The 57,671-nt window shown below is 42.0% G+C and carries 62 protein-coding genes and 2 riboswitches (2 of these 64 running past the window's edge); of the genes, 13 read left to right on the plus strand and 49 right to left on the minus strand.

Annotated features, from left to right (window positions below; all coding sequences use genetic code 11):
* From sufB to AWT60_RS06140, 19 genes are all read right to left on the minus strand, one after another.
* A protein-coding gene (gene sufB / locus AWT60_RS06055) for a Fe-S cluster assembly protein SufB (protein WP_007500362.1) crosses the window boundary here: on the minus strand, positions 1–1,090 show its 5' portion. It extends 308 nt beyond the left edge of the window; the window shows 1,090 of its 1,398 coding nt (coding positions 1–1,090); it begins with the start codon at positions 1,088–1,090; the stop codon falls past the left edge of the window.
* A gap of 17 nt (positions 1,091–1,107) precedes the next feature.
* Positions 1,108–1,554 (minus strand): Fe-S cluster assembly sulfur transfer protein SufU, encoded by a 447-nt coding sequence (gene sufU, locus AWT60_RS06060; protein WP_163115006.1) that lies wholly within the window; start codon positions 1,552–1,554, stop codon positions 1,108–1,110.
* A complete protein-coding gene (locus tag AWT60_RS06065) occupies positions 1,544–2,764 on the minus strand; it encodes a cysteine desulfurase (protein WP_163115007.1) in 1,221 nt (406 codons plus the stop codon). The genes sufU and AWT60_RS06065 overlap by 11 nt, the downstream gene beginning before the upstream one ends.
* The gene (gene sufD / locus AWT60_RS06070; RefSeq protein ID WP_125586120.1) at positions 2,764–4,077 is read right to left on the minus strand and encodes a Fe-S cluster assembly protein SufD; all 1,314 of its coding nucleotides are present in this window, start codon (positions 4,075–4,077) and stop codon (positions 2,764–2,766) included. The genes AWT60_RS06065 and sufD overlap by 1 nt, the downstream gene beginning before the upstream one ends.
* An 18-nt stretch (positions 4,078–4,095) precedes the next feature.
* On the minus strand, positions 4,096–4,881 hold the full coding sequence (gene sufC / locus AWT60_RS06075) for a Fe-S cluster assembly ATPase SufC (RefSeq protein WP_007500355.1): 786 nt from the start codon (positions 4,879–4,881) through the stop codon (positions 4,096–4,098).
* Positions 4,882–5,094: 213 nt separating this feature from the next.
* Positions 5,095–5,229 carry a YuzK family famiily protein gene (locus tag AWT60_RS18505; protein ID WP_254965641.1) on the minus strand — a complete coding sequence of 45 codons (135 nt, stop codon included), beginning with the start codon at positions 5,227–5,229 and terminating at the stop codon, positions 5,095–5,097.
* A gap of 215 nt (positions 5,230–5,444) precedes the next feature.
* The gene (locus AWT60_RS06080; RefSeq protein ID WP_003212803.1) at positions 5,445–5,813 is read right to left on the minus strand and encodes a carboxymuconolactone decarboxylase family protein; all 369 of its coding nucleotides are present in this window, start codon (positions 5,811–5,813) and stop codon (positions 5,445–5,447) included.
* 308 nt (positions 5,814–6,121) lie between these two features.
* On the minus strand, positions 6,122–6,943 hold the full coding sequence (gene metQ, locus AWT60_RS06085; protein ID WP_024426003.1) for a methionine ABC transporter substrate-binding lipoprotein MetQ: 822 nt from the start codon (positions 6,941–6,943) through the stop codon (positions 6,122–6,124).
* A gap of 14 nt (positions 6,944–6,957) precedes the next feature.
* Positions 6,958–7,626, minus strand: coding sequence for a methionine ABC transporter permease (locus AWT60_RS06090; RefSeq protein WP_024423401.1), 669 nt, complete (start codon positions 7,624–7,626; stop codon positions 6,958–6,960).
* The gene (locus AWT60_RS06095; protein ID WP_041108481.1) at positions 7,619–8,644 is read right to left on the minus strand and encodes a methionine ABC transporter ATP-binding protein; all 1,026 of its coding nucleotides are present in this window, start codon (positions 8,642–8,644) and stop codon (positions 7,619–7,621) included. Before AWT60_RS06095 ends, AWT60_RS06090 begins: the two co-directional genes overlap by 8 nt.
* A gap of 154 nt (positions 8,645–8,798) precedes the next feature.
* Positions 8,799–8,907, minus strand: a riboswitch (SAM riboswitch).
* Between the two features lie 102 nt (positions 8,908–9,009).
* Positions 9,010–9,351, minus strand: coding sequence for an SCP2 sterol-binding domain-containing protein (locus AWT60_RS06100; protein ID WP_024423403.1), 342 nt, complete (start codon positions 9,349–9,351; stop codon positions 9,010–9,012).
* Positions 9,352–9,471: 120 nt separating this feature from the next.
* Positions 9,472–9,774 carry a thioredoxin family protein gene (locus tag AWT60_RS06105; RefSeq protein WP_218677032.1) on the minus strand — a complete coding sequence of 101 codons (303 nt, stop codon included), beginning with the start codon at positions 9,772–9,774 and terminating at the stop codon, positions 9,472–9,474.
* A gap of 12 nt (positions 9,775–9,786) precedes the next feature.
* Positions 9,787–10,131, minus strand: a complete 345-nt coding sequence (locus AWT60_RS06110) for a toprim domain-containing protein (RefSeq protein WP_024423404.1) — start codon at positions 10,129–10,131, stop codon at positions 9,787–9,789.
* 131 nt (positions 10,132–10,262) lie between these two features.
* Positions 10,263–10,499, minus strand: a complete 237-nt coding sequence (locus tag AWT60_RS06115; protein ID WP_024423405.1) for a YusG family protein — start codon at positions 10,497–10,499, stop codon at positions 10,263–10,265.
* 44 nt (positions 10,500–10,543) lie between these two features.
* A complete protein-coding gene (gene gcvH, locus AWT60_RS06120) occupies positions 10,544–10,927 on the minus strand; it encodes a glycine cleavage system protein GcvH (RefSeq protein ID WP_008347039.1) in 384 nt (127 codons plus the stop codon).
* Between the two features lie 66 nt (positions 10,928–10,993).
* The gene (locus AWT60_RS06125) at positions 10,994–11,350 is read right to left on the minus strand and encodes an arsenate reductase family protein (protein ID WP_024423406.1); all 357 of its coding nucleotides are present in this window, start codon (positions 11,348–11,350) and stop codon (positions 10,994–10,996) included.
* A gap of 111 nt (positions 11,351–11,461) precedes the next feature.
* Positions 11,462–13,243, minus strand: coding sequence for an acyl-CoA dehydrogenase family protein (locus AWT60_RS06130; RefSeq protein ID WP_025094137.1), 1,782 nt, complete (start codon positions 13,241–13,243; stop codon positions 11,462–11,464).
* Positions 13,244–13,257: 14 nt separating this feature from the next.
* On the minus strand, positions 13,258–14,433 hold the full coding sequence (locus tag AWT60_RS06135; protein ID WP_024426007.1) for an acetyl-CoA C-acetyltransferase: 1,176 nt from the start codon (positions 14,431–14,433) through the stop codon (positions 13,258–13,260).
* A 12-nt stretch (positions 14,434–14,445) separates the two neighbouring features.
* Positions 14,446–16,833, minus strand: coding sequence for a 3-hydroxyacyl-CoA dehydrogenase/enoyl-CoA hydratase family protein (locus tag AWT60_RS06140; RefSeq protein WP_218677033.1), 2,388 nt, complete (start codon positions 16,831–16,833; stop codon positions 14,446–14,448).
* A 199-nt stretch (positions 16,834–17,032) separates the two neighbouring features.
* Between AWT60_RS06140 and AWT60_RS06145 the strand changes: the two genes are divergently transcribed.
* Genes AWT60_RS06145 through AWT60_RS06155 form a run of 3 tightly spaced genes read left to right on the plus strand, consistent with a single transcriptional unit; the run spans position 17,033 to position 17,806 of the window.
* Complete coding sequence (locus AWT60_RS06145) at positions 17,033–17,170, plus strand: YuzL family protein (protein ID WP_003212904.1); 138 nt, start codon at positions 17,033–17,035, stop codon at positions 17,168–17,170.
* A 43-nt stretch (positions 17,171–17,213) separates the two neighbouring features.
* Positions 17,214–17,447 carry a hypothetical protein gene (locus AWT60_RS06150; RefSeq protein WP_224426662.1) on the plus strand — a complete coding sequence of 78 codons (234 nt, stop codon included), beginning with the start codon at positions 17,214–17,216 and terminating at the stop codon, positions 17,445–17,447.
* Between the two features lie 11 nt (positions 17,448–17,458).
* Positions 17,459–17,806 carry a spore coat protein gene (locus AWT60_RS06155; RefSeq protein ID WP_024423410.1) on the plus strand — a complete coding sequence of 116 codons (348 nt, stop codon included), beginning with the start codon at positions 17,459–17,461 and terminating at the stop codon, positions 17,804–17,806.
* A 214-nt stretch (positions 17,807–18,020) separates the two neighbouring features.
* Here the strand turns inward: AWT60_RS06155 and AWT60_RS06160 are convergent, their stop codons facing one another.
* The 3 genes from AWT60_RS06160 to AWT60_RS06170 form a co-directional block, all read right to left on the minus strand.
* Positions 18,021–18,272 (minus strand): YusU family protein, encoded by a 252-nt coding sequence (locus AWT60_RS06160; protein ID WP_075621808.1) that lies wholly within the window; start codon positions 18,270–18,272, stop codon positions 18,021–18,023.
* A gap of 71 nt (positions 18,273–18,343) precedes the next feature.
* Positions 18,344–19,174, minus strand: coding sequence for an ABC transporter ATP-binding protein (locus AWT60_RS06165; RefSeq protein ID WP_008347057.1), 831 nt, complete (start codon positions 19,172–19,174; stop codon positions 18,344–18,346).
* Positions 19,175–19,320: 146 nt separating this feature from the next.
* Positions 19,321–19,767, minus strand: coding sequence for a YusW family protein (locus AWT60_RS06170; RefSeq protein ID WP_025094132.1), 447 nt, complete (start codon positions 19,765–19,767; stop codon positions 19,321–19,323).
* Between the two features lie 113 nt (positions 19,768–19,880).
* Between AWT60_RS06170 and AWT60_RS06175 the strand changes: the two genes are divergently transcribed.
* Positions 19,881–20,720 (plus strand): oxidoreductase, encoded by an 840-nt coding sequence (locus tag AWT60_RS06175; protein ID WP_080708090.1) that lies wholly within the window; start codon positions 19,881–19,883, stop codon positions 20,718–20,720.
* A gap of 47 nt (positions 20,721–20,767) precedes the next feature.
* Here AWT60_RS06175 and AWT60_RS06180 read toward each other — a convergent pair whose 3' ends face one another.
* A complete protein-coding gene (locus AWT60_RS06180) occupies positions 20,768–22,168 on the minus strand; it encodes a S1C family serine protease (RefSeq protein WP_076839979.1) in 1,401 nt (466 codons plus the stop codon).
* Positions 22,169–22,495: 327 nt separating this feature from the next.
* Here AWT60_RS06180 and AWT60_RS06185 point away from each other — a divergent pair, with 327 nt between their 5' ends.
* Together AWT60_RS06185 and AWT60_RS06190 are read left to right on the plus strand one after the other, a co-directional pair.
* Complete coding sequence (locus AWT60_RS06185; RefSeq protein ID WP_076839980.1) at positions 22,496–23,173, plus strand: response regulator transcription factor; 678 nt, start codon at positions 22,496–22,498, stop codon at positions 23,171–23,173.
* Positions 23,170–24,501 (plus strand): HAMP domain-containing sensor histidine kinase, encoded by a 1,332-nt coding sequence (locus AWT60_RS06190; protein WP_073979040.1) that lies wholly within the window; start codon positions 23,170–23,172, stop codon positions 24,499–24,501. The genes AWT60_RS06185 and AWT60_RS06190 overlap by 4 nt, the downstream gene beginning before the upstream one ends.
* Before the next feature lie 20 nt (positions 24,502–24,521).
* Here the strand turns inward: AWT60_RS06190 and spxO are convergent, their stop codons facing one another.
* Positions 24,522–24,686: an anti-adapter protein SpxO gene (gene spxO / locus AWT60_RS06195; protein WP_003212782.1), complete on the minus strand. Its 165-nt coding sequence runs from the start codon at positions 24,684–24,686 to the stop codon at positions 24,522–24,524.
* Positions 24,687–24,878: 192 nt separating this feature from the next.
* On the opposite strand from spxO, the gene AWT60_RS06200 reads away from it, so the two are divergent.
* Positions 24,879–25,757 carry a TetR/AcrR family transcriptional regulator gene (locus AWT60_RS06200; protein WP_075611895.1) on the plus strand — a complete coding sequence of 293 codons (879 nt, stop codon included), beginning with the start codon at positions 24,879–24,881 and terminating at the stop codon, positions 25,755–25,757.
* A gap of 48 nt (positions 25,758–25,805) precedes the next feature.
* Here the strand turns inward: AWT60_RS06200 and fumC are convergent, their stop codons facing one another.
* Together fumC and AWT60_RS06210 are read right to left on the minus strand one after the other, a co-directional pair.
* On the minus strand, positions 25,806–27,200 hold the full coding sequence (fumC, locus tag AWT60_RS06205) for a class II fumarate hydratase (protein ID WP_024423418.1): 1,395 nt from the start codon (positions 27,198–27,200) through the stop codon (positions 25,806–25,808).
* Between the two features lie 89 nt (positions 27,201–27,289).
* The gene (locus AWT60_RS06210; protein WP_003213147.1) at positions 27,290–27,457 is read right to left on the minus strand and encodes a YvzF family protein; all 168 of its coding nucleotides are present in this window, start codon (positions 27,455–27,457) and stop codon (positions 27,290–27,292) included.
* Positions 27,458–27,569: 112 nt separating this feature from the next.
* On the opposite strand from AWT60_RS06210, the gene AWT60_RS06215 reads away from it, so the two are divergent.
* Genes AWT60_RS06215 through AWT60_RS06230 form a run of 4 tightly spaced genes read left to right on the plus strand, consistent with a single transcriptional unit; the run spans position 27,570 to position 31,599 of the window.
* Positions 27,570–28,994 (plus strand): spore germination protein, encoded by a 1,425-nt coding sequence (locus AWT60_RS06215; RefSeq protein WP_041088322.1) that lies wholly within the window; start codon positions 27,570–27,572, stop codon positions 28,992–28,994.
* Positions 28,981–30,075, plus strand: coding sequence for a GerAB/ArcD/ProY family transporter (locus AWT60_RS06220; RefSeq protein ID WP_041088320.1), 1,095 nt, complete (start codon positions 28,981–28,983; stop codon positions 30,073–30,075). Before AWT60_RS06215 ends, AWT60_RS06220 begins: the two co-directional genes overlap by 14 nt.
* Positions 30,072–31,193, plus strand: a complete 1,122-nt coding sequence (locus AWT60_RS06225; RefSeq protein WP_073979037.1) for a Ger(x)C family spore germination protein — start codon at positions 30,072–30,074, stop codon at positions 31,191–31,193. The genes AWT60_RS06220 and AWT60_RS06225 overlap by 4 nt, the downstream gene beginning before the upstream one ends.
* Positions 31,194–31,230: 37 nt before the next feature.
* Positions 31,231–31,599, plus strand: coding sequence for a hypothetical protein (locus tag AWT60_RS06230; protein WP_039181321.1), 369 nt, complete (start codon positions 31,231–31,233; stop codon positions 31,597–31,599).
* Between the two features lie 41 nt (positions 31,600–31,640).
* Here the strand turns inward: AWT60_RS06230 and liaR are convergent, their stop codons facing one another.
* From liaR to AWT60_RS06265, 7 genes are all read right to left on the minus strand, one after another.
* On the minus strand, positions 31,641–32,276 hold the full coding sequence (gene liaR, locus AWT60_RS06235; protein ID WP_024426015.1) for a two-component system response regulator LiaR: 636 nt from the start codon (positions 32,274–32,276) through the stop codon (positions 31,641–31,643).
* Positions 32,273–33,337 (minus strand): two-component system sensor histidine kinase LiaS, encoded by a 1,065-nt coding sequence (liaS, locus tag AWT60_RS06240; RefSeq protein ID WP_041088315.1) that lies wholly within the window; start codon positions 33,335–33,337, stop codon positions 32,273–32,275. The genes liaR and liaS overlap by 4 nt, the downstream gene beginning before the upstream one ends.
* Entirely contained in the window at positions 33,334–34,125 is a 792-nt protein-coding gene (gene liaF, locus AWT60_RS06245; protein ID WP_169510657.1) for a cell wall-active antibiotics response protein LiaF, read from the minus strand. Before liaF ends, liaS begins: the two co-directional genes overlap by 4 nt.
* A 3-nt stretch (positions 34,126–34,128) precedes the next feature.
* A complete protein-coding gene (liaG, locus tag AWT60_RS06250; RefSeq protein ID WP_041107741.1) occupies positions 34,129–34,998 on the minus strand; it encodes a LiaG family protein in 870 nt (289 codons plus the stop codon).
* 104 nt (positions 34,999–35,102) lie between these two features.
* Positions 35,103–35,771: a stress responsive protein LiaH gene (gene liaH / locus AWT60_RS06255; RefSeq protein ID WP_024423427.1), complete on the minus strand. Its 669-nt coding sequence runs from the start codon at positions 35,769–35,771 to the stop codon at positions 35,103–35,105.
* A 15-nt stretch (positions 35,772–35,786) separates the two neighbouring features.
* Positions 35,787–36,179 carry a hypothetical protein gene (locus tag AWT60_RS06260; protein ID WP_075621795.1) on the minus strand — a complete coding sequence of 131 codons (393 nt, stop codon included), beginning with the start codon at positions 36,177–36,179 and terminating at the stop codon, positions 35,787–35,789.
* A 164-nt stretch (positions 36,180–36,343) separates the two neighbouring features.
* Positions 36,344–36,913 (minus strand): cob(I)yrinic acid a,c-diamide adenosyltransferase, encoded by a 570-nt coding sequence (locus AWT60_RS06265; RefSeq protein WP_075621793.1) that lies wholly within the window; start codon positions 36,911–36,913, stop codon positions 36,344–36,346.
* A 259-nt stretch (positions 36,914–37,172) separates the two neighbouring features.
* On the opposite strand from AWT60_RS06265, the gene AWT60_RS06270 reads away from it, so the two are divergent.
* Positions 37,173–37,493 carry a putative quinol monooxygenase gene (locus tag AWT60_RS06270; RefSeq protein WP_087976162.1) on the plus strand — a complete coding sequence of 107 codons (321 nt, stop codon included), beginning with the start codon at positions 37,173–37,175 and terminating at the stop codon, positions 37,491–37,493.
* Between the two features lie 159 nt (positions 37,494–37,652).
* Here the strand turns inward: AWT60_RS06270 and AWT60_RS06275 are convergent, their stop codons facing one another.
* From AWT60_RS06275 to AWT60_RS06335, 13 genes are all read right to left on the minus strand, one after another.
* Positions 37,653–38,939, minus strand: coding sequence for a heme ABC transporter ATP-binding protein (locus tag AWT60_RS06275; RefSeq protein WP_218677034.1), 1,287 nt, complete (start codon positions 38,937–38,939; stop codon positions 37,653–37,655).
* Positions 38,936–39,994, minus strand: a complete 1,059-nt coding sequence (locus AWT60_RS06280; protein WP_087976160.1) for a FecCD family ABC transporter permease — start codon at positions 39,992–39,994, stop codon at positions 38,936–38,938. The genes AWT60_RS06275 and AWT60_RS06280 overlap by 4 nt, the downstream gene beginning before the upstream one ends.
* Positions 39,960–40,910 carry an ABC transporter substrate-binding protein gene (locus AWT60_RS06285; RefSeq protein ID WP_087976159.1) on the minus strand — a complete coding sequence of 317 codons (951 nt, stop codon included), beginning with the start codon at positions 40,908–40,910 and terminating at the stop codon, positions 39,960–39,962. Before AWT60_RS06285 ends, AWT60_RS06280 begins: the two co-directional genes overlap by 35 nt.
* 148 nt (positions 40,911–41,058) lie before the next feature.
* Entirely contained in the window at positions 41,059–42,474 is a 1,416-nt protein-coding gene (locus AWT60_RS06290; protein WP_087976158.1) for a glycoside hydrolase family 28 protein, read from the minus strand.
* A gap of 20 nt (positions 42,475–42,494) precedes the next feature.
* Positions 42,495–43,988 carry a UxaA family hydrolase gene (locus AWT60_RS06295; protein ID WP_087976157.1) on the minus strand — a complete coding sequence of 498 codons (1,494 nt, stop codon included), beginning with the start codon at positions 43,986–43,988 and terminating at the stop codon, positions 42,495–42,497.
* Positions 43,985–45,442, minus strand: a complete 1,458-nt coding sequence (locus tag AWT60_RS06300; protein WP_087976156.1) for a tagaturonate reductase — start codon at positions 45,440–45,442, stop codon at positions 43,985–43,987. The genes AWT60_RS06295 and AWT60_RS06300 overlap by 4 nt, the downstream gene beginning before the upstream one ends.
* Before the next feature lie 59 nt (positions 45,443–45,501).
* Positions 45,502–46,512 (minus strand): LacI family DNA-binding transcriptional regulator, encoded by a 1,011-nt coding sequence (locus AWT60_RS06305; protein ID WP_218677035.1) that lies wholly within the window; start codon positions 46,510–46,512, stop codon positions 45,502–45,504.
* 57 nt (positions 46,513–46,569) lie between these two features.
* Positions 46,570–48,009, minus strand: a complete 1,440-nt coding sequence (uxaC, locus tag AWT60_RS06310) for a glucuronate isomerase (protein ID WP_218677036.1) — start codon at positions 48,007–48,009, stop codon at positions 46,570–46,572.
* Between the two features lie 135 nt (positions 48,010–48,144).
* Positions 48,145–49,899, minus strand: coding sequence for a HAMP domain-containing sensor histidine kinase (locus tag AWT60_RS06315; protein ID WP_075621784.1), 1,755 nt, complete (start codon positions 49,897–49,899; stop codon positions 48,145–48,147).
* Between the two features lie 3 nt (positions 49,900–49,902).
* A complete protein-coding gene (locus AWT60_RS06320; RefSeq protein WP_087976154.1) occupies positions 49,903–50,625 on the minus strand; it encodes a response regulator transcription factor in 723 nt (240 codons plus the stop codon).
* A 175-nt stretch (positions 50,626–50,800) separates the two neighbouring features.
* Positions 50,801–51,616, minus strand: coding sequence for an ABC transporter ATP-binding protein (locus tag AWT60_RS06325; RefSeq protein WP_087976153.1), 816 nt, complete (start codon positions 51,614–51,616; stop codon positions 50,801–50,803).
* A gap of 20 nt (positions 51,617–51,636) precedes the next feature.
* Positions 51,637–52,659 carry a FecCD family ABC transporter permease gene (locus AWT60_RS06330; protein WP_218677037.1) on the minus strand — a complete coding sequence of 341 codons (1,023 nt, stop codon included), beginning with the start codon at positions 52,657–52,659 and terminating at the stop codon, positions 51,637–51,639.
* The gene (locus tag AWT60_RS06335; protein WP_041107765.1) at positions 52,660–53,712 is read right to left on the minus strand and encodes a FecCD family ABC transporter permease; all 1,053 of its coding nucleotides are present in this window, start codon (positions 53,710–53,712) and stop codon (positions 52,660–52,662) included.
* A 259-nt stretch (positions 53,713–53,971) separates the two neighbouring features.
* On the opposite strand from AWT60_RS06335, the gene AWT60_RS06340 reads away from it, so the two are divergent.
* Positions 53,972–54,910 (plus strand): iron-hydroxamate ABC transporter substrate-binding protein, encoded by a 939-nt coding sequence (locus tag AWT60_RS06340; RefSeq protein WP_218677038.1) that lies wholly within the window; start codon positions 53,972–53,974, stop codon positions 54,908–54,910.
* Between the two features lie 243 nt (positions 54,911–55,153).
* On the opposite strand, the gene AWT60_RS06345 is transcribed toward AWT60_RS06340, so the two are convergent.
* From AWT60_RS06345 to AWT60_RS06355, 3 genes are all read right to left on the minus strand, one after another.
* Positions 55,154–56,560, minus strand: a complete 1,407-nt coding sequence (locus AWT60_RS06345; RefSeq protein ID WP_041107769.1) for an amino acid permease — start codon at positions 56,558–56,560, stop codon at positions 55,154–55,156.
* A 191-nt stretch (positions 56,561–56,751) separates the two neighbouring features.
* Positions 56,752–56,930, minus strand: a riboswitch (Lysine riboswitch).
* 121 nt (positions 56,931–57,051) lie between these two features.
* On the minus strand, positions 57,052–57,195 hold the full coding sequence (gene sspJ / locus AWT60_RS06350) for a small acid-soluble spore protein SspJ (protein ID WP_024423454.1): 144 nt from the start codon (positions 57,193–57,195) through the stop codon (positions 57,052–57,054).
* A gap of 81 nt (positions 57,196–57,276) precedes the next feature.
* Positions 57,277–57,671 carry the 3' portion of a MarR family winged helix-turn-helix transcriptional regulator gene (locus tag AWT60_RS06355; RefSeq protein ID WP_024423455.1) on the minus strand. Its footprint extends 34 nt past the window's final position, so only the last 395 of its 429 coding nucleotides appear in the window; its start codon lies beyond the right edge, outside the window; its stop codon occupies positions 57,277–57,279.

Here is a 57,671-nt window from a genome sequence, read left to right on the forward strand (position 1 = left end):
GTCCGAAGTGAACGATTCCGCGGTATGTTACTTTACCGCCTTGTTTCGAAATCGATTTCGATACGATCGTTGAAGATGTGTTTGGTGCAAGGTGAATCATTTTCGCACCTGCATCTTGGTGCTGACCTTTACCTGCTAGGGCAATACTTAATGTCATACCACGAGCGCCTTCACCTTTTAGGATGACCGCTGGGTATTTCATTGTCAGTTTAGAACCGATGTTTCCATCAATCCATTCCATAGTTGCATTCTCTTCACATACTGTACGTTTTGTCACAAGGTTGAAGACGTTGTTTGCCCAGTTTTGAATCGTTGTATAACGGCAGTAGCCGCCTTTTTTGACGATGATTTCAACAACCGCACTGTGCAGTGAGTTTGTTGTGTAAACTGGAGCTGTACAGCCTTCTACGTAATGCACATGTGCGCCTTCGTCAACGATGATCAGTGTACGTTCGAACTGACCCATGTTTTCAGAGTTGATACGGAAGTATGCTTGAAGTGGAGTATCTACTTTTACGCCTTTTGGTACGTAGATAAATGAACCACCAGACCATACAGCCGAGTTAAGCGCAGCAAATTTGTTGTCAGTCGGAGGAATGACTTTTGCCCAGTGCTCACGGAAGATGTCTTCGTTCTCTTTTAATGCGCTGTCTGTATCTTTAAACACAATTCCTAGATCTTCAAGGTCTTGCTTCATGTTGTGATACACAACTTCAGATTCATACTGAGCAGATACACCAGCTAAATATTTTTGCTCTGCTTCTGGGATACCAAGCTTATCAAAGGTTTGTTTGATTTCTTCTGGTACTTCATCCCAAGAACGCTCAGAGCGCTCTGATGGCTTTACGTAGTACGTAATTTCATCAAAGTTTAATGCATTTAAATCTCCGCCCCATTGTGGCATCGGCATGTTGTAAAAGTGCTCAAGAGATTTCAAACGGAAGTCGAGCATCCACTGAGGCTCTTCTTTCATACGAGAAATTTCTTCAACGATCTCTTTTGTCAGTCCGCGCTCTGAACGGAAAATGGAAACGTCTTTATCAGAAAAGCCGTATTTATATTCACCAACATCTGGCATTTTTTTAGCCATCCATTTTCACTCCAATCTTATGATTTGCCGTTATCTTCGGCAGATGCGCCTTTTTCAAGCGCCTTCCAGGATAATGTTGCACATTTGATGCGGGCTGGGAATTTTGCAACTCCCTGCAGCGCTTCAATGTCACCAAGATCAATGGAATCGTCGTATTCTTTTCCTTGCATCATATCGGAGAAAATCCGAGACATTTTCAAAGCTGTTTCAATATCTTTCCCTTTAATTGCCTGCGTCATCATGGAGGCAGATGCCATCGAAATCGAGCATCCTTCTCCTTCAAATTTCGCATCCGTGACTTTTTCGTCTTCGATTTTCATCGTAAGACGAATACGGTCACCACACGTTGGGTTGTTCATATCGACGACAATGCTGTCATTTAGTACACCTTTGTTTCTCGGGTTTTTATAATGATCCATAATCACTTGTCTGTACAGTGTGTCTAAGTTTACATTAAAAGGCATTCGTAAAATACTCCTTTGTCTTACGGAGCGCTGCAATGAGTAGATCAATCTCTTCTTCTGTATTATACAGATAGAAGCTTGCTCTTGCAGTCGCTGATACACCAAGCCATTTCATGAGCGGCTGTGCACAGTGGTGTCCAGCACGAATGGCGACACCTTCCGTATCCAGAACAGTTGACGCATCATGCGGATGGACGTCGTCTAAATTAAACGTCACAAGCCCAGCTCGGTGCTGCGGTCCATAAACAGTCGCACCGTCAAGCTCTTTAAAGCGCTCAAGCGCGTAAGTCGCAAGCTGATGCTCGTAACGGCTGACTTCCTCCATACCAATGTCATTTAAGAAGTCAATTGCTTTTCCTAGTCCAACTGCTCCAGCAATAATCGGTGTTCCCGCTTCAAATTTCCACGGCAGCTCTTTCCATGTGGAATCATACAGATCCACAAAGTCGATCATTTCACCGCCAAACTCAGCAGGCTCCATATTATTCAAAAGGTCCTTCTTCCCGTAAAGCACACCGATGCCAGTCGGTCCACACATTTTATGCCCAGAGAATGCGAAAAAGTCACAATCTAGATCCTGAACATCAATTTGCATGTGCGGGGTGCTTTGCGCACCGTCGACGACAATGATTGCCCCATGATCGTGGGCAATTTTGGCGATTTCTTTAATCGGGTTAATGGTTCCTAATACGTTTGAGACATGTGTGACAGCGACGATTTTCGTTTGATGTGTGATCGTTTGCTTCACATCTTCAAGCGATAGCGTGCCGTCTTCCTGTAACGGAATGTATTTCAATGTGGCGCCAGTTGCTTTTGCTGCTTGCTGCCAAGGGATGATATTCGCATGATGCTCCATATGTGTAATGACAATCTCATCGCCTTCTTTGAGGTTGGCTCTAGCATAGCTGATCGCCACTGTGTTTAGTGCAGTCGTTGTACCTCTAGTAAAAATAATCTCCTGGACAGATAAAGCACGGATGAATGCACGAACTTTCTCTCTCGCACCCTCGTATGCGTCCGTTGCTCTTGTGCCAAGGGTATGAACACCCCTGTGGACGTTCGAGTTGTAAGACCGGTAATACTCATTCATTGCATCAATGACCACTCTTGGTTTTTGAGAAGTCGCTGCACTGTCCAAATACACCAAATCATGTCCGTTCACTTGCTGATGAAGGATTGGAAATTGCTCACGAACGTCTTTGATATTCATTATTTTACTTTCCTTTCAATCACAGAAATCAGCTGCTTTTTAACTCCTTCAATCGGCAGTTCTTTCACAACTGGATTTAAGAAGCCATAAATCACAAGTCTTTCTGCATCTTCTTTGGAAATCCCGCGGCTCATGAGGTAGTACAATTGAATTGGATCGACACGTCCAACAGAAGCGGCGTGCCCTGCTGTCACATCATCTTCATCAATTAAAAGAATTGGGTTTGCGTCACCGCGTGCTTTCTCACTCAGCATGAGGACACGTGATTCCTGCTCTGCATTTGACTTTGTTGCGCCATGCTCGATTTTGCCAATTCCGTTAAAGATAGAGGATGCTTGATCCTTCATCACACCATGCTTCAAGATATACCCTTCAGAGTTTTTACCGAAGTGGATGATGCTTGTTGTGAAGTTTTCTGTTTGGTTTCCTCGGCCGACAACAACTGATTTCGTATCACCGAATGTACCGTCACCCATCAGTTTTGTGATGTTTTCAGATACGACGTCTCCATCATTCATCAGGCCAAGTGCCCATTCGATTTTACTGTCACGGCCATTTGCCATACCGCGTCTGTTTACATATACTGTGACTCCTTCTGCAAGGTTATCTACAGCACCGTATGTGACGCGGGCGTTTGCGCCTGTGAACACTTCAGAAACGATATTGAAGATCGCTTCTTCCGGTTTTGCCGTACTGATGTAGTTTTCTACATAAGTCACAGCACTATGATCGTCTGCTACGACGATGACATGGTTGAACAAAGTCGTTTCATCATTTTCATGAAGATAAACAGCTTGAATTGGTGCTTCAAGCTCAACGTTTTTCGGAACATAGAGGAAAGCTCCTCCATTCACTAAAGCAGCATGTAAAGCTGTTAGTTTATGCTCATCCACTTTCACTGCATCTGTCATGAAGTATTGTTTCACTAAATCTCCATGCTCACGGATCGCTGTATGAAGATCAGTGAAGATCACACCTTTGTCTTTCGCTTCAGCTGAAAGAGACAAATAGGCCGGCGTTTGATCACGCTGAATGTAAACTGTCTTATTTGTGTCCTCTAAATCAATAAGAGATTTCACTTCTTCTGGAAGCTCTTCTAATGACCCAAATGGCGCACTTTCGACTGTATGCTGTTTGAAATTCGTTAAATTCCATTTTGAAATATTCGTTTTGTCAGGCTTTGGCATTGGGAGGTCTTCTGCTTTTTCAAGAGCCTGTAAGCGAAGGGAGCTCATCCATGCCGGTTCCTGATGCTTCTCGGAGAAGCTTTTGACATAATCTTGATCTACTGATAATTTCGTTTCTAATGTCATCAATAATCCTCCTAACGCTTACGCTTCTTGACCAACAGTTTCGTCTTCAATTCCTAACTCTTTTTTAATCCAATCATAGCCTTCTGCTTCTAGACGCTGCGCAAGTTCTGGTCCGCCAGATTTCACGATACGACCTTGCATCATGACATGAACATGATCTGGTGTGATGTAGTTCAGCAGACGCTGATAGTGAGTGATCATTAAGCAGCCGAAGCTTTCGCCGCGCATTTTATTAATTCCTTTAGAAACAACTTTCAGGGCATCGATATCAAGACCAGAATCGATTTCGTCAAGGATGGCGATCTTTGGTTCAATCATCATTAATTGAAGAATTTCGTTGCGTTTTTTCTCCCCGCCTGAGAAACCTTCGTTTAGGTAGCGCTGTGCCATATCTGGGTCCATTTCAAGGAACTCCATGTTTTCGTCCATTTTGCGGATGAATTTCATAAGAGAAATTTCATCGCCTTCTTCTCTGCGTGCGTTAATTGCAGAACGAAGGAAGTCAGCATTTGTAACACCGCTGATTTCAGATGGGTATTGCATCGCAAGGAAAAGTCCAGCTTGAGCGCGCTCATCTACTTCCATTTCAAGGACATCTTCGCCATCAAGCAAGATGCTGCCTTTTGTTACTTCATATTTAGGGTGACCCATAATGGCAGCAGATAAAGTAGATTTACCTGTTCCGTTTGGTCCCATTACTGCGTGGAATTCTCCACCTTTTATCTCGAGGTTTACACCCTTTAAGATTTCTTTCCCTTCAATCTCAACGTGCAAGTCCTTAATTGTTAATGTCGAAGCAGTCATATATCGATACCTCCAAAATAATCATTATTCTCAATTTATTCTCATTCTAATTTTATAACAAATTAAAACTGAATACAACACATTCACGATAAGCGTGAGAGGATGCTCTCAAAATTCTAACAAAAAAAGCAGGTAGATAAAAGGATTTATGTCGAAAAGACTGTTTTCATAAAGAAAGGGCGGGAAACTGTGCTCCCCGCCCCTCAGCTATTATTAGCCTCGTATATTCATTTTTGCGAGCTGTCTTTTCTCATCTCGATAGGACTGCTCTCGTTTATATTCCACTTTCATCCGTAAGTCATGGTCTCTTTCGTACTCTGCATAGCTCATGCCATGAGCTTGATGCATGGCCTTTTCCATCTCGGCGGTATAATCCAATCCTAGTGTACTATGGTCCGAACAAATAATAAACCATTCCCTTCCTTGAGTGTAGCTTTATTGTAGCAAACGTATGAGTCTTCACTCAAAAGGGATATGACACCCTATGCTGGCATATTTTCTCACACAATCGGATGAGAAGCGCTCAACTCCCTGAGATGGAAAAATACCGTGTTTTGCTTCCCTTAATGCGTCTGTCCTCCAAATTCATCAATACATTGCTGAACGACAGTGATTCCTTGGCTTAGTGCTGCTCCTCCACCAAAAGCTGCCGCCACGCTGACAACCTCTAGCAAATTCTCTTCTGTCGCCCCTTGATCGAGCGCTCCTTTTGTATGATAAATCATGCAGTATTCGTCCTGTGCATGAATACTGATGCCAAGGGCAATCATTTGTTTTTCTTTTTGCGTTAATGAATCGCTCTGGAAGCACTGCTCCGTAAATTCATTGAATTTCTTACCAAACACCGGCATTTTCTTCTGGAATTCACCCATTGCGGTTTTATAATCAGTCAGTGATTGCTGCATGGATCCGCTCATATGCTGTTCATTCATCTTGATTCCATCCCTTCAGGTCATTTGTACGTTTTTATTATGAGCGAGATTTGAAAAAATACACAAAAAACCTCGCTTTGATGAAAGCGAGGCTGCAGATTATTGACAAAGGGCTAAAATGATCTTTATTTTAGCCCTTTGTCTTCTTTTTTCAGCGTGATAGAAAACCTTTGCAGTCTAGGAAGGACGAGTACCGGAGCGGAGCGAATTGAACATTCGTGAGCACCGGCACGCAGACCTGACACCGAATGCAAGGGTTTGTCTACACGTTGAAACCTCGCTTTAATAGAAGCGAGGTTAAAATGTTGTTATTCAGATACAGGCAATACTGCACCGTCATATTTTTTGTCGATGAATTCTTTGATTTTATCAGAGTGAAGAACTTCCATTAATGTCTTGATCTTATCTGATTTTTCGTCACCTTTGCGAACCGCAACGATGTTTGCATATGGGTTGTTCTTTGTTTGCTCAAGTTCAATTGAATCTTTTTTCGGATTCAATTTATTTTGGATCGCATAGTTTACGTTGATAAATACAGCATCGCCTTCACTGTTTTCATAAGCTTTCGCCGTTAATTCTGGTGCGATTTTTTTGAATTTTAGGTTCTTTGGGTTTTCTTTAATGTTCTTTACTGTTGCGTTGATTGTATCAACCTTTGGATCAAGCTTGATGACACCAGCATTTTGCAGCAGGGCAAGCATACGGCCTTGTTCAGCTACGTTGTTTGTCATGATGATTGTGCCGCCGTTTGGAATATCTTTTACTGATTTGTATTTCTTAGAGTAGATACCGAAAGGCTCAAGGTGAACCGCACCAGCACTCACTAGGTTATAATCTTTATTTGATTTATTTTCTTCGTTTAAGTAAGGGATATGTTGGAAAAAGTTCGCATCCACTTCTTTTTCAGCTAACGCTTTGTTGTACATTTTATAATCGCTAAGCACTTTCACTTTTAAATCGTAGCCTTTTTCTTTTAGAAGTGGTTTTGCTTCTTCAAGAATTTCGGCATGCGGCGTTTTTGAAGCGGCAACCGTAATGGTTTTGCTTTCACTTGCGTTATTAGATGAACCGCACGCAGCTAGAATACCTGCAAATGCTAGAAATAGTGCACTTAAAATCAATTTCTTCATGAATAAATCCTCCCTTAACGTTTATCAATTTTATTTGTAATCAAATCACCGATTATTTGAATAATAAAGACGATGATGAGAATAAACACAGTAGCTACAAGTGTGACATCTGTATTACCAGATTGGTACCCTTCCACATAGGCGAGGTCACCAAGTCCGCCTGCTCCAATTGCACCTGCAATCGCAGTAGAGCCAATCAGAGCAATTGCTGTTACGGTAATACCTGAAATAAGGGCTGGCAATGATTCTGGCAGCAATACTTTGAAAATGATTGTCGACGTTTTTGCTCCCATTGATCGTGCTGCTTCAATGACTCCTTTGTCTACCTCACGCAGTGCAATTTCGACAAGACGTGCATAGAATGGAGCTGACCCTATGACAAGGGCAGGAAGTGCTGCATTTGGGCCAAGAATCGTATGCATTAAGAATTTCGTAAACCCTAGTAATAAAATAATTAAAATGATAAAAGGAATCGATCTGAAAATATTGACGACAGCGCCGATGACAGCATTTATCGGTTTATTTTCCCAAAGACCGCCTTTTCCTGTAAGGAAGAGCAGGAGCCCTAAGATAATCCCGATTGCAAAGGCAAATGCCAATGAAATCAGCGTCATATACACTGTTTCACCTGTTGCACTCCAGATGACGTCTAAATCAACGTTCGGAAACCATTTCTCAAACATGTGTCATCACCTCGATTTCAACCTGTTTGCTTTGGATATAGGCGATGGCTTTTTCTACCTCGGTCTCTTCTCCATTAATGTGGATAAAGAGTGTTCCAAACGCGCCTTCCTGCGTTTGAGAAATCTTCCCTTGAAGGATGTTCACATCGACATTGAAGGATCGAATGATTTCAGTGATCAGCGGCTGCTCGGCAGAGTCTCCAATAAAGGACAACCGTACGACCTGACCTTCTTTTACTCGTTCTAAGACGTGCTCGATTGTTTCTTTCGCTTCCTCTGGTTCTGCAAGCTGTTTCACAAATCGCTTCGTCATTTCTTCTTTCGGCTGTCTGAAGACGCGTAATACTTCGCCTTCTTCGACAATACGTCCATTTTCCATGACCGCGACGCGATGACAAATTTTGCGAATAACGTGCATTTCATGTGTAATGAGCACAATCGTGAGCCCTAACCGTTTATTGATATCCGCCAAAAGCTCAAGGATCGAATCGGTCGTTTGCGGATCTAGCGCAGATGTCGCTTCGTCACATAGAAGAACCTTTGGATCATTCGCTAATGCTCTCGCAATGCCGACACGCTGTTTTTGCCCGCCGCTCAGCTGAGACGGGTATGCATTTTCTTTTCCTTCTAAACCGACCAATTTAATCAGTTCATTCGCACGTTCTCTCCGTTTCGATGTCGGTACACCTGCGATCTCAAGCGGGAACATAATATTTTGTCTCACCGTTCTTGACCAGAGTAAGTTAAAGTGCTGGAAGATCATGCTGATTTCTTGTCTTGCTTTCCGAAGTTTCGCATTCGATACTTCATTGATCCGGTTGCCTGCCACTTCAACAATTCCTTCTGTTGGCAGCTCCAGACCGTTTAATAGGCGAATAAGCGAGCTTTTCCCTGCACCGCTATACCCGATAATTCCGAATATTTCACCTTTATCAATAGCCAAGTTGACGTCTTTCACGGCATCAACATTTCCGCTTTTTGAATGGTACGTTTTTGATACATTCTGTAAATGGATCACAGTCTGATCACCTGCTTTCTTGCTGAATCTATAGGTTTCCATCACATACGTTATTTATTCTGCTTTCTGTCATGACTCTAGCCTGACGCCAGGTCAGTAAAAAAGACCTAACTGCAACGCAAGCAGAAAGGCCTTTTATGTCAATTACGCCTTTCTCTCATCTTTCAAAGCGCTGCGGCTTTGAGTGAATTGGCACCAATTTCAGCTATGCTGACGGTTGCCGGGTTTCATAGGGCACGTCCCTCCACCTCTCTTAATAAGAGAAAATATGTTGTTTTATGTGATGTTCATGTTTTTACTAACGTAGAATATCATGCTACCCGAGATATGTCAACGCTGTAAATCGCTAATTTCCAAGTAAACAACTACGTTATCATTTTTCGAAAAAAACCGTTCGTCAGCCAAAGCACTGCCTCTAGTCTAAGGAGCGCACGGAATGACCCTTTCACTTTGACTTGTCCTCTGCTGATTAACTGCTGTAAGGACATATCTCCATCTAATAATTGAAGAATTTCTTTCCTCTCACCATAAAAGATGAGATCCGATAACTCAATTGCAGGTAGTTTCTTCACTTCACCACGTTCATCCACAATCAATGTACAAGAGTCAGTTTCCGCCTCAAATGTAATCTTCAAGGATGATGATGAGAGCAGCGGCTTTAATAATAAACGCTGCCCTGTGTTACCATGGGCTTTCACATTTTCCACATGTATAACCTCCCTGTCATTTGGTTATACATAACATTTCTCTACAAACATCGGCTTGTCCTTTATAAATAACTCGACAAATTTTCAAATGAATTTCTTGAAATATGACAAAAAACCGCTTTATTTAGCGGTTTCAATCATTTCATGAAGATATGGAACTGAGTGAAAAGCATAGCCTTTTTGCACCAATTCACCTTTTTTAAACAGGAGAAAGCAAGGAACACTCTCGATTTCAAATGCTTTCGCAAAGCCTGGTGAATAGTTTAAATTGTTTTCGTAAAATGGTACATCCGGCTGCATGGCGTCTACGACTGCCAGCATTTTCTTTGCCAGCTGGCATGTTCCGCAAAACGGTGTATATAAGTATAAAAGAAATAAATCGTCCTCTATATCCTTGAATTCGTGTTCTTCAATCTCTTTCATATACGTCCACCCTCATAAATATTTCGAATGAACATCAATGTTTGCAGCTAATAGGATAGATGCAATGTGGGCTGACGGTGAAGCGGCCACTTCGCGGTACGTTCTGTCGACAAAAAGATGAAGTGCTTCAGGGAATTCTTTTCGAAATTGCTTCCGCAGTTTGTCGCCTGCATCGTCACTGTCAGCTAATATGTAAACGTCTTTCCCCACTAAATCGTCCACAAGCTGATCCAGCTTCGATGTACTGATCGTGCCATTGGTGCAAATGATGGTAACAGGTTCACTTATGACTTCTTTTAGCTTTTGTTTGTCTGTTTTACCTTCTACAATGATGACCTTTTCTATCTCGACATTCATCACGATCACCCGGCCCTTTTGACGTTGATTCACTTCTTCCTTAGATTACAATCTTTCATTCAGGTTGTAAAGATTGAGCGCCTCGTCATCAAAAAGACTGCAGCTTCTGTTCACTGCAGTCTCATCTGTGATTAGCACCAGCCATTTTCATCGTCACAGTCTACATATTTTTCTGTCCCATCGGTCAATGTATCCGTTAAACGATAAAAACGATTTTGATCATAGGAATATCCCGATTTCAGCTCATATTGGTTTTCACTAATCATCGTGCCAATCTCTTCATTTTGATGATAAAGCACCATGCCGCTTTCTTTGAATCGTCCAGTGACATGCTCTGTTATATCCACGTGTTCTTTTTGAAAAGACAAATTGGACACCCCCCATAAAGGTAGAGTGTCCAATTTCTCATGAATTAGTCTTCTTTTGTCATTTCTTCATATTGCTCAGCCGTCATTAAGTTCTCAATTTCAGAAGCATCAGCTGGTTCTACCACGATCATCCATGCTTTTTCATATGGAGAGTCGTTGACGAATTCTGGGCTGTCATCCAGCTCATCGTTCACTTCAACGATTGTGCCATTGATCGGTGCATAAAGTTCAGAAACAGTTTTCACTGATTCTACACTTCCGAAAGGCTCGTCCGCTGTGATTTTGTCTCCTACTTCAGGAAGCTCAACGAACACGATATCGCCCAGCTCAGATTGAGCAAAATGCGTAATACCGATACGCACCTTATCTCCTTCTACTTTGACCCATTCATGTTCTTCTGAATAACGTAAATCTTTTGGTGTGCTCATTCAATACCCCTCCAGTCTTTTCTTACAATCTATATTGAAGATACCACAATCTGAAGGAAAGTTACATCATTTCCAGACGCTTTTAAATGTATCTTCGTTAAATCCAACCGTGACTCGTTTTCCGTCTGTTGTAATCGGGCGCTTGATCAGCATTCCGTTAGACGCGAGTAATTCTAGCTGCTCGTCCTCTGACATTGCAGGAAGTTGATCTTTCAGCTGCAGCTCCCGGTATTTTTGTCCGCTTGTATTAAAGAATTTCTTCAGCTCTAAACCGCTTTTTTCGTAAAGGGCTTTTAATGTTTCTTTATCAGGCGTCTCTTCGACAATATGTATGCTGTTGATGTCTTTATTGTGTGCTTCCAGCCACTTTTTTGCTTTTCGGCATGTACCGCAAGATGGGTATTCGTAAAAATCTAAAGCCACCATTTTCACCTCCTGCAAATTGTGACAACATTTTATCACAAAATATTTTAAAAACCTAAATGTATGCTTACAAAAAGGTGCGGAGTAATATCCGCACCTTTTAAGCCGTCCTTATACGATATATTTCTCTGCTTCAAAGATTCGTTTCGCCACTTCGCGCTTTTTGGCGATGACATTGATCGGCGTAAATCTTGTCAGCTTTCGAAGGGCTGACAGACTCATGCGGAGTGAATCTCCTTCCTCCATCGCAATCAAGGATTCTTTTGCATGGGCTTCAATCTTTAAGAAAGCCTCCTGCGTGAAAATTTGTGTGTAAGCAAGCTTTTGTTCATTCTTTTCTGCCCCTGTTGCAGCGATTGCCTTTTCTGTGCGCAGAATCGCTGATTCAGCAGCAAAAATTTCATTGACGATATCGGCTATGTTCACAAGAATTTCTTGCTCTTTGTCTAAGGCTTTCCCGTATTTCATGGCTGCCATACCAGCCACCATTAAGGCGATCTTTTTCGCATGGGCGAGCAAATATTTTTCTTGATCGAGCGGCTGATCGCCTGGCTCTTCCGGCATCATCATCATCAGCTCTTCCTGTAAGGTTTGCGCTTTTTGAAGCAGCGGAAGCTCTCCTTTCATCGCTTTCTTCAAGAATGTACCTGGTACAAGCAAACGGTTGATTTCGTTTGTCCCTTCAAAAATCCGGTTAATTCGTGAGTCGCGATAGGCTCTTTCGACCTCGTATTCTTGCATGAATCCATAACCGCCGTGAATCTGCACGCCTTCATCCACAATATAATCTAACGTTTCAGAGCCGAGCACTTTACAGAGAGAACATTCAATCGCATATTCCGCAATAGATTGGGCAATTTGTTTGCCGTCTTTTTGCTCTTCATCACTTAAGAGACCCATCCGCTGTTCAAATAATCCAACCGTACGGTAAACAGCACTTTCCATCGCATAGAGCTTTGCTGACATATTGGCTGCTTTTTCACCAATTAAGCTGAATCGAGAAATTGGTGTTTTGAACTGCTTACGCTGGTTCGCATATTCTGCCGACAATTGAATGACGCGTTTTGATGCACCGATTGTGCCGACTGCCAGCTTATAGCGCCCAATATTCAAAATGTTAAACGCAATTACATGACCTCTGCCGGCTTCACCGAGCAAATTCTCCTTCGGTACTTGGGCATCTTCAAGAATCAATGTTCTTGTCGATGATCCTTTAATACCCATCTTTTTCTCTTCAGGCCCCGTTTTGACACCTGGAAAATCCTTTTCGACGATAAAAGCAGAGAAGTGTTCACCATCAATCTTCGCATACACAACAAAGACGTCGGCAAATGCGGAGTTTGTGATCCACTGCTTTTCTCCATTGAGGACATAATGGGTACCTGCTTCATTCAGAACTGCCGTTGTTTTTGCTCCAAGAGCGTCAGAGCCTGATCCTGGCTCAGTGAGTGCGTACGCCGCAATGGTTTCCCCAGAGGCGAGTCCAGGCAGGTACGCTTCCTTTTGCGCTTGATTTCCGAAGAGCACGATCGGCAGAGAACCAATACCGACATGAGCGCCATAGGAAAGTGAGAAGCTTCCTGCTCTAGCGAATTTTTCAGTAATGATCGCTGAACTGATTTTATCTAATCCAAGCCCGCCGAATTCTTCTGGCACATCGGCTCCAAGCAGTCCAAGCTCACCAGCCTTTTTGAGAAGCCTGACTGAATGCTCGAACTCATGGTTTTCAATTTGATCTATATGCGGAACCACATCTTGTAAAATATAATCCTCTGTTGTTTTTCCAATCATTTGATGTTCATCAGAGAAATCCTCCGGTGTAAAAATATGCTCATAATTCGTCTCATCAATTAAAAAGCTTCCACCCTTTTTTACATCTTCCAATGCTTTCATCCTGGTTTCCCCCTTTAGATCAATTCAAAAATTCCTGCTGCTCCCATGCCCCCGCCGATACACATTGTGACAATGCCAAATTGCTCATTTCGCCGTTTCATTTCATGAATCAGTGACAGCGTTAGTTTCGTTCCTGTACAGCCGAGCGGATGTCCGAGCGCAATTGCCCCGCCGTTGACATTCACCTTTTCTTCATCAATCCCTAAATGGCGAATGACTTGAATTGCCTGAGAAGCAAACGCTTCGTTTAATTCAAACAGGCCAATATCCTTCAGCTCAAGTCCAGCGATTTTCAGCGCACGCGGAATGGCTTCAACCGGACCGATCCCCATCACTTCAGGCGGTACACCGCCAACAGCAAATGCTCTGAATTTAGCGAGCGGCTGAAGAGAAAGTGAGGATGCTTTCTCACGGTCCATCATCATCACACACGCAGCCCCGTCACTTGTTTGAGACGAGTTCCCTGCGGTCACCGTGCCTTTTGTTGAGAAGGCTGGACGCAAAGTAGACAGAATCTCCTCCGTTGTGCCTGCTCTCACACCTTCATCCTGTGAGAACGTGAATTGATGCTCTTCTAATTGATACTGCTCTCCTACCCGTCGCTCTGTTACATCAACGGGCACAATTTCATCTGAGAATTTCCCCTCTTGAAGTGCCTTTGCTGCCTTTTGATGACTCCTCACCGCAAAGGCGTCCTGATCTTGACGTGTGACCTGATACTTTTGCGCCACTTGCTCTGCCGTGTGCCCCATGCTCATGTAGTATTCAGGTGCTTGCTCTGCCAAGAGAGCATTTGGACGAATGGAATGACCCATCATCGGCACCTGCGACATCGATTCGACTCCTCCGGCTAAAATCGTGTCTGCCTGCCCGAGCATAATACGTTCACCCGCATAAGCGATAGATTGAAGACCAGACGAGCAGTAACGGTTTATGGTGATAGCAGGTACCGTATAAGGCAGTCCCGCTAATGCCCCAATATTCCGCGCCACATTTAACCCCTGCTCTGCTTCCGGCGTTGCACAGCCAATGATCAAATCATCTATTTGACCGTCGTATTCACCGGCACGCTTTAACGTTTCTTTTACACATAATGCGCCCATATCATCAGGCCGGACATGTTTTAACGATCCTTTTTTCGCCTTCCCTACTGGTGTTCTTGCGCCAGCGACAATGACTGCTTCTCTCATTTTGACTCCCCCTTAGTTACGTAAAGGTTTTCCTTTGACGAGCATGTGCTGCATACGTGCCTGTGATTTCACTTCCCCTACAAGACTTAAAAAGGCTTCTCTTTCAAGCTCTAATAAATATTGCTCCTCTACCTCTGTTCCAAATGGCAGTTTCCCGCCGGAAATGACATGAGCTAATTTCTTTACAATGGTCATGTCATGCTCTGAAATGTATCCTGACAGTCTCATATTTTCAGCAGCCAAAATCATCGCTGCATAGCCTGTTTCTCCCATGATCGGCACCTTTTGCTTGAGCGGCGCACGATAACCGGCTTCATCAAGAGAGAGCACCAGTTGTTTTGCATCATAGATCAGGTGATCGCCGTTCATACTGATCCGGTCGCTCACGCGTAGCATGTTCATATCCCGCGCATCCTCAGCTGAAGTCGATACTTTTGCCATTGCAATTGTTTCAAATGTTTTCAGCGTGGCATCCTGTATAGCCGTCTGCGACGGCTTCGCTGATCCTTGCAGGTGACGAAGATATAACTCTTTGTTTCCGCCGCCTCCTGGAATCAGACCAACTCCCGCTTCCACAAGTCCCATGTAAGTTTCGCTGGACGCCTGAATAGCTGCTGCCGGCAGACAAACTTCTGTTCCGCCTCCTAATGTCATCCCAAACGGTGCGGCTACGACTGGGCGATTGCTATATTTCACCTTCATCATTGCCTGCTGGAAGCGTCTGATCACAAAGTCAATTTCAAAGAAATTGTCGTCCTGTGCCTCCATTAAAATCAGGGCAAGGTTTGCGCCAACACAGAAGTTCTTCCCTTGGTTTCCGATGACAAGCCCTTTATAATTCTTTTCCGTCTCATCAACAGCACGATTAATCATATCAATGACATCTAGTCCAATGGCATTGCTTTTAGAGTGAAATTCGAGCAAGGCGACATCATCACCAATATCGATCAGGCTCGCACCAGAATTTTTGAAGATAACGTCGTGTTTCTTTTTCAATCTAGCTAAAGAAATATGTTTGTCGTTCCCTTTTTCCTGTTCATAAACGCCATTCTGATAAAACGCTCGCTCTCCTTCAGCATTCTCTTGATAGAATGTCTCGTGTCCTTTTGACAGCATGTCTTGCACCCACGCTGGGATGCTGTGACCTTCTGCTTCCATGCGCTCGGCGGCTTTTTTGACACCAATTGCATCCCACAGCTCAAATGGGCCATGCTGCCAGCCAAATCCCCATTTCATTGCGTTATCGATAGACTGAATATCATCCGCAATTTCACCTTTTAGATGAGCTGAATAAAGAAGTACGGGCGCTGTCATATTCCAAAGCAGTTGCCCTGCACGGCCATCCTGATAAATAAGCGCTTTCAACTTTGCTTTTGCACCCTTTTGCTGTTTCGCCATCTCAATGCCTGGATCTTTTAGCTTTGTGCGTTCTCCATATGTGAGCGTCACTGGGTCAAGCTCTAAAATGACCTTCCCATTTTTTTGATAAAAACCTTGGCCTGCCTTGCTGCCAATCCATCCTTTTTCGAGCATTCTTTCAATAAACTCAGGCAGCTGAAAAATCTCTTTTTCCTTTCCTTCTACCTGTTCATATACGTTTCGTGCCACATGAGAAAACGTGTCAAGCCCCACGACATCAAGTGTACGGAAGGTCGCACTTTTCGGTCTTCCAATGAGGGGACCTGTGACAGAATCCACTTCTCCGATTGTGTATTTGTTCTCAAGCATTTCACGCACTGTGACAAGAAGTCCATAAGTGCCAATGCGGTTTGCAATAAAGTTCGGTGTGTCTTTTGCTTCAACCACACCTTTGCCGAGTACATCCTCGCCAAATGTTTTCATAAATGAAAGTACTTCTGGATCTGTTTCTTGAATAGGAATGATTTCTAAGAGCTTTAAATAACGAGCTGGGTTAAAAAAATGTGTGCCTAAAAAGTGGCGTTTAAAATCATCTGATCGGCCTTCTGCCATTTTTTCAACTGAAATACCAGATGTATTGCTTGATACGATACTTCCTTCTTTGCGGTGTTCGTCGATGAGAGAGAATACGTGTTGTTTGATGCTGAGCTTTTCAGTGACGACTTCAATGATCCAGTCAGCATCGTGTAATAAGGAAAGGTGGTCTGTGAGATTTCCCGGTGTGATGTATGATAGGTTTTTTGCTGAAGTAAGAGGTGCTGGCTTTTGCTTTAACAATTTCTTCATCGCTTCTTGACTTAATCGATTCCGAACACTAGGGTGATCAAGCGTCCGCTTTTTCGCCGTTTCTTCCTTTGTCAGTTCATTTGGCACAATATCTAGCAGTGTTACTGGTATCCCGATATTAGCTAGATGCGCAGCAATGCCTGAGCCCATGACACCTGAACCAATGACAGCCGCCTTGCGAATATGTTTGCCCATAAATATCCCCCTAAACATTTTGAATGAACAGTCATTCATTTTTTGTCCAAAAAAAAGCAATGCCTCTTTCTTTATCTTAAAAGATTTTCCGAAACAGTTCAATAGCAGATTTCAAAAATTTACACATTCTCGTGTGCCTTATTTTGCGGCGTATGAATTAAAGATGAGAGGGAATTGTAAGAATGGAGGTGATGTCCACATGTCTCGTTTGAAGAAAAACCCATCGAAAGCAGGCGTTAGTGCTGCAAGTGTAAAAGGAAACGCAGGTCCATCACAGGAAGCAGACCTAGGCGGGAAAAAAACCAGTCAAAATCAGCAATATAAAAAGAATCAGTAAGGAAACAAATTCGTAAGGAGGAACACAAGTGAACAATCAGCAAATGAATATGCCCCCAGAAGTCATTTCAGTGAAGGATTCCTTGTACTTAGAGGATATGCTCAACTGGAACTTGATCGCCATGAAAAAGGCTCATTTTATGGCCGAGCATTGCCAGGACCAAACATTGAAACAAGAATTAAATCAAGTTGGGCAAATGCATCATCAGCATTACACACAAATTCTTCAGCATTTAGGCAGTTCAGGGCAAGGCCAGTCTACTGGCTTTATGCAATAGGAGGAAAAAACATGGAACAGCAAAATCAACAAAAAATCGGGAATCCACAAACTCCGGTTCCCACAACAACCAACATGAACGATCGTGATTTTGTCACAGATCTCTTATCGACTGAAAAATATATGACAAGTGGATACAACACAGCGCTCAATGAATTCAGTCATGAATCTCTTTATCAGGATATTCAGCGAATTGCACTGGAAACACAGAAAACACAAAGACATTTATATGATGTCATGTTCCGATATGGCTGGTATTCTGTTGAAGCCGCTGATCAGCAAAAGCTCCAGCAGGCACATCAGAAATTCCAGCAAACACTGACAGATCAATCCCCGTACGGATCATCACAAATGTCATAAGAAAAAAACTGCCAGTTGGAGCTGGCAGTCAATTGTTGACAAAGGGCTAAAATGATTTTTATTTTAGCCCTTTGTCTTCTTTTCAGCGTGATAGAAAACCTTTGCAGTCTAGGAAGGACGGCTACTTTTGCAGAGCGAATTGAACATTCGTGAGCACCAGCACGCAGGACTGACAAAGAATGCGAGGGTTTGTCTACACGCTACTGGCAGTTTTTTAACGGTCTTTATTGGCGCGGTGAGCTTCGTTCAACTGTTTGATTCGTTGAATCGTGTGTTTGATTTCTTCTTTTGCTTCTGGATACGTTTCATTGAAATGCTTTGCTAGCGGTGGCATGCTTTTTGCGATATGGGAGTAGATCACCCATTGTTTCACATCTTCTTTCAGCTCGTCTGTTGATTCACCGAGCAGCAGCTCTGTATATTTATCAAGCAAGCCTTCCAGCTTTTCATCTAATTCATTTCCCATTGATATTCCGCTCCTTTTTCAGAAAAAAGCCTGACTCTGTGAGATACAGATGTCAGGCTTTTGACATACGATTATCTTGCAGCAAGAAACGTTTCAGCTTGCGCTTGCTGCACAATACAGCGTCCTCTACCGTGCGGAATACATAATGGTGTTCCAAATAAAGGATCTGTTGTCACTTGGCAATTCATATCAAAGACATTTTTCACGAGATCACAATTAATCACTGTTTCTGGTCTGCCTTCTGCATAGATTGACTTGTCTTTAATAGCCACAAGATGATGAGCATATCTGCATGCAAGATTGAGATCATGAAGAACCATCACAATCGTGCGCTGCTCTTTCTCATTTAAATCAAACAGAAGGTCCAAAATTTCGATTTGATGTGTCATGTCTAAATATGTCGTCGGCTCATCTAACAAAATAATATCGGTCTCTTGAGCCAGCGTCATCGCAATCCATGCACGCTGCCTTTGTCCACCTGATAATGAATCAACGGTCCGATCAGCAAGATCTTCCATCTTTGTTGACTTTAATGCGCGGTTCACAGCTTCTTCATCTTGCTTCGACCACTGCTTCAGCCAATTTTGATAAGGATATCTGCCTTGCTTCACTAACTGATGCACGGTTAATCCTTCTGGCGCTTCTGGTCCTTGTGGAAGAATGGCGAGCTGTTTCGCTACTTCTTTTGTTGGTAATTTTGCAATGGAATGACCTTCAAGCAGGACAGAACCACCCATTGGCTTCATGAGACGGGCCAAAGAGCGAAGTAGTGTGGATTTACCGCATCCATTACTGCCAATAAATACTGTGATTTCACCCTTAGGGATTGATACATTTAGTTCATCGATGATCATTGTTTCTCCGTAGCCTAAGCTTAAACCTTCAGTAGAAATGGCACTCATTCCGCTCAAACGCTCCTTTTCTCATCCAAATTTTTATATGAAATATCGTCTATGTACAGACGTAAAAGATCACTTATCTCAATTTAGTGTATCAGATTTAAGTGATCTTGAAAATCATTTTCAATTAAAAAGTGAGAAAGTCTCGTTTATTTCTTCCTTTGGAATGTACGTTTGGTCCCATCCTCGAGCTTTAAATCGATCTGAATCCGCTGATAATCATCATCTAAATTAAAAGCAGTTAATAGTTCATTTACATACGCTTCATTGATCTTTGCACTAGGAATCGACATATCATTCAGCTTCATCTTCATCTCGCGCAAGGCTTCTTCTCCTTCATAACGGGCTCCATTCATATGATCACGAATGATTGCTTCCTCTTTGCCTCTTGCCTGACGGTAGGTCGCTTCGTATAATTCGTTTTTCTGTCCATATTGGACAAGCAGATGCACATGCTGAAATGGCAGTTCCTTCATTTGAACAGCTGACAGACTTTCTGCTTCTGCTTCATGTGTTTGTTGTAACGGTTCAACTGATTGACAGCCGGACAGCATAAAGAGCAGCACTCCTATTCGTCCCGCCTTCTTCCAACACATCATGCGTTACCTCCTATTTCACAGCATCGCTTTTTATTCTTCTCCAGGCTCCTTTTTGTTATTCAATAAAACAGCCCACTATGATAAATTGAAACAAAAAGGAGGACCGGATGATGAAAAGAACAGCCATTGTAACTGGTGCCAATAGCGGCTTTGGCAAGCTCATCACGATGTGTCTCGCAAAGCGGGGCTATACAGTGATTGCCGGCGTCAGACAAGAAACCAATGCCAAAAAGCTCGCTGAAGAAATCGAGGAAGCCTCTTTATCTGGCATGATACATATTGAAGCGTTAGATGTGACCGATACGCAGTCGATTCAAGCATTTCAGAAGAAGCTTCATGCTTATGCCCCCATTACACTGCTTGTGAACAATGCGGGAACAGCCTTTGCTGGTTTTGCGGAGGAGGTTCCTGTCGATACATACCGCCAGCAATTTGAAGTAAATGTCTTCGGTGTGATGGAAATGACCCAAGCCGTGCTGCCGTTTATGACGAGTGGTGCAAAGATTTTCAATATGAGCAGTATCAGCGGATTAATGGGAATGCCTGCACTTTCTCCATATGTATCATCTAAGTTTGCGTTGGAAGGCTATACAGAAAGCTTGCGGATTGAACTGGCTTCGTTCGGTATACAGGCGGCCTTGATCGAGCCGGGCTCTTTCCAGACGAATATTTGGAACACTTCCATGAACGAACAAATGATTCAGCCAGCAGAAGGATCGAAATACACAAAACTCTATCAAAAGATGATGGCCCATATTGATGCCCAGAAATCCAACTATGGAGATCCTGGTGAAGTGGCAGAGCTTGTTGTACGATTAGCAGAAAAGAAGCGACTGAAACGGCTGAGATATCTTGTTGGAAAAGGTGTACGACTTTCATTCACAGCAAAGCAGCTTCTGCCGTGGAACATGTGGGAACAGATCATACTACGTACACTTTCAAAAAAATAAGCACAAAAAAACAGGCGGACATGTTGACATCCACCTGTTTTTTTCATTTATTCGCTATCTGACTGTCCAAGGGTAATATCTAGATTTTTATTCTTTCCTTCACGGATGACAGTCATTGTGGTTTTATCGCCGACTTTTGTTTCTTTGTAAAGAATTTCTTTCAGCTGAGAGCTGTTCACTACGTCTTTTCCTTTGAACTTAATGATGACATCTCCAGATTTCAAGCCTGCTTTTTGAGCAGGTGAACCTTTTGAAACATCCTTTACGTAAATGCCTTTGCCGATTTGTTTATCAAATAAGCCGAGCGTATTTTCCTGATACGTCTCAGGCACTTGCTCAAGGTCAATCATTTGTACGCCAAGGTATGGACGTTCGACTTTTCCATTTTTCAACAGCTCATCTACAATCGGTTTAACATCGTTACTTGGGATTGCAAATCCGAGTGATTCCACACCGCTTTCGCTGATTTTCAAGCTGTTAATGCCAATGACTTGACCATCTGTATTGATCAGTGGCCCCCCGCTGTTACCTGGGTTAATCGCTGCATCTGTTTGCAGTACATTCATCTCCACCGTACCAGATGACGTATTTGCTTCTACAGTGCGATCAAGACCACTAATGATTCCTTCTGTCACAGTACCTGAGAACTGTGCACCGAGCGGATTCCCAATGGCAATGACTTTATCTCCAGCACGAAGCTTAGAAGAATCACCAAAGCTCGCCACTTTATCAATGCCGTCTGCGTTCATTTCAACAACGGCTAAGTCGGTCATGACATCACTGCCGACAAGCTTTGCGTCTTTTGTTTTTCCATCATAAAGGGTGACCTTGATTTTATTGGCCCCTTCGACAACGTGGTTATTTGTAATAATGTACGCTTTTTTGCCATCTTTTTTGAAAATGACACCAGAGCCTGTTCCAGCTTCAGCTTCTGTTTGATCACCGCTCAAGCCAAACGAATTTTGTGTAGATTGATAGTTTGAGACCCCAACAATAGTGGGCTCTAAATCTTCTACCATATCAGCCACATTTGTGGCATTGGTGATTTGTTTTGTCGAGAAATTATCTGAGACTGCCGGCTCGGTTGATGCGGTCTGCGTTTGCGTGTTGGCAGCTGTATCCTGTGACTGCGGCAAAAGCGGTGTAATGCCAAGTACAAGACCCCCGCCAATAATTCCTCCAAGAATCGGGCTCAGCCATGCCGCCTTCCGCTTTTTCTCTTTTTTCGACGCACGGTCATCCACCATTTGAGGAGAATGATTTGTCACACTCTCCTGAGTGGCAGATGCTTCGTTTTCATGCTGGTGGAAAACAAGTTCCTTCTCTTTTTTTGGTGCGTCTATTTGATTCTCATTCTCTGGATAGGTATCTTTTTGCTGATTCATTTCATTGTCTTGATTTTCTGGATGATTCATCTTATTCTCTTCATCTTCTCTTCGGAAATCCATCGCTTGCACTCCTTTACATCATGTTTCATTCATATGTCTAGATAGGACTTCAGGTCCTCTTAATGGAAAGATCATTGAAAAATACTTTATGGCAATATGTCAAATTATATAATACTTATTCATAGAAAAAAAGCAAGGTGCGCACATTGATGAAAAGCACCTATTCATCCGCCTTTTGTCTATGCCCTTTTTTCCCTTGACCTTATCATAATCAAACATTATGGGATAATGATGAGAAGAATATGTGAAATTGTGAAAAAAGCGTGTGATTGTTGACATGCCGCCTTCGTATCCCGTTATAATGACGTTGAGAGGATGTGGAAGACTTTGTCGTACACCATTTATTTAGTTGAAGATGAACAAAACTTAAATGAACTGTTAACCAAATATTTAGAGAGTGAAGATTGGAATGTCTCCTCTTTTTTAACTGGAGAAGCGGCACGCGAGGCCATGAACAAGCCGCCGCATCTATGGATTTTAGATATCATGCTGCCTGATACAGACGGCTATACCCTCATTAAAGAAATTAAAGCCGCATCACCTGACGTACCGGTCATTTTCATTTCAGCCCGTGATGCAGATATCGACCGTGTCCTCGGTTTAGAGCTGGGTAGCAGTGATTATATCGCAAAGCCGTTTCTTCCGCGTGAGCTGATCATTCGGGTTCAAAAGCTGCTGGAGCTTGTGTATAAAAACAGCGATACCCCGCAGCAGCAAAGCGTCACTTCAGTTTCTTCTTATATCATTCATGAGGATGTAAGAGAGGTCTATGAAGAAGGGCAGCTCATTAACTTAACTTCTAAGGAATTTGACTTGCTGCTTTTATTTACACATCACCAGGGACATGCTTTTTCGCGTGAAGATATCCTCGTCAAGATTTGGGGACACGATTACTTCGGGACAGATCGTGTGGTGGATGACCTTGTCAGACGGTTGCGCAAAAAAATGCCCGACTTAAAGGTCGAGACCATCTATGGATTTGGCTATAGGATGCTTAAAGGATGAAGAACAAACCGCTCGCTTTTCAAATTTGGGTTGTGATCTCTGGCATTTTGCTCACCATTTCCATTGTCCTGATTATTCTATTTTCCAATACATTACGTGACTTCTTCACAAATGAAATTTATAAAAATATCGAAAATGAACAGCAAGTGCTGACAGAATATCCATTAAACCGAGACGGCTCGCCAAAGTCGACACCGGAAAACCGCTCCGTGCAGCACATTTTGATTCCGTCAGATGAATTAGAACAAATGGCGCAGTTTTTTCCACATGCCTTTATTGAGAAAATCCAATCGTTTGTGAAAAAACAAAAAAGCGCAACGAAACGGTATTCTGAAGAGGTGAACGGTCAGCATATCTTTTTTGTCATCAAAAAGGTATCATCAGGCAATACACCATATATTCTTCTGTCCTATGCACCAGATTCTTATCGAGACGACCTGTCCTTTACGCTGTTTAAACAGCTGATCTTTATCTTAGGCACCGTTATTTTATTAAGCTGGATTCCATCGATTTGGCTTGCCCGCTATTTATCCCGACCAATCGTTGCGTTTGAAAAGCACGTCAAACGGATTGCACAAGAAGACTGGGACGATCCTGTTATCGTTGACCGGCAAGATGAAATTGGCAAGCTTGGTCATACCATTGAAGAAATGAGACAAAAACTCATTCAAAAGGATGAAACAGAACGGACACTTTTGCAGAATATTTCACATGACTTAAAAACACCTGTCATGGTCATCCGCGGCTACACGCAGTCCATTAAAGATGGTATATTTCCTAAGGGAGATCTTGAACAAACGGTGGAAGTCATTGAAGGTGAAGCGGAAAAGCTTGAGAAGAAAATAAAGGATCTGCTGTACTTAACTAAGCTTGATTATTTATCAAAACAACATCCCGCACATTCTTCCTTCCTACTCAGTAATACGATGCTGGAAGTGGTCGACCGAATACGCTGGTCGAAAAATGAATTGCAGTGGAACGTGGACTTAGATGATGAGGCTGCTCTTGAAGGCGATCCAGAACAATGGAGCAAATTATTTGAGAATGTACTAGAAAATCAACTTCGCTACGCAAAAAGTAAGATTGATATTCAGATGAAACAGGAAGAGGATCAAATCCGCATTGTCATTCGTAATGACGGTCCTCCAATTGAAGAACATATGCTGTCCAACCTATACGAACCTTTTAGTAAGGGAAAAAAGGGCGAATTCGGTATTGGATTAAGCATTGTCAAAAGAATCCTTTCAATGCATCAAGCGTCCATATCTATTGAAAATGATGATCTAGGTGTACGTTATACAATCATAGTTCCAAAGAAGAGACTGTAGGTTTTTGACCGCAGTCTTTTTTAGATGAATGAATACCCATTGAAATCACGGTATGTGGCTTTGATCTTTTTACCGGCTTGATACATCCATTTCTTTTCAATGGTTGTCTCTTTCGGCATTTTGACTTTTTCTACTTGAATCCCTTTTGTTCGCAAGCGTCTAATCATATCATCGATTTCTCTCATGGAACATCATCCTTTCACATATTTTGACCAGTTGGTCACCTTACTTTATAATATAAAGAATTACACTGTAAAAAACAAGTTACAATCTGATTAATTTTTGAAAACTTTCGTCGTTTATGACCGATAAGTCACATCTCTTTACGCACGTTTTCTAAGACATTTGTCTTTCGGTAAGAAAGGGTGACACTCATATTGAAAAAGAAAGAAAAAATGATCATTGAGGCTGGCATGAAATTATTTGCCAGCAAAGGCTACAACACAACGTCTGTTCAAGAAATTGCGGATGAATGCCACATGTCAAAGGGAGCTTTTTACCTTTATTTTAAATCAAAGGAAGCATTGCTCATTTCGATCCTTCATTACTATTACGATAAGGTATTTACCCGGATTCATGAGGTTCAAACAGAGGGCGGCACACCAAAAGAAGCCTACCGCAAACAGCTCACTGTCTATTATGATAATATTTTGCAGCAAAAGGATTTTATTAAAATGCAGCTGAGCGACAGGGCGCTTCCACTGAATGAAGAAACGCAGCAACTCGCAAAACAAATTAGGCTTGCGACCATCCAGCTTCACATTGATAACATTAAACAAGTATATGGAGATGCTGCTATTCCTTATATGGCCGATTTATGTTTGACGATTGAGGGCATGAGCCACGTTTATTTCGAGCTGGCGATTTTATATGATTTTCAGCTGGAAGCAGAAGAACTTGCCACAACCATGATTCATCGTATCGATGATTTGATGGGCGGTATGATGAACAGAAATGACCTTCCTCTCATTTCTGTAGATCAAGCGAGCGATTGGTTTGGTCCGATTTATGAACGGTCATTCGATCCGCTCACAGAATCTCTTTTAAAAGAGTTAAGAGAGATTGCTGAATCACACTATGAAGTGATGAACGAACCTGAATTATTTGAAGCGCTTGGCATTCTAGAAAATGAATTAAACAAACAAAAACCAAGACAAGTCATCGTGAAAGGCATGCTGTACCAATTAAAATTATACGCACCGCTTCAAACCAACTCTGAGTCACTTTTGCGTATTTTGAAAGAGGATCATTTGTAAACACATCACTTTTAATGAAAAAAACCAGGGGCAGCCGCCCCTGGTTTCTTATTTTGCTTTCGGTGTCACCATTTCTTCTGGTTTCACAAATTGCTCGAACTGCTCCTCTGTTAGCAGTTCTAATTGAAGTGCTGCTTCTTTTAGTGTTAATCCTTCTTTGTGAGCAAGCTTCGCAATTTTCGCTGCATTTTCATATCCGATGTGCGGGTTAAGTGCCGTCACAAGCATCAATGAATTGTTCAAGTTTTTCTCAATTGTTTCTAGGTTTGGTTCGATTCCTACTGCACACTTGTCATGGAATGAGTTCATGCCGTCAGCAAGTAATTCAACGGATTGCAGGAAGTTATAAATGATGACCGGCTTAAAGACGTTCAGCTCAAAGTTTCCTTGGCTGGCGGCAAAACCGATTGTTGCATCATTCCCCATGATTTGTGCTGCAATCATAGTTAAAGCTTCACTTTGGGTTGGGTTGACTTTTCCTGGCATAATAGAGCTTCCCGGCTCATTTTCAGGAATGATCAATTCGCCGATTCCACAGCGTGGGCCACTTGCAAGCCATCTCACATCATTGGCAATTTTCATTAAATCAGCTGCAAGTGCTTTTAAAGCACCGTGTGCATACGTAATTTCATCATGGCTTGTCAGCGCATGGAATTTGTTTGGTGAAGAATTGAATGTTTGACCTGTCAGCTGGCTGATTTCCTCAGCAACATATTGACCGAACTCAGGGTGTGCGTTAATGCCTGTACCAACAGCAGTTCCGCCAATTGCCAGTTCTCTCATTTTTTCAGTTGATTCTAGAATCATTTCTTTTGAACGGTCCAGCATGTATACCCAGCCGCTAATTTCTTGGCCTACTGTCAGCGGTGTTGCATCCTGCAGGTGCGTACGGCCGATTTTCACAATCTCTTGATACGCTTTTGCTTTCTCATCAAGAGTTGTTCTTAACTGGTCAATAGCAGGCAGCAACTTTTTGTACACAGCTAAAACAGCTGCCACGTGCATAGCAGTTGGGAATGTATCGTTTGAGCTTTGGCTGCGGTTAACGTCATCATTCGGGTGAATGCTGAACTCACTATTTTTATCTTTCAAATAAGCAGTTGCTCTATTTGCAACGACTTCGTTCATGTTCATATTACTTTGTGTTCCACTGCCTGTCTGCCAAACAACAAGCGGGAAATGCTCGTCATATTTTCCGCTGATGATGTCATCACATACAGCAGCAATTGCTTCTGCTTTTTCGCTTTCAAGGTTGCCAAGACGTTCGTTGGCAATCGCTGTGCTACGTTTCAAAATTGCAAACGCATTCACAACTTCCTTTGGCATTTTCTCAGAACCGATTTTGAAATTTTCTTTGCTTCGTTGTGTTTGTGCACCCCAGAACTTGTCCTTCGGCACTTTGATTTCGCCCATTGTATCTTTTTCGATTCTAAATTCCGTCATTATGTATCCCTCCATAGCTTCTCATCACTCAACTCTATTCTATACAAAAAACGAAAATCCTTTAAGCGTTTTCAATTAAAATTTTATCTTTATTTTAATTTTAGTTCAATATAAACGCGAACATCCTTCGAATATTTGTATTTTGGGTTCGTTTTTCCGTAATCCTTTGATGTATATGTCACCTCATAATGCTTGTCAAACGACTGTAGAATACGGTCGATCTCCTCTTTTGTTCCTGCTAAACGAATCTGTGCCATCTTGTTTCCTCCAAAACCCTCATTCTTTCTTTTACCACAAAATAATGTAACACAGAATATTGTTTTTTCAAGCAGGTAATGCTAAGAAAAAGATTTGAGGCGGGTGATCCTAATGAATCAAACTCCATTAAAAGAGCACTTATACGATAATCTCTCCGTCATCCTTCCACAATTAAAGGAAATGGACGATTTGGTCCATGAGAAAAAAACGCTGCCTCACGGACAGGTTGTTTACTATTTATACATAAAAGAAATGAACGAAACGATGGAGATTCAAACCTTTTTAAAGCTGCTTCTCCAAGATCATACGTCTCTCACAAAAGAGAAGCTGGAATCCAATTTATCGATGATGACCACCCGTTCGGTGAAGACCTCTGAGGAATTGGTCGCTGCGATATTTGATGGACATTGCGTGGTACTGATTAACGGATTTCAGCATGCGTATATTTTAGAAACGCATGGAACTCAGAAACGCAGTATAGGGGATGCTACCTCTGAAACAGTTGTGAGAGGACCGAAAATTGGCTTTATTGAGGATTTAGATACGAACTTAGCTCTTGTAAGACAGCGCTTGAAAAACCCCGATCTCAAAACGGTTGACATGAAGATTGGACAAAAGAAATACACCCAAGTGACCATCATGTACATAGATGGTATCGCTCAATCGTCTGTTTTAAAAGAAGTGAAAAAACGACTCAAGCAAGTCACCATTGATGATATACAAGACTCTGGGGTTCTTGAGGAACTGATTGAGGACAATGTGTACTCTCCTTTTCCGCAAATCCAAAACACAGAACGGCCGGATAAAGTGGCATCCGCTTTAAATAATGGACGTGTCGCCATTTTTGTCGATCATTCACCTTTTGTGTTAATTGTACCTGCTTCTCTTGCGACGATTATGCAATCACCTGATGATTATTATGAAAGGTGGATCGCTGCCTCTCTCATTCGGATGCTGCGGTTTACCTCTATCTTTCTGACATTATTTTTATCAGCGATTTATATTGCGCTTGTGTCCTTCCATCAAGGGCTTTTACCTACACCTCTGGCTATTTCGATCTCAAGTACTAGAGAAAATGTCCCCTTTCCGCCTATTGTGGAGGCACTCATCATGGAGATTACGATTGAACTGCTGCGGGAAGCTGGTTTAAGGCTGCCAAATCCGCTCGGTCAAACGATTGGACTTGTAGGCGGAGTTGTCATCGGACAGGCGGCGGTTCAGGCCCATATTGTGAGCTCAATCATGGTGATTATCGTTAGTGTGATTGCCCTTGCATCATTCACTGTCCCTCAATATGGGATGGGGATGTCGTTCCGAGTGCTCCGGTTTGTGTCCATGTTTACAGCAGCTACCTTTGGTTTATATGGGATTGTGCTGTTCATGCTCGTTCTCCTTACTCATTTAACACGGCAAAAAAGTTTTGGTACACCTTATTTCTCACCAGATTTTGTGTTCAGCTATAAAAACAAAGACAATTCCATCATTCGATTGCCTTTAAAAAATCAAAAGAAAGGAGAACGATATGGTCAATCATAAAGAGTCGATCACAAGCTATCAGGCAAGTGCCATAATTGCCAATACAACATTAGGTGCAAGTATGATGATTCTGCCACGAGCAATGGCTCAGGCTGCAGCTACACCTGACGGCTGGATTGCGCTCTTACTCATGAGTGCCATTTACATTGTGTTTATTTTTGTGAATGTCCTTATGATGAAAAAAGTCCCCTTCTCCTCTTACTATGATTATACAAATGAGGGGCTTGGAAAGTGGATTGGTGCTCTTACTAACCTGCTCATTATTATTTATTTTCTTGGCGTTGCTAGCTATGAAGTACGGGCTATGTCGGAAATGGTGAAGTTCTTTTTGCTTCAAAACACACCTGTAGCGGTGACCATAATCAGCTTTATTTTGGTTGGTCTTTATCTTGTAGTCGGCGGGATTGGTGATTTTGCCAGACTGTGCCCTTTTTTTCTCATTGTGACCCTGATTATCTTATTTATTGCTTACGGACTCAGTGTTCAAGAGTTTAAGTTAGATAACCTCCGTCCTGTTTTAGGAGAGGGCTTCTCCCCTGTCTTCAAATCCCTTAACGCATCAGCCATTTCGTTTGTCGGCATTGAAATGATATTGTTTATGCCTGCCTATATGAACACGCAAAAACACACCTTTGCTTATGGCGCAGTCGGCTTTTTGATTCCTGCGATCATCTATATTTTCACCTATATTCTTGTCGTTGGTGCGTTCACGGTGAAAGAAACGGCGACTTTGACTTGGCCGACGATTGCCTTATTTCAATCGTTTGATATACAAGGAATCTTTATTGAGCGAATCGAATCCTTTTTGCTCATCGTTTGGCTTGTTCAGCTTTATACGAGCTTCGTAGGATATACGTTTTTTGCTGCAATGGGGATATCCAAACTCACAAAATTCCCCAAAAAGATCGTGCTCACGCTGATGGGAATTGTCATCTACTTTGCCGCCATTTTCCCAAAGGATGTTGATACAGTACGTGATTATTTAACTTATGTGAACCATTTATTTTTCCTTTTATTCGGTATCCTCCCGTTTCTCTTATTTATCATCGTGTTTTTGAAAAGGAGGCGGAAAGCAGCATGAAAAAGAAAACGGTCTTTGCATTACTGGCCCTTGTTCTATTAAGTGGATGCTGGGATAGTACCAATATTGAGGAGCTCAACATGGCGATTGGTTATGGCTTAGATAAAGGAGATAACGGTCATAAGCTTAAAATATCTATGCAAGTCCTTGTTCCTCAAAAAATTGAACAAGAATCCAGCGTAAAAGACCCAACAAAAATTATTGAAACTAGTGGTGATTCCGTACATCAAATATTCCGAACAACGACTCTCAAAAGTCATCGGATTTTCGCCCAGCAGCTGAGAGTGTATTTATTTTCTGAAGAGCTCATCAATGAGAATAATTTCGACCTCGTCATTAATCAATTCATTCGTGACAATGAAACGCGGAGAGGAAGCCTCGTCTTTATGACCTCTGAGAAGCCTGGAGACTTGCTGAAAATCAATGACGATGGGCAGCCAGCTTCTTCTACATTATATGATATTTCTACGAATACTAAATCGACTATACGTATGCTCAAGCCCGTTTCATTAGGAGATATTTCTTCTGCTATGCAAAACAACGTATCTTTTGCTGTTCCGAAAGTTGGTGTAGATCAAGGGAAATTAATGCTAGACGGAGCCTCTATTATAAAGAATAGACGATTTCTCACCAACATCTCTCCGTTAGCAGTGCAGTCATACAACCTGTTGACCGGAGAAGGAAAAGGCGGAGTCATTGAATTTGAATATGATCACAGCATCTATTCGTTTGAGATTTTTAAACTGAAACACAACATTGAAACGAATAAAACAGCCAGCGGAAAATATCAGTTTAATGTGTCAGTGGAGCTTGATGGAAGATTATCAGAGGATTGGAATGAGCGGGAAAATGCATTTAATGAAAAGTATCTTCAAGAGATTGAAGGTGTAGTGGAGCGTCGATTAGAGAAAAACGTAAAAGATTTCATTGGGGAATTACAACATGAGATCAAAGCAGATATTTGTGGGTTTTCTCAAAAAGCGAGTATTGCGTATCCAAAGGACTTTCGAAAAGAAGCGAAGCATTGGGATGAGATTTTTAGTGAATCGGACATTCGTTACAAGGCAAATGTGAAAATCCGTGACTTCGGGACTAAGGGCGCAACACAATCTTTATAGAGTATGTTAAAATGGTAAGAAAAAAAGGGTGTCAATCATGAAACGAGCTTTACTTTCGGCCGGCATTCTATTTTTGATTCTAGGGATACTTCTGTTAATCGTTGTATTCATGCAATCAAAAGAAGATTTCTTCATTGAAGCCGACAGCTTTTCAAGCACATTTTTGATCGTGGTTTATTATGGACAAACCCCTGCGCTCCTTCTGTTGGGAGGCGGATTATTCGTCGGACTTTCACAGATCATTGATTTGCAGGAAAAAAAAGCGGCAGCAGCAAAGGAGAGCGTAAAGCTTTTATCCGAAATGAAGAAAACCCTGGAGGAAAAATCGGCCAAGGAGCAGGAGGCTTTTCCAGTTCCTGAGCTCCATCAACTATCCGAACGTCCGATCACAGGACAGAAGGACTAATTTTACGCATGTTCTAGCAGCTTTCACTTGAAAGCTGTTTTTTATTGAATCAGCTTATGGCGGTGCGCATACACAGCCGCTTGCGTTCGATCTTCCACATCAAGTTTGGAAAGAATGTTGGTAATATGTGTCTTCACCGTTTTAATTGTAATAAATAATTCCTCGGCAATGACCTTATTCGATTTCCCATCCGCAATCAGCTTCAAGATCTCCATTTCTCTTGCTGTTAATGAATCATGAAGGATGGACCCATTTGATGAATGACGGAGTTTATTCATGACCTTTCCAGCCACTTTCGATTCAAGTCTTGGTTCGCCGATACTTGCCGATCTGATGGCATCAGCAATTTCTCCTGCCTTGGATGTTTTTAATAAATAGCTTAAAGCACCCGCCTCAATCACAGGATAGACTTTATCATCGTCAATAAAGCTCGTCAGAACGATGATCTTGGCATCTTCAATTTCCTGACAAATTCTTTTCGTTGCTTCTATGCCATCCATCCCTTCCATGACAAGATCCATTAAAATCACATCTGGCCTTAATTCAACGGCTAGCTCTACACCTTTTTGTCCATCTGACGCTTCACCAATGACTTCAATATCAGCCTGCGCCTCTAAAAAGGCCGCAAGCCCCATTCTCACCATTTCGTGATCGTCTATTAAAAGCACTCGAATCATCGAACGTTCTCTCCTTTTCCTTCATCAAAAATGGGAACCTTCACATCAATTTGTGTGCCTTTTCCCTCAAATGACATAATCTCTGCGACACCGCCTACCTCACTTGTTCTTTCTCGAATCGATTCCAGTCCGTAGGAGGCCGTCTTCACATGGTCTGTTTGAAAGCCAATACCATTATCAATAATCTTTAGCTGCACTTGCCGGTTTCTGATGAGCAGACGCACTGTCACTTTTGTCGCCTTTGCATGCCTAAACACATTCGACAGTGCTTCTTGCACAATTCGGAAGAGGTGGTCCTCTACTCCTTTAGATAACGGAACATCATCTTCGATTTCCCAATCAATATCAATCGGCTGCTTTGCTTGGAATTCATTTAGCAGCTCAATTAAGCCTTTTTTCAAGTCTTTTCCTTCTAGAGTGATCGGTCTCAAATGAAGCAGAAGAGCACGCATCTCATTTTGTGCATCGCCAGACATTCGTTCGACAAGCTGCATTTGTTTTAAAATCTTTTCGTCCTTTTCCTTCATGCCTTCAAGAATAGCTGAGGTCATCATCGAAATCGCAAATAACTGCTGGCTGACCGCATCATGAAGCTCTCTTGCCAGCCGCTGGCGCTCTTCTGAGACCACCGATTTCTTCATTTGAACCTGCCATTCAGCCCGTTCATTTGAAAGCTTTTGCAAAGAGGCTACTTGCCCTTCCACCCGCTTCGCCATTTCATTTAATTGATCGGCGGCTAAGCCAATTTCATCATCGCCAAGAGACGGCAGCCTGTATGCAAAGTTTCCATTTTCAAACTTCAAAATCGACTCTACAAGCTGATCGAGGCGCTTCTTATGCTGATAGCCAAATACACTCCCGGCAAAAATCCCAATCGCAAGACTAACGATGAGTAAAATACAAAAAAACGGTATGCCAAACCAGCGGGTAGAAAGCAGGATCATTGGATCAAGCTGATAATAAAAAAACATCGGCAATGTCGTCATCGCCACAACACCTAGCGAGATGCCGATTCCAAGACGAACAGATTGCCACTGGATTCCTAAATGCAATTTCCTCATAAGTATCTCACATCCACATCTCCGATCAGTAGCGAGATGGAGATTTTCACTTTTCGTTTGCTCTCATCGTAATCGTTGGTCATCACGTACACTTTACTGCCGAACCCGCTTCTTTTTTCATCTATGATTTTCATATCACCAATCGCGGCGGAAGCACTCACACATACTTCAATATCCTGCGGTACGTAAATATCCACATCTCCGATCAGCCCGCTAATCACGATCGTACTCTCTTCTTCTGCGATGATCGCCTTTGATAAATCGATTTTAACATCGCCAATAAAACCTGAAATCGTCAAATCACTTAATTGAAACGGCTTTTTCATCAGCCTGACTTCACCAATAAAAAAGTCATGCTCTTTGCGCGGCTTTGTCTGGCTTTTTGTTTTCTTCTGATCGCTCTTTTTTTCAAGATTGACTTTCAGTGAAGGCTTCCCGTCTTCTGATGTTTCCTTTTTATCGACATCAAAAACAGGTTTATTTTTCAATAAGCGATAGCCGGCATAAATCAAAAAGGCCGCAAATAGGTAACCTGTTAAACTAAATGTAATATTGAGCAGAAATTTTAAGAAGAGAAAGCCGGCAAAAATATAGGAAACTGAACCGAGCCAACGTTTGGATCGTGAGTGCAGCCAATAACCCGCCAGCGCAAAAAACACAGGCCAAAACAAATCTGCTCCGATCCCAATAATTTTGAGAAATAAATTAATACCAAATATCACGACAATGATGCCTAAAATTTGATTCCTTGTAAAACGCAGTTGACTCGCCTCCTTCCTTTCTTTCATTCATTACCGCAGCTTGAGGTTACCACTTGTCATTTCAATATCGACTAAATGTGTCCCTTTTCCCCGCGTACCTGTAAAGCCTCGACCTTCACTATCCACTTGATCAAAGTCATACGAGTGATCGACGCTTCCACTTGTTTTTTTCACCTGAACGTTGAAATCTCCGTCATCTGGCAAATTAAATTTCGCGCTCCCTGATGTCATATGAAAGGAGACAGGTGACTCAATTGTATCAAAACTTGCTGTCAATCGGCCGCTTGTCATGCCCAATTGCAGCTCGCCTTTGACATCATTAATATCGGCACGCCCTGAAGTTGCCCCAATATCACTATCCTTCGCATCGATGTGCGACACTGCCAGCCTGCCAGAGGTTGCTTTGATTTCTACATTTTTTGCTGAGAAATTCTCGGCTGTGAGGTTTCCGCTCGTTGATTTGAGTATCACATCTTGAAGGGACAGCTTTCCTTCTCCGTCAATCTCACTGACGCCGCTTCCACCCGTAATCTTCACATTTTTATGATAATCTGTTGGAATTTTAACTAAAAGCTCTCCTTTTTCAAATTGAGTAAAAAACAAGAAGCTTTTATTTTCAGCACGAATTTTGAACGTACCGCCTGTTTGCTCCGCATACATTTTCCCTTTTCCATTGACAGCAGTCACGGAAATATCGGAACGATTTTCAGGTTTTACCTTCACGCGAAACCCAGAAAGAGAAATATCTAATTGATCAATCTCCTCTTTTTTCGCTGAAGCTGTTGTCACTGGTTTTTCACGGGAAAAACTTAAATGAAAGAGATTTTCATTTTTGAAAAGCATGCCAATCATTAAAAAGATACCTACAAGTATACAAATTAGACCGATTAATCGCTTCATTCATACCATCCCTTTATCTTCTGACCTTTTCATTATAAGGAAAAGCGAAACAGAAAGAAATCAAATATCGGAAGAAAAAGCCTGCTTTTCTTCCGATGTGATCTCTATACGTTTGCTTGCTGTTGTTCAGGCTTTTTCTCGAGCTTGAGCTTCTGCCATTCTTTTTCAACCTCATCGGCATAATCTAAATGAGCATATGCCCCTTGATCTGCAAATTGTGCATAGCTGCCTGCTTTTGTTTCCATTTCTTCAATACGGTTCTCCATTCGGAGAAACTCTTTATATGCACTTTCACTGTCTACTTTATTGATGGAATCATTCATATGCTGCTTTGCCTGTGCGGCATTGGCTCTTGCAATCAGTGCCTGCTTCTTGTCTTTTATATCACGCAGCTTCGTTTCTAAGTGCTGCAATTGCTCTTTCAGCTCTTTCAATTGTTTCACAGATTGCTGATAGGCTTCCTGATATTCGTTGTGCTTTTCTTCAAAATACTTCATTTCTGTGAGCGCTTTTCGTGCAAGCTCCTCTTCTCCCGCATGATATGCCAGCTCGGCCTGCTTCTTTCGCTTTTCAGCAAATGCTTCCGTCTCTTCTGCTTTTCGCAGGAAGCCTTGCTGAATCGTTTGCTGTTTGATGATGGCATGTTTCGCTTTCGCAACATCATCCTCCATATCACGAACGTATTGATTCAGCATGACACGCGGATTCTCCAATTTATCTAAACCTTCATTGACAGTTGCAACAAACATATCTCTTACTCTTCTTAATACCATTTGATATTCCTCCCTTTATTTTTTCTTTAAAAAGTCTTCCCATTCTTGATCAAAAGACGTATGAATCGGTTCTTCCGTATTAGGTGCCGTGTTTGGCTCCATATAGGCTCTGCTTGATGATTTTTTGGTAGATTCACCATTGATCATCGACCAGCCAAAATAAAGAAGTACCCCTGCAAATGCGATGCCGAGTATAAACGGCAGAAATTGCACGACGATCAATACACCAATGACTGCTAGAATGACACCTAAGGTTTTACTGCCTTTTTCGTATTTTTTAACACCTACATAGATGAGCCCTGCCCCAATCAAAACCGGGATCAGTCCACCAAATGAACCACCAAAGAAGATGGATAAACCGACAAACAATAAAATTGAACCGATAATGGTTTTACTTGTTATTTTCATCTTCATGCCTCCTTTCTTGCTCCTTGCTTTAACTATAGTCAAAAAAGAAAGCCGGCAAAACGTGTCACAGATTGATCTTTGATTGCGACTAGAGTCGTAACAATGCTCAGACTGAGCGGCAGAACCTAATAAAAAAGCACTCTTCTATTTGAAGAGTGCTTTCCTTATTTAGAACGAAACACGTCGGCACTTCGTTCATATTCAACATCAGCTTCACCAAGCCGATGATTCACGATTCGGGCGGCTGCAAATAAATAATCGGATAGACGGTTTACGTAAGTGAGCGCAACGGCTGGTATCTCCTCCTGTTTCGCAAGCGTCACAATATGCCGCTCGGCTCTTCTGACGACTGTCCGCGCCACATGTAAGAGAGCAGCGCCTTCCTGACCACCCGGTAAAATAAACTTGGTAAGCGGCGCGGCCTCTTCTACATAGACATCCATTCTTTCCTCAAGGACTGTCACAGAGGCTTCTGTTAATTTGCCTTCTTTACGTGGTTTGACTGCTGCCAAATCACCGCCGCAGTCAAACAGCTCATGCTGTATAACGATCAGCTCTGACAAAAGGTCCGGAAACAATTCGCCATGCTGCCGTAATTTTGCATGCGCGAGTCCAATAAAGCTATTCGCCTCGTCTAACGTACCATACGCCTCTACTCTCACATCATCTTTATCAGCTCTTCCTCCGATCAAGCCTGTTTGGCCCTGATCCCCGGTTTTCGTATAAAGTTTCAACGGTTTTCCCTCTTTTCTACTGCTTTGTCTTTTTAGTATAACCCGAACTGAATAAGATGCAGTTGTTTTACTAAATCATGAGGAATGAATGTCATCAATGAAAAAGAAAAGTGAACCATTTGTTAAATTAAGATATTAAATAATAGGATAGATAGTCCATTATGAAGGCAAACCATCCTTTTTATTTCATTATAAAATAGTGATTGAAGATATAGTTTATAATGTAAAACATGATTAAGACAAAATGAAGGAGGATGGTATGAGTAAATTTAGTTTATTTAACAAGTTTTTGGTACAAGAAGGCGAAAGAGAAAAAATGGTTGATATTCTATTAGAAGCAGCAGAATCAATGAAGAATTTGGATGAATGTGACATATATCTTGTGAATATTTCCGAGAATGAACCAAGTTCTGTTTATGTTTATGAAGTGTGGGCAAATGAAGATGCCCATCAAGCGTCTCTAGGTCTCGAAGCTACCCAAACATTAATAAGTCGTGCGAAACCAATTATGACTGGCATGGAAAGAATCCGCACTTTAATAACAAAAGGCGGAAAGGGCATTTCATCTAATAAGAATTAAACCGCCTTATATATAAAATTAGAACTAGCTGGCATAGTTGCAATTTTTTCTTATTTAAAACAAAGATTAAGAACTATTGTAAGGACTACACATTTTAGATATGTGTAGTCCTTTTAATACCAACTGTCTTACTCAACTAACCTAAATATAATTGTACATTCACTTTTGAATGACATTCAACGTTTGAAGAAGCCTTTGTACCTTTTGTCCTAATCTTTCGTGTAAATGGTCAGCATCCTTCGTTTCTTGCGTATTGAGTGCAGCGATGCACAGATGATGGATTGGAATGCTTGTTTCTTGCTTCATGATATGCATAAGCTGCCCAATAAGCTGAACAGCTGCGCCGTCAGCTAAAGATCGTTTCAGGATAAGCCAAATGGTCAACGCTTCCTGCTGAAGCATGCCGTAAAGGATCATATCGTCTTCGGCGTCTTCTGCGGCATATTGCGCTAATCCGTTAGCTTGCTCGAAAAACAGCATATCTTCAGCTGACTCTAGCTGCTCGTGAAGCGTCTTCGTTCCCGTTCCAATAGACCTTTTCCAAAAGAACCCGCCGTTTTTCTTATGTGAGGAAAGGATGCGAAGAGGCTGATTAATGGAAAACGTCATCCCTTCTGAGCCATATGTCCTCCAGCCATCCGCTATGTTTACAATTGATGCTTTAGAAGGGGCTGCAGGCTCAACCATCAGCTGAGGGTTAGCCCTAAATGGATGCTGGAGCGGTGTCACATTTGTTTCATACACACGGTTGATTCGTTCAGTGGTCAAGACGTGATGCGGCATTCCTAACATGTCTGTCTTTCCTTCATGAAGCAGCAGCAGCCGATCACAATATAAACTGGCGATGTTTACATCATGGAATACGCCAATGACCGTTAATCTAGAGGAAGTCGTTTCTTCTTTAATTAAATCAAGCAAATCTTTTTGATAGGCTAAATCAAGGAAACTCGTTGGTTCATCCAGCAATAAATATTCAGGCTGCTGCGCCAATGCCTGTGCTAAATACACACGCTGCTGTTCTCCTCCGCTTAACTCATGGATGGATTGATTCTTAAACTGTGCAACACCCGTTTGTTCCATGACTTTGCTGACGACCTGCACATCTTCTTGCGTGACAGATTGCAGCCACCCTTTTTGATATGGATAACGGCCGAATTGGACGGTTTCTTCCACCGTAAATGAAAAAGCTTGGTCCGTTTTCTGCGGCAGAACTGCCATCTTTTGCGCAAGCGCCTTTGGCTGATAGGATTGAATAAGGTGACCGCCGAGACGTACTTCACCACTCATAGGTGCTAAAATCCCTGCCATCATTTTAAGAAGGGTCGTCTTACCGCTCCCGTTTGGACCGAGTATACCGAGAAATTCTCCTTGCTTTACTTCAAGATTAATACCACGAATGACCTCTTTCTCTCCATATCCACCTCTGATTTCCTTCACTTGAATCATACGTGCGTCCCCCCTCTATATTTACGAATGAGGATGATGCCAAATACAGGTGCACCAATTAACGCAGTAATGATGCCAATCGGTAATTCAGTCGGCTCAATGATGGTACGGGATAACACATCTGCTAATACAAGAAAGGAAGCACCATTCAGCATAGACAAAGGCAGTAGATGCCGATGATCCGTAATAGTTAAGAGACGGATAAAATGAGGAATCACAAGACCTACAAAACCGATCGTCCCTGATACCGCTACTGCACTTCCGGTCAGGATCGAGCCCGCCAGCAGCACAATATATTTGCTCCTTTTCACATGTACACCTAATAGCTTTGCCTTCTCCTCGCCATACGTCATCACATTCAAATCTCGTCCCATCAACATTAACGCAAAGGTCCCAACAAGAAAGAAAGGAAGAAAAAGCACAATATAACGCCAGCCCCTCATGGACACACTGCCAAGCAGCCAATGAATGATCTCTTTTAGATCATCACCTGTTAAAGCAATCATCAATGAAATGAGCGCACCCAAAAAAGAGCTGAAAATTACTCCTGTCAAAATTAAAGAAGATATGCTCATCCCCCGATGAACAAGACGCGCAAAAAAGAGAACGAGACAGAGGGTCACAAGCGCTGTTGTCATACTGAATAATGGCAGTGTGAAACTGCCAAAAAGCGGGAGCTGCAAGCTGAAAAACAGGGTCGCTACGGCTCCAACTGATGCCCCTTGAGATACCCCCAGCGTATAAGGGTCAGCGAGAGGATTTTTTAATAAACCTTGAAAAGCTGCACCAGATAATGCAAGTGCTGCACCGACTAATGCCGCTAATATGACTCTTGGCAGTCGAATGTTCATCATAATATTGCGATCGATGGAATCAATGGTTCCAAACTGCACTCCGAATAGTTCATGAACAAATATACGAAGAATAGAAGGAATGGGAATCCCTAAGCTTCCAAAGGAGATTCCCATTCCAATGCTCATCGCAAGAAGTAAAACACTTAGTGTATATGCGATGATCAATTTATTTGAACGTATCAGGATAGACGTTTTTCGCAAGAGCCTCGACTCCTTCAACCAATCGCGGTCCCGGTCTTGATGCGAGATCCGTATTCAATTGAAAGACTTGTTTTTCTTTCATTGCTTTCATTGCATTCCAGCCGTCTCTTTTTTTCAAATCAGCTAAGCTGGAACCATCAATTGTCACGATGACATCAGGATTTCGCTTGATGATCGATTCTTCCGTCATTTGCACCCAGCCAGTTTGATCGCCTGCAGCATTTTTGGCATGGATAACAGAAAGCATTTCATCCATAAATGTATTCTTACCAGTTGTATAGATTTCAGGTGCACCTGATACTTCGACAAAGACTGTTTTTTGCTTGTCTTTCGAAATCCCCTCTGCTTGTTTCTTGATGTCATTCAGCTTTGTTTTCATTTCGTCTACAAGCTTTGTTGATGCTTCTTTCACGCCAGCTGCTTCACCGATCATATTGATTGATTTGTACACATCCTTAAAGGACGTTGCATCATTTACAGTCAGCACTTGGATGCCTGCATCTTCAAGCTGTTTAAATCCATCTTTTGATCCCATCTGAGATGCATGTGCTAAGACAAGATCTGGCTTTAAGGAAATGACCTTCTCGACATTGAATTCAAGTCCGCCAATCTTCTCTACCTTTTCGACTTCCTTTGGATAATTGTCAAAGTCTGATCGTCCAACCATTTTATCTCCAAGCCCGAGTGCATAAGCAACTTCCGTATTACTTGGAATTAACGAAACAATTCGTTTAGGCTGTTCTTTGATTTCAACTGTTTTGCCAGCTGCATCTTTTATCGATACTGGAAAAGCCGCAGTGGCCGTTTCTTTATTTTGTGACCCTTTTGCTTTGTGATCTGTCTCAGCGCCTGCACATCCTGCTAAAACACCCATCACAAGCAATAAAGATAGCCAAATAGCTGTTAACTTTTTCATGAGTGAACCCCCTGGTTTATGTACTGCTTAACGAAATCTCTTTCGTCAATTCTTTTCTAATTTCGGGAATATTATACTACAGTGCAGATAGGTTGTATATGTGATTTCTAAAAGCGTTTTTTCTGTTCATAAAACAAAAAAACAGCCTCTAAAAAGACTGTTTTTCACTCTTCAATGAATTGATTTGTTCTCCATTGATGACGACTTTCTGAAAAGCAGGAGAAACGGCATGCTCTAAAGATAAGGGATACGCCACATCATCTATGACACAATCTTTCATTTTAAAATGTGTCACAGGAGAATGTGCGTATGCGGCTATTTTCACACCATATCGTCCGCCACTGCTTTTGAGTCCTTCCACTTCAATATGACGTACAACAGGACGATGCGGACCAGCATCTCCTTCCTCATACATCATGTCGATACAGACCACTTCATGCTTTAGACTTTTGACTGTATTGTTTTTAAAATAAATATGTTCAATGGTGCCGCCTCTGACAGAGTTGGTTTTAATACGCAGTGCCCGGTCAAGGTTCGGACTGTCCATGACATTATTTTCTGCATAAACATACTTTACCCCGCCAGAGATCTCGCTCCCGATCGTCACACCGCCGTGTCCATCCCGCATCTCATTTCTACGAATGACAATGTTTTCAGATGGAATCCCTATTCTCCGTCCATCCTCGTTTCTGCCCGATTTGATGGCAATACAATCATCTCCGTTATCAAAATAACAATCTTCAATGAGCACATTCCGGCAAGATTCCGGATTGACACCATCTGTGTTTGGTCCATGCCCAATGATTTTAACACCGCGGACGATGACATTATCACTTAACACAGGATGAATTTGCCACATCGGTGAATCCTTCACTGTCACTCCTTCGATTAGCACATGCTGACATTGGTATGGCTGAATAAAGCTCGACCTTAAATAATGACCTTCTCCAAATACCCTTTCTTCTACCGGTATTCTCTTTTCCGCCATTTCAAACAAAAGCTGGCGATCCCGATCCTGAGAGGGCTGGCCATTTGTCCCATACTTCCAAGGCCACCAATGATGCGCATCCCCTCTGCCATCAAGCGTTCCAGCTCCTGTAATAGCGATGTTTTCTGCATGGTGTGCATAAATGAGAGGAGAATAATTATAAAGTTCAACCCCTTCATATCTTGTCAGTACAAGAGGCAAGTAATCCTTTGGGTCTTGGCTGAATGCCACATAGGCTTTCTCATGCAGATGAAGTTCTACATTGCTTTTCAATTCTAAAGCACCTGTCATAAATGTCCCTGCTGGTATCAGCACCCGTCCCCCTTTCAACCGGTGCGCATCATCAATGGCAGACTGAATGGCATTTGTAGAAAGCTCTTGCCCTTCCGCATCTGCTCCATAATGCACCACATTCAATTCACGATCTGGGAACTGCGGTGCTTTTATCTGCTTTAGCACTTGATCGATTCCGTTTGCTTTCTTATTTTTCTTCCCTTGCTTTGCTAAACGAGCAATTCCGACTCCAGTTAGTACCGTTCCTGCTGTGATATACATCAAATCCCGCTTTTTAGACACGTACTCATCCCCCAGTCGACTTAAAGTGTGACACCTGTTTTGAAAATAGCCAGCTCTCTAAAATTGTTTTTTTCATGATTTAACAGCTTCCCGCTCGCCACATCAATGACAGTTGAAATGAATTTTTCTAATACAACATCTTCCGGTACATCTTCAAGCAGTTCTCCAGCATTAAAGTCAATCCAGTGCTTTTTTGTTTCATATAAGGCTGTGTTGGTCGAGATTTTCATTGTTGGTACAAACGTACCAAAGGGTGTCCCCCTGCCTGTTGTAAACAGGACCATTTGACAACCGGAAGCAGCCAGTGCAGATGAAGCAACCAAATCATTACCAGGTGCACTTAATAGGTTCAATCCCTTTTGTTTCAGCAGCTCTCCATATTTCAATACATCTTTAATTTCAGAAGTACCTGCTTTTTGTGTACAGCCAAGAGATTTATCCTCTAATGTCGAAATTCCACCTGCTTTATTTCCCGGGGAAGGATTTTCATATACCGGCTGTCGATGATCCATGAAGTATTGTTTAAAGTCATTGATCATTTGCACAATATTGTCGAAAGTCTTTTCTGATTCCGCTCTCTCCATTAAAATCGTTTCAGCACCAAACATTTCTGGCACTTCTGTTAACACTGTCGTGCCACCTTGAGCAACAATAAAATCGGACAGTCTGCCCAAAAGCGGATTTGCGGTAATACCAGAGAATCCATCTGATCCTCCGCACTTCAAACCGATTTTCAGCTCAGATAACGGAATATCTTCACGATGATCTTCTTTCGCGGCATCATAAATTTCCTTGAGTAATGCGACTCCCGTCTCAATCTCATCTCCTACTTCTTGGCTTCTTAAAAATTTCACTCTCGTATGGTCATATTCACCTAATGTGGACTGAAAATCCTCAATGTCATTGTTTTCACACCCAAGTCCAAGAACGAGTACTCCTCCAGCGTTAGGATGCTTCACCGCATTTTGTAAAATGGTTTTGGTGTTCTCATGATCGTCCCCAAGCTGTGAGCAGCCATAATTGTGCTTTAATACAAGGGCTGTTTCAAAAGGATGGATGTTTCCACCCATTTCAGCGGTGAATATTTGGATCATTTGATCGGCGATGCCATTCACGCATCCAACGGTAGGAACAATCCAAAGCTCATTGCGGATTCCGCTTCCGCCATTTTTTCGTTTATATCCTTTAAATGTAAGATTCGTTTTTTCATAGGGGTTTTCTGATAATGAAGGCTGGTATTCGTATTCTAGCTTGCCAGATAGATTGGTTTTGATATTATGCGTATGCACCCATTCTCCAGCAGAAATGGCAGTCACTGCATGACCAATGGGATAGCCATATTTGATAATATTCTCTCTTTGCTTGATTTCAGCCAATGCAAACTTATGACCTTTGGCGACGGTCTCTTTTAAGATAATCGTATGTCCTTGATGCTGCAGCTCCTCCCCTTGCTCAAGTCCTTTTAAAGCAATACCGACATTATCTGAAGGGTAGATGACAATAAAGTCTTTCATGCTTTCTCCCCCTGACTTTCATATTGATTAGGCATCATTCGATGAACAGCCGCTCTCATCCCATGCGTCTGTATGAGGGTAAGCTGATCAGCTACAGCTTGACTCAATCCATTTATATCCGTTAAATCTCTGCCCCATAATGACTCGCATGAAAGAATTTCCGCTGCAACTCCTTCATTAGAAGGGTTTTCCCCTTCCCATGCTTCCTTCATGAGCGTTAGCACAGTTTCATCATCCTTTACCCTTCCTGCATGTGCTCTGTAGAAATAAATGAGACTGCTAAGTGAAAACACAAGTTTCATTGGTAGCTGTTTCTTTCGCTCGACATAATCAAGCAATGACGGAAGATTACGGGTTCGGAATTTTGATATCCCATTCAGCGCAATATCCAGCAATTGATGCTTTATAAATGGATTGCAAAAACGATCCCAAACGGATTGTGTATAAAGAAGAAGTTCATCTTCAGGGAGTTCAAGCCCTGGAAGTACTTCCTCCTCCAGCATACGCCTGACGAACGGACCAACATGCTCATCATCCACAGCTTCTTTTACAGTTTCTAAACCGCATGAATAGGCAATCGGCACCATTGCCGTATGTGCACCATTTAAAATTCGTACCTTGCTCATACGATAAGGCGCAATATCCTCTACAAAAAGTACATTTAATCCTGCTTCTTGAAAGGGGAGCTCCTTTTGCACAAAAGCAGGCGCTTCAATGACAAAAAGATGATAATATTCTGCCGTGACAAGCAATTCGTCGATATACCCTTCCTCCTTTTGTACAATTTCAGCCGCTTCCTTAGAGAATCCAGGGACAATCCGGTCCACAAGTGTATTACAAAACGTATTGGCTTCCTTAATCCATGTAATAAACGCAGACGGCAGTTCCCACTCAGCTGCCATACTGATCACATATTCCTTCAATCGATCACCATTTTGTTCAACCAATTCACAAGGCAGAATGATCAGTCCTTTCTGCTCATCTCCAGCAAATGCTTTAAACCGGTGATACAAGAACGCTGTCAGCTTTCCTGGAAAACTGGCTTGCGGCCGATCCTCCAAACGATCCTCTTTTCTGAACACAAGTCCTGCCTCTGTCGTATTTGAGAAGACATAGCGAAGATTCGGGTTTTCCGCTACGTGTAAAAACTCCTCGTAATCCGTATACGTACTAATTCCTCTGCTAATCGATTGGATGATCATACGTTCATTCATTTCTTGCTGGTCATGATATCCCTGAATACATAATGTGTACAAGCCATCTTGTTCATTTAAGGCTGCTACCGATCCTTTTCGTGGAGGAACAACAACCGCTCTTCCTTTAAAATCTGTGCAGTCGTTCAGCTTCTGGATGTGCCAATTGATAAATCCTCGCATAAAATTTCCTTCGCCAATCTGCAAAATCGTTTCCGGATACTCAGCCGCCGGGTATATGGCTTTTGATAATCGTTTCAAATGGATTCCCCTCTCCAAGTATTATGCACACGTGAACATTTTTTCTAAGAAGGTGCTGATTACGGCACCTTTTTAACTGAATCTCTGATCATCAGTTCTGTGTGGACATACACTTTCTCCATATGATCCTCTTCTTGCTCTTCACCGTTTATTACTGAAAGGATAGCTTCTGCTCCAAGTGCACACATTTTTTCAATCGGTTTTTTCACCGTTGTCAATGCAGGTGTGGTATAGGACGAAAAAGCAATATCATCAAAACCAATAATAGAAATATCACCTGGACACGTTTTGCCTTTTGCAAATAAAGCATTCATTGCACCAATCGCCATGTCATCGTTTGAGCAAAAGAGCGCTGTTGGCGGATCATCGAGGGCCAGCAGCGATTCCATTGATTCATAGCCGCTTTTCATATGATAATCGCCTTTCATCATATATTCTTTCTTCATAGGTATTTGGTGATCAATTAACGCTTGCAGGAAACCAGCTTTTCTTTCCTGAGTTGATTTAAAGCCTTCTTTCCCTTCAATGATGGCGATTTGTTCATGACCTTGCTGAATGAAATGGTGTGCAGCCTGGTAAGCTCCTTGACTATCATCTGCTAATATATTCATGACCTCATGACTTTCTACACGGCGATTCAGCACAATGATGGGAATGCCCTGTTTCTTCACATGATGGATAAATGCTTCATCGTGTTCGCTTTGACTCATGAGCAAAATGCCATCGTAGCGTTGTTTATGAATGGTTGTGTAATCGTGAAAGTCGTCAATTCCTCTTACAAAGAGATTATAATACTCTGTCATGACGCTGTTGACACCTTTTAACGCATCCACAAAGAAGCTTGAAGATGTGCCTTCTGTTAAACTTGTAAAAAACAGACCAATTGTAAATGATTTTTGTGATACTAGGCCTCTCGCATGGACATTCGGTGAATAATTCAGCTGTTTTGCAATCGACAAAATCTTTTGTTTTGTCTTCTCTTTAATAAAAGGACTGTTATTCAAAGCCCTTGATACCGTGGTATGAGAGACGTTTGCCAATTTTGCTATGTCTTTAATTGTGACTGTCATGCTATTCCGCCTTTTATGATTTTTTACCATCTTATCATAAAACCGCTTTCATTTTCTTCATGTCATTTTGTTTGGGTGGTGCTTGAGCTGATTTGCCCGGTCAAATTTGAAATACTGCCTGGCATTTTCATAGCTGATTCTTTTCACGATTCCCCCTAACAGCTCAAGATCATAAGGGGCTTCTCCTTTTTCTACCCAATCTCCAATGATATCGCAAAGCAGTCTTCGAAAATATTCATGCCTTGTATACGACAAAAAGCTTCGTGAATCTGTCAGCATCCCAATGAAACGGCTGATCAGCCCAATACTGGATAGAGCCATCATCTGCTCTGTCATCCCTTGTTTCGTATCATTAAACCACCAAGCTGTGCCGTGCTGGATCTTCCCAGGTGTCGTTCCGTCTTGAAAGCTTCCAGCCAATGTGGAAATCACAACATTGTCCCGAGGATTCAAGGAATAGAGAATGGTTTTTGGCAGTGCCTGTTCTTGATCTAAACGGTCTAATATTCTGCAAAGCGGCTTGGCAATGTCTTCATCATTCATCGCATCATACCCTGTATCTGGCCCAAGCCGCTCAAACATTTTCGTATTGTTGTTCCTAAGCGCATTGATATGAAGCTGCATCGCCCAGCCCCGCTCATAGTAAGCCTGACCAAGCTTAATGAATGTTTGTGTTTTAAATTTAACCTTCTCTTTTTCCGTCAATGAATGCCCCGACATTTTTTTATGAAAGATGGCTTCCACTTCTTCTTCCGTCGTTTCTTCAAACGTCATTTCGTTAATGGCATGATCTGAGATCAGGCAGCCCTGTTCATGGAAAAAATCAATTCTTGCGAGGAGTGCTTTCAAAAAGTCTTGATAGGATTGGATTGGAGTAGATGAAGCCTTTGCCAGTTCGTGAACATACGATGTAAATAGGTGATTCGTTATATCGAGTGCCTTATCAGGCCGAAATCCGGGCAGTACTTGCACAGTGAATCCTTCTTCCCGCAGTTTTTGATGATAGCAAAGCGAATCGACTGGATCATCTGTTGTCACGACTGTTTCAACGTTCGATTTCACAATGAAGTCTCTTGCACCAAAACCCTCTCCTTGCAGCTTTTCATTTACTTTTTGCCAGATGATGTTTGCGGTTTTTTCGTTTAAAAGTTCTTCAACTCCAAAATATCGTCTCAGCTCTAAATGAGTCCAGTGATAGAGCGGGTTTCCAATGGTCATGGGAACGGTCTTCGCCCACGCCAGAAATTTCTCATAGTCTGAGGCATCCCCTGTGACGTGCGATTCGGGTATGCCATTTGCTCTCATGGCACGCCATTTGTAATGATCTCCGTAAAGCCATGCTTCGGTGATATTATGAAAGGTTTTATTTTCATAGATTTCTTTGGGGCTTAAATGACAATGGTAATCTATAATTGGAAGGTCCTTTGCAAATTCATGGTATAGCTTTTCCGCCGTTTGACTGTTGAGTAAAAACTGATCATCTAAAAAAGCTTTCATCAAACTCCCCCATCTCTCTTATAGATAAAAATAATTTGTTCACGTTAACAATTTTATTGTAATCGTTTACAAAATTGATTTCAATCCTAAAACAGGAAAAAACGATCTCCTTTAGAAAAGAAAATCGTTTTTTGGCTATTTTACAGGTGATGATTTTTTTAGGATAATCGCAATAGTTGTTCCAGTGCCTAGTTCACTTTCAACTTGAATATCACCGTCATGCAGCAAGACGAGCTCTTTTGCTATCGCAAGCCCGAGACCTGTTCCGTTCGTTGGATCGTTTGTATTTGTCCCTCTGTAATAGCGGTTAAACAGGTGATCCACCGTTTCCTGTGCCATTCCGCGGCCATTGTCTTTCATTTCGATTCGAACTTCTTCATCTGTTTCAGATAAAACAGCTGTAATATGTGTGCCTTTTTCGTTATGCTTCACTGCATTCGCCAGCAGGTTCTCAATCACTCGTCTGAACCAAGCTTTATCGATCTCAAATATGACACCATCTGTTTGATCTTCAAAGGAGGATGGATAATCCTCAGATGAGGAGCTTCTTGAAAACTCGTCCATAATGGAAGCTAAAAATTCACTGAGTTCAACCGGTTTCCGATTAATGGGCAGGGCACCATTCTTCAATCGGTACGTGAGGTTTAAATCCTCAATCAATGTCGACATGTATTCTGATTTCTCACGAATCACCTGTCCCATTTCTATGACTTCTTCCTTGGACCATTGATATTGATCGGATTCAAGCATGAGTCCATAGCCGTAAATCGTACTTAGAGGCGTTTTCAAATCATGAGACAATCCTGCAATCCATTCTTCCCTTGTGGTTTGAATTTTTCTTCGGTTTGCTTCATTCTCTTTTAATGTAAGCGTGAGCTGATCCATTGTTTTTAGGATATCCTCAAATAATCGGTATTCCCGCTTAATACGGCCTTTTTTATTTTTACTGACTGGAATTCCCTTTCTATTTGTTGGTTCCTGCAATTTATTTCTTGATAAGAAAATCAGCCAGCGAATAATGTGATAAATTGGCAGTCCATAGCGATACGAATACCATGAAGTCATGACAATAATAATGGTGAGTGCAAGACCTGCATTTAAGATGGTTGTATATTGATTTAAAGCGTCTGTCTCTTTATCGTAAAGCTCATCCGGGCTGTATACTTTATTTGGTACCGAAACAATAATATACAGGTTTTTATTCACTTTCATATAAGACAGATCACTTCTAAACTCCCAAGGCTTCGATTGATACTTGAGCAGTTCAACATCTGTTACGTTATGTTTCAAATCGGTGTTGGCTCGAATGCCTTTTAAATATTTTCCTTCGTCATTGAACAAATGCACCGATCCATTCATTCTCTTCAAGAATTCTTTCGTTTCAACCGAATATTGAGATAGTGCAGCCAAATTCTTCTCGTGCTGCTTCAGATAATTGGCTACCTTTGTGCTGTTCGTTTTGAACCCATATAACACGATAAAGCTTTTTTGGTCAATCTCAATTGGCCAGAAGTACATCTTGTAATCTTTAAATTGTCTCTTTTCAAAGATTTTGATCATTTCATCCTTTTGATAGGATGTTGGAATGGTTTTAGGGCGATGATAACTATAAACGTTTTTCTTTTTCGAATCAATTACTTGCAGCCAGCCGTCTCGTTTTTTCACTGCTTGCTTGAGCTGATCGTCGGCTTCCATTTTTCCATCCTCGTTAAAATAAAGCCAGCTCATGAGTGTATCTCCATCAGCTTTTGTTAAACCAGTTTCGGTCATGTTCTTGTAGTATTTATTTAAATATAAGTTCTCAGAGAACGTATTCCCAATCATCAAAATGGCAATCACAATAAACATTTGTCCGACAAAGTGAAAGAAAAGTTTTGCTCGTAAATTCATAAACTATTGAAGAACCTTTGCGGGGTGCGGTATAAATTTATAACCCATACCACGGATCGTCACAATATATTCAGGCTGACTCGGATCTAATTCAATCTTTTCTCTCAGCTTTCGAATATGAACCATGACGGTGTTGTTATCACCATATGATGGGACGCCCCATACTTTCTCATAGATTTGGTCTTTTGAAAGAACCATATTCGGATGATCACAAAAGTACTTCAGCAAAGAAAGAAGCTGAGCAGAGCATGCCGTCACCTCTCCTCTTACCTTCAATTCGGCTGCATGAGGATGATAGGAGAAATGGGCATAATGATATTGGCTTTGAGTGTCTTCTTGCTCCTCCTGTAAAGAGATATATGTTCGATTTAGGTGAGCCTTAATTCTAGCCACTAGCTCAAGCGGGTTAAATGGCTTGGTGATGTAATCGTCTGCCCCCTGCGCAAAGCCCGTCAGTTTATCGACATCAGACGTTCTTGCAGTTAAATAGAAAATGGGCGCTTTCGTTAATTTTCTGATTTCAGGCAGAACGTCAAAGCCAGACTTACCGGGCATCATCACATCTAGAAGTAAAAGGTGGATATCCTCATTTTTGACAATATCTAATGCTTCATCTGCATGGTAGGCTTTATAAATATGCTTGAATCCTTCTTTTTTTAATACGCGTTCAACCATTTTCACAATTGCTTCTTCGTCATCTGCAATCAATATTTTTGCTGTTTCCACGCATCTCTTTCCTTTCTAGCTATGATCTCTAACCGTATATTACCATTGTCTAAAGTAAAAAAGTACCTCTTTTCTGCATAAAAGCGAAAAAATATCAACTGGATAAAATGGCAGGAATAGGAAGTTTTAAACATACAAAAAAACCCGGCAGCTGCACCGGGTTCCTTTACATCTATTATCCATTCACAGCTTCTAGCTTTCGTTCACGATTCATTAAGTCATATGTTAAACAGATCGGCTTATTCGTTCTAGGATCAAGCACAATTTCTGCATCAATATGGAATACCCGACTGAGTACATCTTTGGTCATGACCTCATGAGGCGTACCATCTTTTATGACTTTCCCTTGATTGAGGGCAATCATGTAATGTGAAAAACGCGCCGCATGATTCAAATCATGGATGACCATCAACACAGTTCGACCCTGCTCTCTATTTAAGCGTTCTAACAGCTGAAGAATCTCGAGCTGATGTGCAAGATCCAAATACGTCGTAGGTTCATCTAATAGGAGCAGCTCTGTTTCCTGGGCAAGTGCCATCGCAATCCATACACGCTGACGCTGTCCGCCGGAAAGTGCTTCAATTGGCCGATCATGAAAAGCAATCATTCCCGTTTCCTCAAGTGCCCACCTAATAATTCGTTTATCTTCATTTGATAAGCGGCCAAACCCATTTTGATGCGGGAAACGTCCATATGACACGAGCTCATACACTGTCAATCCACTTGGTGCTTCGGGCGTTTGCGGTAAGATCGCCATTTGTTTTGAAATTTCTTTTGTCGGCGTCTCATGGATAGCCTTGCCATTTAAGTAAACAGCTCCTCGATTGGATTTCATAATACGAGACATCGTTTTTAAAATGGTTGATTTTCCGCAGCCATTCGGTCCAATCAGTGTTGTCACCTTGCCTTTTGGGATACTGACATTCAAATCTTCTACAATCAAACGGTCTTGATAACCGATACAAAGCTTTTCTGTTTCGAGTGATTTCATATGTTGTCTCTCCTTCCTCATTAGTTCGATTTCATCAATAAGTAAATGAAGTAAGGTGCGCCTAAAGCAGAAACGACAAGGCCAACTGGCACTTCTGATGGTGCAAGGATGACGCGGCCAATTGTATCTGCCAGTAATAATAACAGCGCGCCAATCAGCGCGGAGGCCGGTATCATTCCTTGATGCTTTGGCCCAACAAGCTTTCTAGCTAAGTGCGGTGCGGCTAATCCTAGGAAAGAGATACTTCCTGCAACAGCAACACTCGCACCTGCTAATGCAACGGCAATCAGCATGAGAAGGCTTCTTTCTTTATGAACAGAAATGCCCAATCCATAGGACAGCTGATCACCTAAATTCATAATGTTTAAGTAGCGTGATCTGACAAGCGCTAATATAAGGAAAATCAGCATCCATGGCAGAACAGATAAGACGTACGTCCAGCTCGAGCCATAAATGCTTCCAGATAGCCACACGATGGCTTGGTTAAAATCATTTGGGCTCATTTTCAACTGGATGACCACAATTGCTGCTGAAAACGCAGCATTCACACCAATACCAGTTAAAATCAATCGAACAGGTGTGATGCCTTTTTTCCACGCTAACACATAGATGAGAAATGCAGCAAAGCCTGCACCTACGAACGCGAAAAGCGGCAGTACAAAAATCGTAAAATCACCTAAATTTGTCATCGTGCCTTGAAATGCAAAGATAAATAGCACAACGGCAAAACCAGCACCGGCATTGACACCGAGAATACCTGGGTCAGCTAAACCATTTTGAGAAACACCTTGCCAAATCGCTCCTGATACAGCGATAGAAGCGCCGACAAGTAAAGCGATGACCATTCTTGGAAGCCTGAACTCGAATAATACGAGTTCATCCATTTCACTTCCAAATCCAAAAAGTGTTTTCAATGTATCCATCGGAGAGATACGAATTTCTCCGGTATTTAAACTAATGAGAAACACAGCTACGATTGCCAAAAAGATCATGAGCATCGTTCGTTGATATTTCTTTTTCTTTGCTTGCTGCACCATTTCCATTTAAATCCCGCTCCTTTCACGTCTAGCTAAGTATAAGAAGAAAGGAACGCCTATAATCGCTGTAATGGCACCGACTGGCGTTTCAAACGGAGCGTTGACCAGTCTTGCAGCAATGTCTGCATAAATTAACAAAGTGGCCCCTAAAATAGCGGAGCATGGGATAATCCAGCGATAGTCCACTCCGACCAAGAATCGAGTGACATGAGGGATCACAAGCCCAATAAAACCAATAGAGCCTGCTACCGACACGGCAGCACCCGTTAAAAGAATAACAACCAATATACCAAGCACCTTGACCGTTTTTGTATACTGTCCAAGTCCTTTCGCCAGTTCTTCACCTAAGCTCAAAACCGTGATCGAACGGGCAAGGATCATTGCAATGATTAGTCCTGCAATGGCAACTGGAATGATGATATGAATATTGCTCCAATTCACACCTGCCACTCCGCCAGCATACCAAAAGCTCATATCTTGAGCGACGTCAAAACGGATGGCAATGGCTGAGGAGATGGAGCTCAAAAGTGCTCCAACCGCTGTACCAGCTAGTGCGAGCTTTACAGGGGTCAGCCCCCCTTTTGACATAGTACCGACACCAAATACAATAGAGGCCCCGAGTGCGGCTCCAACAAATGACCAAAGAATTAATGTAAAAGAAGATTGGCCAGGGAAAAATGCTAATGCAATGGCAATCGCAAATGCGGAGCCATTTGTCACACCCATAATCTCAGGTGACGCAAGCGCATTTCTTGTCATTCCTTGCATAATGGCACCTGATACGGCTAAAAAGGCACCGACGAGGGCAGCTCCAACTGTACGCGGCAACCTCAATTCCCGAATGATTTGATGTGAAGTTTGATGTGGATCAAAATGAAAAACGGCTTCCCATACAGTCTGTAGATGAATGTTTGCCGCTCCTAATGATACTGATAAAAAAAGACCAAATGTTAAAGCGATCATTCCTATGATGATAACAGCTGCTGTTCCAAAAGGCTTCGTGACAATATCGATCGTATCATCGCTGGCTGGCAGCTGTTTATTCGATTGTGAGCCCAAAACCAGTCTCTTCCTTTCCGTTCATGTCTATTCTCTATTAGTGATAATGATTATCAATCTCGAAGTCTAGTATATCACTTTCTTTTCTTTTTGAAATCACTGTTCTGATAAATTTCTTTATTTTCAGCAAAAAACTGTGAGAAATTCATCATTTTTCTTTTGGTTCTAAATTAGCCGATGCATTTTTGTTCCTATCATGTTACGATAAAATTGAAAATGAGAATCATTATCAAAGAGAAGTGAATAGGAGAGAACTTTTGTGAAAAAACGAACTGGATTTCTTTTGATTTCTTTATCCATCCTTATGATCTTTACAGCCGCTTGCGGCAGCACTTCAAATAAACAATCTGCAGCGAAAAAGAATGACATGATTACCTATCAGGGTGCCAAAGGTGAAGTGAAGCTTCCGAAAAATCCGAAACGAATAGTGCTTCTTGCAGAAAGCTATTACGGGGACCTCGTCACACTCGGCAAGACGCCGGTTGCTACAACATCACCCATCTTTAAAAACCCTTTTTATAAAGGGAAAACAGATGGAGTGGAAAATCTCGGAAGGACCCCATCAGTTGAAAAGGTAGCCGCTTTGAAGCCAGATATGATTATTGCATGGGGAGAAGACGAGAAGTTTGATCAATACAAAAAAATCGCCCCGACTGTAGCGGTTAAATACAACCAATATTCCTTCAAAGACCAGCTAAAAGAATTCGGTAAAATGACAGGTACACCAAAAAAAGCAACAGAATGGATCACGAAATGGGATACTAAAATTGCTGAGGTGAAACCAAAGGTAACAAAAGCTGTCGGCAGCAAAACGGTTTCGATCGTATCACCATTTGATAAAGGTATTTATATCTTCGGAAACACCTTTGGCCGCGGAGGCGAAATCATTTATGACGAGCTGAAATTAAAAGCACCGAAGGCCGTCAAAAAAGAAGCGATCGACAGCGGTGTCGGCTATGCAAACATTTCGCTTGAGAAGCTGCCAGAATTCGCAGGCGACTATATTTTCACAGGTCCATGGAGCGGCTCAAAAAGTAATGGTGACCAAGTATATCAAAGCAGCATTTGGACATCACTTCCTGCCGTCAAAAATAAACGTGTATTTGAAATAGATCCCGTCGGTTACTTTTTTAATGACCCAGTGTCACTAGAAGGTCAGCTAGAGTTCATTGTGGACCGATTGACATCTGCATCATAAAAAAACGTTTCTCCAGAGATGGAGAAACGTCCAAATTATTGACAAAGGGATAAAATGAGCTTTATTTTAGCCCTTTGTCTTCTTTTCAGCGTGATAGAAAACCTTTGCAATCTAGGAAGGGCGAGCACCGGAGCGGAGCGAATTCGACATTCGTGAGCACCGAAGCGCAGACCTGACACCGAATGCGAGGGTTTGTCTACACGCTGAACGTTTCTCCAGAGATGGAGAAACGTCTTCCTTATCTTATACCGTTTCTTTGGCAAATCCTTTTGACATGAGTGGATAAAGCAAAATACCCACTAAGAATAGACCGATTCCAAGACCAAAAGTTTTCAAGTCGGCTGTTCCTGAAATAATGACCCAAGCTGAATATCCCATCGCAACAAGTGCAATGATACCGTCTCTTGTTCGATTTCCTTTTTGAAGCTCATATGTGTCACCTTGCATGATGACCTTAAAGCTGTAGATGGAAGACACAATATACGGAATAAGATACGCAAGTGTCGCTGATGTGGTTAAAAAAGTAAAAGCTTCATTAATCGTACGTGACATCACAGAGAAGATAAACAGCTGTGACATAATATTTGTAACAGTCAAAGCGAAAGCAGGGCTTCCTTTTTTGTTTGTTTTTGCAAAAACTGCTGGAAAATCACCAGCCTTTGCTGCTTGATACGGTACTTCTGAACCAAGTAAAATCCAGCCAAGCATCGAACCAAACAAACAAATAATCGCCAGCAGTGCCATGACAATTCCGCCAGCTGGCCCAATAATAAGCTGAAGCACATCCACGAATGGTTTGTCAGAGCCTTGCAATTGATCATGCGGCAGAACGCCCATTGTAATCAATGTGATAATCATGTAGATCGAAAGTGCGATTAAAAGACCTGTAATCGTCGCACGTTTCACATCACGCTGTGAGGATGCTCTTCCTGATAAAATGACAGCTGATTCAATCCCAATAAATGCCCATAGTGTGGAAATAGCCGCATGATGAATTTGGCCGCCAAGTCCGAGCACTCCTTCTCCGCCTGTTTCAACTGGGAAGTAATAATGTTCAAATAATGCCGTTTGAAATGCAAATAATCCCGCCACAATAAAAAGGACGAATCCAAGCACCTTCGAAAAGGTCGTAATAAAATTCAATTTACTTGCAGCACTTAAGCTAGTGATTAAAATGGTATGTGTTCCCCATAGAAGAAGGGTACATACGATAAACGTCATGAGCTGGCCAAGTGTGACCGCTTCTTTTCCAAAGGTAAAAACTTCAGTCTTTACGGTGAGAATAGGGAAAAAAGTCGTTAAATAACCAGCAAGGCTTGTAATAATTGCGACATTACTAATCCAGCTTGCCACCCAATATCCCCAAACCATTGTAAAACCGGCCGCTTTCCCTTTTTTCGGATCTTTAAAAAGCGCCCTTGCATAACTTTGTGGTCCAGCCGTCAGCTGCGGCTTATGAATGGACAAATGCCCAAATACAAGCGCAATCATCAGCACACCGCCGCCTGTGACAAGCCATGCCATCGTCACACCTAAAGGACTGGCGTGCTGGGCAAGCGTACTTGGCAGCATAAAGATGCCTGAACCTACCATATTTCCGACGACAAAAGCCGTCAATAACCAAAAACCCCATTTTTTTGTCTGTTCCATTTCCGTACCTCCGTTTTATTCACTTTGGACCAGACCCGGCAGTATCTTCATTGATATATTTGTGAAGCAATGACTTGCATTCTTTATGTTCATCATGGATTACTTATTCACAGCATACCCTTATTTTTGTTACTCAGAACATAAAAAAAAGCCTGAACAAAAGTCCATGCTTTTCAAAACATACACCTTGATCTCCGGATAGCCCTCCACGCTTCAAAGACGTGGCAGTCCTGCATTTATTCAATGCAGACCCAGCATAAAGAAAGTTGGAGCTCTCTTTACACTTCGGCGCTGATGCCTTTTTTCTCATGATCTACGATTCCATCTCTCCTATGAGTGACTCATCATCCGCGCAACCTCTACCTCACTGAGACATAGCGTGAGGATTTCTATTCATTTTTACTACACGAAGGTTATCAAACATTCTCACATCTGTCAAAGGGAAAAACATAGAAAAAAGGCAGAGAACGGTTTCTCTGCCCTTTACCTGCTTATTGTTGGTTGTTTTTCTTCTTTTGTACAGCTTCCTGAAGCGGATCGCCTGCTAGCTCTTTACTTGCTTCCTCTAACAGCTGATCTACCTGCTGATGGTTTTTCTCACTTTTCGCCTTTTTATCCTTTTGGAAAAATGACATCGCTGTTTCCTCCCTTTTCATAAAATGCGGTTGCCTGTTTAATTTGCGCTACAGCGCTCAGCATTATACAAGGGAAGAGGCTCAATCATCATGAAAGGTCTGTCTCATTTTTTGCAAGTACGACAGAAAGGTTTTTAAATCATCCTTTGTGAAGTCTGACATCATATGCTGAATCACTTTTCCGAAAAGACGTGTATGCTTTTCATAAATCGCCATCCCTTTTTCCGTGACTTCTAAACGAACAAGTGATGAATCGTCCTTGTCCCGTTCTCTTTGAATATAACCCTGCTCACATAATTTATTGAGTGCAATAGAGGCTGCACCAGGGTTTAAAGAGAGTCTTTGCTTCAGCTCTTCGGCATGTGATACTTTGCCTTGTATCAAAATAGAAAGAGCATATATCTGCGGGGGCGTGATGTCTTTCTCTAACTCAAGTAACTTGCGGTTTAATTTACGGCTGACTTCATAATGTACAA

Source organism: Bacillus sp. F2HM (assembly GCF_019266135.1).
In the GTDB taxonomy this organism is placed as follows: domain Bacteria; phylum Bacillota; class Bacilli; order Bacillales; family Bacillaceae; genus Bacillus; species Bacillus safensis.

Coding starts and splice junctions, on each gene's coding strand:
- metQ (WP_024426003.1), bottom strand. CDS start 6,943: ATGAAGAAATTGATTTTAAGTGCACTATTTCTAGCATTTGCAGGTATT.
- sufC (WP_007500355.1), bottom strand. CDS start 4,881: ATGACTGCTTCGACATTAACAATTAAGGACTTGCACGTTGAGATTGAA.
- AWT60_RS06105 (WP_218677032.1), bottom strand. CDS start 9,774: ATGAAAGAGATTGAAGAACACGAATTCAAGGATATAGAGGACGATTTA.
- AWT60_RS06225 (WP_073979037.1), top strand. CDS start 30,072: ATGAAAAAGAAAACGGTCTTTGCATTACTGGCCCTTGTTCTATTAAGT.
- AWT60_RS06165 (WP_008347057.1), bottom strand. CDS start 19,174: ATGAGTGCCATTTCTACTGAAGGTTTAAGCTTAGGCTACGGAGAAACA.
- AWT60_RS06330 (WP_218677037.1), bottom strand. CDS start 52,659: ATGGAAATGGTGCAGCAAGCAAAGAAAAAGAAATATCAACGAACGATG.
- AWT60_RS06080 (WP_003212803.1), bottom strand. CDS start 5,813: ATGAATGAACAGCATATGAGCGGATCCATGCAGCAATCACTGACTGAT.
- AWT60_RS06180 (WP_076839979.1), bottom strand. CDS start 22,168: ATGGATTTCCGAAGAGAAGATGAAGAGAATAAGATGAATCATCCAGAA.
- AWT60_RS06270 (WP_087976162.1), top strand. CDS start 37,173: ATGAGTAAATTTAGTTTATTTAACAAGTTTTTGGTACAAGAAGGCGAA.
- AWT60_RS06325 (WP_087976153.1), bottom strand. CDS start 51,616: ATGAAATCACTCGAAACAGAAAAGCTTTGTATCGGTTATCAAGACCGT.
- sufU (WP_163115006.1), bottom strand. CDS start 1,554: ATGCCTTTTAATGTAAACTTAGACACACTGTACAGACAAGTGATTATG.
- AWT60_RS06315 (WP_075621784.1), bottom strand. CDS start 49,899: ATGAATTTACGAGCAAAACTTTTCTTTCACTTTGTCGGACAAATGTTT.
- AWT60_RS06170 (WP_025094132.1), bottom strand. CDS start 19,767: ATGTGTTGGAAGAAGGCGGGACGAATAGGAGTGCTGCTCTTTATGCTG.
- AWT60_RS06295 (WP_087976157.1), bottom strand. CDS start 43,988: ATGAAAGACTTTATTGTCATCTACCCTTCAGATAATGTCGGTATTGCT.
- AWT60_RS06220 (WP_041088320.1), top strand. CDS start 28,981: ATGGTCAATCATAAAGAGTCGATCACAAGCTATCAGGCAAGTGCCATA.
- AWT60_RS06130 (WP_025094137.1), bottom strand. CDS start 13,243: ATGAAAGCATTGGAAGATGTAAAAAAGGGTGGAAGCTTTTTAATTGAT.
- AWT60_RS06230 (WP_039181321.1), top strand. CDS start 31,231: ATGAAACGAGCTTTACTTTCGGCCGGCATTCTATTTTTGATTCTAGGG.
- liaS (WP_041088315.1), bottom strand. CDS start 33,337: ATGAGGAAATTGCATTTAGGAATCCAGTGGCAATCTGTTCGTCTTGGA.
- spxO (WP_003212782.1), bottom strand. CDS start 24,686: ATGAGAGAAATCGATGATATGATTAGACGCTTGCGAACAAAAGGGATT.
- AWT60_RS06345 (WP_041107769.1), bottom strand. CDS start 56,560: ATGGAACAGACAAAAAAATGGGGTTTTTGGTTATTGACGGCTTTTGTC.
- AWT60_RS06260 (WP_075621795.1), bottom strand. CDS start 36,179: ATGAAAATAACAAGTAAAACCATTATCGGTTCAATTTTATTGTTTGTC.
- AWT60_RS06160 (WP_075621808.1), bottom strand. CDS start 18,272: ATGGGAAATGAATTAGATGAAAAGCTGGAAGGCTTGCTTGATAAATAT.
- sufD (WP_125586120.1), bottom strand. CDS start 4,077: ATGACATTAGAAACGAAATTATCAGTAGATCAAGATTATGTCAAAAGC.
- fumC (WP_024423418.1), bottom strand. CDS start 27,200: ATGACGGAATTTAGAATCGAAAAAGATACAATGGGCGAAATCAAAGTG.
- AWT60_RS06140 (WP_218677033.1), bottom strand. CDS start 16,833: ATGGGCAAACATATTCGCAAGGCGGCTGTCATTGGTTCAGGTGTCATG.
- AWT60_RS06275 (WP_218677034.1), bottom strand. CDS start 38,939: ATGATTCAAGTGAAGGAAATCAGAGGTGGATATGGAGAGAAAGAGGTC.
- AWT60_RS06215 (WP_041088322.1), top strand. CDS start 27,570: ATGAATCAAACTCCATTAAAAGAGCACTTATACGATAATCTCTCCGTC.
- liaR (WP_024426015.1), bottom strand. CDS start 32,276: ATGATTCGAGTGCTTTTAATAGACGATCACGAAATGGTGAGAATGGGG.
- AWT60_RS06285 (WP_087976159.1), bottom strand. CDS start 40,910: ATGAAAAAGTTAACAGCTATTTGGCTATCTTTATTGCTTGTGATGGGT.
- liaH (WP_024423427.1), bottom strand. CDS start 35,771: ATGGTATTAAGAAGAGTAAGAGATATGTTTGTTGCAACTGTCAATGAA.
- AWT60_RS06065 (WP_163115007.1), bottom strand. CDS start 2,764: ATGAATATCAAAGACGTTCGTGAGCAATTTCCAATCCTTCATCAGCAA.
- AWT60_RS06090 (WP_024423401.1), bottom strand. CDS start 7,626: ATGTTTGAGAAATGGTTTCCGAACGTTGATTTAGACGTCATCTGGAGT.
- AWT60_RS06210 (WP_003213147.1), bottom strand. CDS start 27,457: ATGGCACAGATTCGTTTAGCAGGAACAAAAGAGGAGATCGACCGTATT.
- gcvH (WP_008347039.1), bottom strand. CDS start 10,927: ATGAGCACACCAAAAGATTTACGTTATTCAGAAGAACATGAATGGGTC.
- uxaC (WP_218677036.1), bottom strand. CDS start 48,009: ATGAAAGCTTTTTTAGATGATCAGTTTTTACTCAACAGTCAAACGGCG.
- AWT60_RS06110 (WP_024423404.1), bottom strand. CDS start 10,131: ATGAATGTCGAGATAGAAAAGGTCATCATTGTAGAAGGTAAAACAGAC.
- AWT60_RS06145 (WP_003212904.1), top strand. CDS start 17,033: ATGTCTCGTTTGAAGAAAAACCCATCGAAAGCAGGCGTTAGTGCTGCA.
- liaF (WP_169510657.1), bottom strand. CDS start 34,125: ATGAAAGAAAGGAAGGAGGCGAGTCAACTGCGTTTTACAAGGAATCAA.
- sspJ (WP_024423454.1), bottom strand. CDS start 57,195: ATGTCATTTTTCCAAAAGGATAAAAAGGCGAAAAGTGAGAAAAACCAT.
- AWT60_RS06190 (WP_073979040.1), top strand. CDS start 23,170: ATGAAGAACAAACCGCTCGCTTTTCAAATTTGGGTTGTGATCTCTGGC.
- AWT60_RS06135 (WP_024426007.1), bottom strand. CDS start 14,433: ATGAGAGAAGCAGTCATTGTCGCTGGCGCAAGAACACCAGTAGGGAAG.
- AWT60_RS06150 (WP_224426662.1), top strand. CDS start 17,214: ATGAATATGCCCCCAGAAGTCATTTCAGTGAAGGATTCCTTGTACTTA.
- AWT60_RS06155 (WP_024423410.1), top strand. CDS start 17,459: ATGGAACAGCAAAATCAACAAAAAATCGGGAATCCACAAACTCCGGTT.
- liaG (WP_041107741.1), bottom strand. CDS start 34,998: ATGAAGCGATTAATCGGTCTAATTTGTATACTTGTAGGTATCTTTTTA.
- AWT60_RS06175 (WP_080708090.1), top strand. CDS start 19,881: ATGAAAAGAACAGCCATTGTAACTGGTGCCAATAGCGGCTTTGGCAAG.
- AWT60_RS06305 (WP_218677035.1), bottom strand. CDS start 46,512: ATGACAGTCACAATTAAAGACATAGCAAAATTGGCAAACGTCTCTCAT.
- AWT60_RS18505 (WP_254965641.1), bottom strand. CDS start 5,229: ATGCATCAAGCTCATGGCATGAGCTATGCAGAGTACGAAAGAGACCAT.